Annotated in this window: 46 protein-coding genes, 2 tRNA genes, 1 other RNA gene and 1 pseudogene (1 of these 50 running past the window's edge); 39 read left to right on the top strand and 11 right to left on the bottom strand. The window is 52.9% G+C overall.

Annotation, left to right across the window (positions count from 1 at the left end):
* Window positions 1-495: 495 nt before the first annotated feature.
* The 3 genes and pseudogenes from G453_RS29230 to G453_RS28045 all read left to right on the top strand — a co-directional run.
* A pseudogene (locus G453_RS29230) lies at window positions 496-1,206 on the top strand (phage head spike fiber domain-containing protein); the annotation flags it as partial.
* Window positions 1,207-1,303: 97 nt separating this feature from the next.
* Window positions 1,304-1,633, top strand: a complete 330-nt coding sequence (locus G453_RS28050) for a hypothetical protein (protein WP_156920930.1) — start codon at window positions 1,304-1,306, stop codon at window positions 1,631-1,633.
* A 71-nt stretch (window positions 1,634-1,704) separates the two neighbouring features.
* On the top strand, window positions 1,705-4,353 hold the full coding sequence (locus G453_RS28045) for a LamG domain-containing protein (protein ID WP_169725339.1): 2,649 nt from the start codon (window positions 1,705-1,707) through the stop codon (window positions 4,351-4,353).
* A 35-nt stretch (window positions 4,354-4,388) separates the two neighbouring features.
* On the opposite strand, the gene G453_RS28040 is transcribed toward G453_RS28045, so the two are convergent.
* The 7 genes from G453_RS28040 to G453_RS28025 form a co-directional block, all read right to left on the bottom strand.
* The gene (locus tag G453_RS28040; protein WP_156920928.1) at window positions 4,389-4,916 is read right to left on the bottom strand and encodes a hypothetical protein; all 528 of its coding nucleotides are present in this window, start codon (window positions 4,914-4,916) and stop codon (window positions 4,389-4,391) included.
* A gap of 302 nt (window positions 4,917-5,218) precedes the next feature.
* A complete protein-coding gene (locus G453_RS28035) occupies window positions 5,219-5,458 on the bottom strand; it encodes a hypothetical protein (RefSeq protein ID WP_156920927.1) in 240 nt (79 codons plus the stop codon).
* A complete protein-coding gene (locus G453_RS28030; RefSeq protein ID WP_156920926.1) occupies window positions 5,446-5,922 on the bottom strand; it encodes a hypothetical protein in 477 nt (158 codons plus the stop codon). The genes G453_RS28035 and G453_RS28030 overlap by 13 nt, the downstream gene beginning before the upstream one ends.
* 105 nt (window positions 5,923-6,027) lie before the next feature.
* Window positions 6,028-6,684 (bottom strand): NUMOD4 domain-containing protein, encoded by a 657-nt coding sequence (locus G453_RS27290; RefSeq protein ID WP_169725338.1) that lies wholly within the window; start codon window positions 6,682-6,684, stop codon window positions 6,028-6,030.
* Between the two features lie 394 nt (window positions 6,685-7,078).
* The gene (locus tag G453_RS0113495; protein ID WP_027191491.1) at window positions 7,079-7,621 is read right to left on the bottom strand and encodes a hypothetical protein; all 543 of its coding nucleotides are present in this window, start codon (window positions 7,619-7,621) and stop codon (window positions 7,079-7,081) included.
* A gap of 134 nt (window positions 7,622-7,755) precedes the next feature.
* Window positions 7,756-8,307 carry a hypothetical protein gene (locus G453_RS0113490; protein WP_027191490.1) on the bottom strand — a complete coding sequence of 184 codons (552 nt, stop codon included), beginning with the start codon at window positions 8,305-8,307 and terminating at the stop codon, window positions 7,756-7,758.
* Between the two features lie 26 nt (window positions 8,308-8,333).
* Window positions 8,334-8,519 (bottom strand): hypothetical protein, encoded by a 186-nt coding sequence (locus G453_RS28025; protein ID WP_156920925.1) that lies wholly within the window; start codon window positions 8,517-8,519, stop codon window positions 8,334-8,336.
* A 468-nt stretch (window positions 8,520-8,987) separates the two neighbouring features.
* On the opposite strand from G453_RS28025, the gene G453_RS0113480 reads away from it, so the two are divergent.
* The 7 genes from G453_RS0113480 (at window position 8,988) to G453_RS28005 (ending at window position 13,506) form a co-directional block, all read left to right on the top strand.
* Window positions 8,988-9,275: a hypothetical protein gene (locus tag G453_RS0113480; protein ID WP_027191489.1), complete on the top strand. Its 288-nt coding sequence runs from the start codon at window positions 8,988-8,990 to the stop codon at window positions 9,273-9,275.
* Between the two features lie 72 nt (window positions 9,276-9,347).
* Window positions 9,348-9,668, top strand: coding sequence for a hypothetical protein (locus G453_RS0113475; RefSeq protein WP_027191488.1), 321 nt, complete (start codon window positions 9,348-9,350; stop codon window positions 9,666-9,668).
* Between the two features lie 817 nt (window positions 9,669-10,485).
* A complete protein-coding gene (locus G453_RS28020; protein WP_156920924.1) occupies window positions 10,486-11,307 on the top strand; it encodes a hypothetical protein in 822 nt (273 codons plus the stop codon).
* A gap of 9 nt (window positions 11,308-11,316) precedes the next feature.
* The gene (locus G453_RS28015) at window positions 11,317-11,769 is read left to right on the top strand and encodes a hypothetical protein (RefSeq protein ID WP_156920923.1); all 453 of its coding nucleotides are present in this window, start codon (window positions 11,317-11,319) and stop codon (window positions 11,767-11,769) included.
* Window positions 11,756-12,139 (top strand): hypothetical protein, encoded by a 384-nt coding sequence (locus G453_RS0113470; protein WP_027191487.1) that lies wholly within the window; start codon window positions 11,756-11,758, stop codon window positions 12,137-12,139. The genes G453_RS28015 and G453_RS0113470 overlap by 14 nt, the downstream gene beginning before the upstream one ends.
* A gap of 2 nt (window positions 12,140-12,141) precedes the next feature.
* A complete protein-coding gene (locus G453_RS28010; protein WP_156920922.1) occupies window positions 12,142-12,522 on the top strand; it encodes a hypothetical protein in 381 nt (126 codons plus the stop codon).
* 531 nt (window positions 12,523-13,053) lie between these two features.
* A complete protein-coding gene (locus G453_RS28005; RefSeq protein ID WP_156920921.1) occupies window positions 13,054-13,506 on the top strand; it encodes a hypothetical protein in 453 nt (150 codons plus the stop codon).
* A gap of 631 nt (window positions 13,507-14,137) precedes the next feature.
* Here G453_RS28005 and G453_RS0113455 read toward each other — a convergent pair.
* The 3 genes from G453_RS0113455 to G453_RS0113445 form a co-directional block, all read right to left on the bottom strand.
* Window positions 14,138-15,976: a portal protein gene (locus G453_RS0113455; protein ID WP_027191485.1), complete on the bottom strand. Its 1,839-nt coding sequence runs from the start codon at window positions 15,974-15,976 to the stop codon at window positions 14,138-14,140.
* Between the two features lie 9 nt (window positions 15,977-15,985).
* Window positions 15,986-17,296, bottom strand: a complete 1,311-nt coding sequence (locus G453_RS26420; RefSeq protein ID WP_051272412.1) for a terminase large subunit domain-containing protein — start codon at window positions 17,294-17,296, stop codon at window positions 15,986-15,988.
* A gap of 104 nt (window positions 17,297-17,400) precedes the next feature.
* Window positions 17,401-18,012, bottom strand: coding sequence for a phage adaptor protein (locus G453_RS0113445; protein ID WP_027191484.1), 612 nt, complete (start codon window positions 18,010-18,012; stop codon window positions 17,401-17,403).
* 172 nt (window positions 18,013-18,184) lie between these two features.
* Between G453_RS0113445 and G453_RS0113440 the strand changes: the two genes are divergently transcribed.
* From G453_RS0113440 to G453_RS28615, 20 genes are all read left to right on the top strand, one after another.
* Window positions 18,185-19,048 (top strand): NYN domain-containing protein, encoded by an 864-nt coding sequence (locus tag G453_RS0113440; protein WP_027191483.1) that lies wholly within the window; start codon window positions 18,185-18,187, stop codon window positions 19,046-19,048.
* 100 nt (window positions 19,049-19,148) lie between these two features.
* Window positions 19,149-20,267 (top strand): radical SAM protein, encoded by a 1,119-nt coding sequence (locus G453_RS0113435; RefSeq protein WP_027191482.1) that lies wholly within the window; start codon window positions 19,149-19,151, stop codon window positions 20,265-20,267.
* A complete protein-coding gene (locus G453_RS24030) occupies window positions 20,264-20,983 on the top strand; it encodes a nucleotidyltransferase family protein (protein WP_235731763.1) in 720 nt (239 codons plus the stop codon). The genes G453_RS0113435 and G453_RS24030 overlap by 4 nt, the downstream gene beginning before the upstream one ends.
* Before the next feature lie 10 nt (window positions 20,984-20,993).
* Window positions 20,994-21,701 (top strand): GNAT family N-acetyltransferase, encoded by a 708-nt coding sequence (locus G453_RS0113425; RefSeq protein WP_027191481.1) that lies wholly within the window; start codon window positions 20,994-20,996, stop codon window positions 21,699-21,701.
* Window positions 21,702-21,762: 61 nt separating this feature from the next.
* Window positions 21,763-23,346, top strand: a complete 1,584-nt coding sequence (locus G453_RS26415) for an SIS domain-containing protein (protein WP_051272411.1) — start codon at window positions 21,763-21,765, stop codon at window positions 23,344-23,346.
* 5 nt (window positions 23,347-23,351) lie between these two features.
* On the top strand, window positions 23,352-24,302 hold the full coding sequence (locus G453_RS0113415; RefSeq protein ID WP_027191480.1) for an Lcl C-terminal domain-containing protein: 951 nt from the start codon (window positions 23,352-23,354) through the stop codon (window positions 24,300-24,302).
* A 68-nt stretch (window positions 24,303-24,370) separates the two neighbouring features.
* Window positions 24,371-24,446 (top strand) — tRNA-Lys (locus G453_RS0113410).
* Window positions 24,447-24,452: 6 nt separating this feature from the next.
* A tRNA-Glu gene (locus G453_RS0113405) sits at window positions 24,453-24,528 on the top strand.
* Window positions 24,529-24,736: 208 nt separating this feature from the next.
* Window positions 24,737-25,096, top strand: coding sequence for a helix-turn-helix domain-containing protein (locus G453_RS0113400; RefSeq protein WP_027191479.1), 360 nt, complete (start codon window positions 24,737-24,739; stop codon window positions 25,094-25,096).
* Between the two features lie 18 nt (window positions 25,097-25,114).
* An RNA gene (locus tag G453_RS27285) (hammerhead ribozyme type II) lies at window positions 25,115-25,183 on the top strand.
* Window positions 25,184-25,391: 208 nt separating this feature from the next.
* Window positions 25,392-26,477, top strand: a complete 1,086-nt coding sequence (locus tag G453_RS0113395; protein ID WP_027191478.1) for a helix-turn-helix domain-containing protein — start codon at window positions 25,392-25,394, stop codon at window positions 26,475-26,477.
* Window positions 26,440-27,342 carry a TraK family protein gene (locus tag G453_RS27280; protein ID WP_328285402.1) on the top strand — a complete coding sequence of 301 codons (903 nt, stop codon included), beginning with the start codon at window positions 26,440-26,442 and terminating at the stop codon, window positions 27,340-27,342. Before G453_RS0113395 ends, G453_RS27280 begins: the two co-directional genes overlap by 38 nt.
* A 9-nt stretch (window positions 27,343-27,351) precedes the next feature.
* Window positions 27,352-27,687 (top strand): TraK family protein, encoded by a 336-nt coding sequence (locus G453_RS28000; RefSeq protein WP_156920920.1) that lies wholly within the window; start codon window positions 27,352-27,354, stop codon window positions 27,685-27,687.
* Window positions 27,688-27,698: 11 nt separating this feature from the next.
* Window positions 27,699-28,436, top strand: coding sequence for a nucleotide-binding protein (locus tag G453_RS0113385; RefSeq protein WP_027191477.1), 738 nt, complete (start codon window positions 27,699-27,701; stop codon window positions 28,434-28,436).
* On the top strand, window positions 28,433-28,861 hold the full coding sequence (locus G453_RS24015; RefSeq protein WP_051272410.1) for a hypothetical protein: 429 nt from the start codon (window positions 28,433-28,435) through the stop codon (window positions 28,859-28,861). The genes G453_RS0113385 and G453_RS24015 overlap by 4 nt, the downstream gene beginning before the upstream one ends.
* Window positions 28,862-28,896: 35 nt before the next feature.
* Window positions 28,897-29,862, top strand: a complete 966-nt coding sequence (gene trbB / locus G453_RS0113375; RefSeq protein ID WP_235731761.1) for a P-type conjugative transfer ATPase TrbB — start codon at window positions 28,897-28,899, stop codon at window positions 29,860-29,862.
* Entirely contained in the window at window positions 29,862-30,176 is a 315-nt protein-coding gene (locus G453_RS0113370; protein ID WP_043645727.1) for a TrbC/VirB2 family protein, read from the top strand. The genes trbB and G453_RS0113370 overlap by 1 nt, the downstream gene beginning before the upstream one ends.
* 44 nt (window positions 30,177-30,220) lie before the next feature.
* The gene (gene trbD, locus G453_RS0113365) at window positions 30,221-30,451 is read left to right on the top strand and encodes a conjugal transfer protein TrbD (RefSeq protein ID WP_051272409.1); all 231 of its coding nucleotides are present in this window, start codon (window positions 30,221-30,223) and stop codon (window positions 30,449-30,451) included.
* Complete coding sequence (locus G453_RS0113360; RefSeq protein WP_027191473.1) at window positions 30,451-32,865, top strand: VirB4 family type IV secretion/conjugal transfer ATPase; 2,415 nt, start codon at window positions 30,451-30,453, stop codon at window positions 32,863-32,865. The genes trbD and G453_RS0113360 overlap by 1 nt, the downstream gene beginning before the upstream one ends.
* Window positions 32,862-33,716, top strand: a complete 855-nt coding sequence (locus G453_RS28615; protein ID WP_051272408.1) for a hypothetical protein — start codon at window positions 32,862-32,864, stop codon at window positions 33,714-33,716. Before G453_RS0113360 ends, G453_RS28615 begins: the two co-directional genes overlap by 4 nt.
* A gap of 11 nt (window positions 33,717-33,727) precedes the next feature.
* Here G453_RS28615 and G453_RS28460 read toward each other — a convergent pair whose 3' ends face one another.
* Window positions 33,728-34,168, bottom strand: coding sequence for a hypothetical protein (locus G453_RS28460; protein ID WP_169725337.1), 441 nt, complete (start codon window positions 34,166-34,168; stop codon window positions 33,728-33,730).
* Between G453_RS28460 and trbL the strand changes: the two genes are divergently transcribed.
* The 9 genes from trbL to G453_RS0113310 all read left to right on the top strand — a co-directional run.
* On the top strand, window positions 34,152-35,387 hold the full coding sequence (trbL, locus tag G453_RS0113350; protein ID WP_043645726.1) for a P-type conjugative transfer protein TrbL: 1,236 nt from the start codon (window positions 34,152-34,154) through the stop codon (window positions 35,385-35,387). The genes G453_RS28460 and trbL overlap by 17 nt on opposite strands.
* A 100-nt stretch (window positions 35,388-35,487) precedes the next feature.
* Window positions 35,488-36,207, top strand: a complete 720-nt coding sequence (locus tag G453_RS0113345) for a type IV secretion system protein (protein ID WP_051272407.1) — start codon at window positions 35,488-35,490, stop codon at window positions 36,205-36,207.
* A gap of 8 nt (window positions 36,208-36,215) precedes the next feature.
* Window positions 36,216-37,178 carry a P-type conjugative transfer protein TrbG gene (gene trbG / locus G453_RS0113340; protein ID WP_156920918.1) on the top strand — a complete coding sequence of 321 codons (963 nt, stop codon included), beginning with the start codon at window positions 36,216-36,218 and terminating at the stop codon, window positions 37,176-37,178.
* Between the two features lie 8 nt (window positions 37,179-37,186).
* Window positions 37,187-38,494, top strand: a complete 1,308-nt coding sequence (locus G453_RS0113335) for a TcpQ domain-containing protein (RefSeq protein ID WP_027191469.1) — start codon at window positions 37,187-37,189, stop codon at window positions 38,492-38,494.
* A gap of 1 nt (window position 38,495) precedes the next feature.
* Entirely contained in the window at window positions 38,496-40,118 is a 1,623-nt protein-coding gene (locus G453_RS0113330) for a pilus assembly protein (protein ID WP_043645724.1), read from the top strand.
* Window positions 40,119-41,375: a type 4b pilus protein PilO2 gene (gene pilO2, locus G453_RS0113325; RefSeq protein WP_027191467.1), complete on the top strand. Its 1,257-nt coding sequence runs from the start codon at window positions 40,119-40,121 to the stop codon at window positions 41,373-41,375.
* A complete protein-coding gene (pilP, locus tag G453_RS0113320; RefSeq protein WP_027191466.1) occupies window positions 41,359-42,018 on the top strand; it encodes a type IV pilus biogenesis protein PilP in 660 nt (219 codons plus the stop codon). Before pilO2 ends, pilP begins: the two co-directional genes overlap by 17 nt.
* On the top strand, window positions 42,009-43,547 hold the full coding sequence (locus G453_RS0113315) for an ATPase, T2SS/T4P/T4SS family (RefSeq protein ID WP_027191465.1): 1,539 nt from the start codon (window positions 42,009-42,011) through the stop codon (window positions 43,545-43,547). Before pilP ends, G453_RS0113315 begins: the two co-directional genes overlap by 10 nt.
* Window positions 43,544-43,993: the 5' end (the start) of a type II secretion system F family protein gene (locus G453_RS0113310; RefSeq protein ID WP_027191464.1), read on the top strand. The gene runs 618 nt beyond the window's last position; only the first 450 of its 1,068 coding nucleotides appear in the window; its start codon is at window positions 43,544-43,546; its stop codon lies beyond the right edge, outside the window. The genes G453_RS0113315 and G453_RS0113310 overlap by 4 nt, the downstream gene beginning before the upstream one ends.

Genomic DNA, 43,993 nt, shown 5'->3' with positions numbered 1-43,993 from the left:
TGTCTTGGCTATCTGCCTGTCCGATTCGCCAAGGCGCATCCGGACAAGAGCATGGCGATATTCAAACATCTCGAACCTCCGATTGGACATCCCGCGTACCTCCCGCTCGTGAATCCGGCGGAAATACGTGGCATCTCGAAGGTCCGAAACCCGGTTCGGCCAGGCTAGACTGGCTCCATTACCTGATCATCAAATGGCCCCATTGCGTGAGCACTGGGTGGCTCCATTAGGTGAACATCCGGTGGCTCCATTGGGTGAACATCGAATGGACCCATAGGGGCGGTCGCCGACAAGCAGTACGCATTTTGCGACCATTGCCGCCACCGTAGCCCTCACGCCGCACGCGCTTTCTATCCATGCCAAGGCAGCAGAGAGAAGCTGGCTGTATCTACGCGACCAGGGGAACTCTTCTAAGGGGGCCTTCTTTGACCTTGCCAATGGAGTAGTTGGCAGCGTTGACGCCGGGATAAGCGCAAGCATTACCCCCTTGGTGACGGCAAATACCGGTGCACTATTATCTCCACCCCGACGTCCACCAGCGGCGGGATGGGCCTTAACATCGCCAGTGCAAACGGGGTTTTCTCCTACACCGGAGACGGCACATCCGGCCTCTACATCTGGGGCGCACAGCTTGAGGCTGGTGCATTTCCGACCTCGTACATCCCGACCACAACCGCAGCAGTCACCCGCAGCGCAGACGTTTCTACATCTGCTGCTGCAACAAGAGCTGCTGATGTATGCACTTTGAATTTGCCTTCATTGGTAGGTTCTCATGGAGAATCTTTGTGGAATGGGACCGAGGGGACGCTGTTGGTGCGTGGGGATGTAAACGCCCTGTCTGGTAATAGGCCGCTGCTGTCCCTAAACAACACGGTCAACGACAGGTCTACGCTATACATAGACTCTAGCGGCAATGTGTGCGCTGACTTCCTGACCTCAGGGGCATTTCAGGCACAGTTGAGGCCCGGCACAGTATCCGCTCAAACTGGTTTTGCAGTTGGTGTCGCTTGGGCTGTCAATGACTTTGCGGCAGTTCGCAATGGCGGGTCACCCGTCTCCGATAATTCTGGAACTCCCCCGGTCACGACTACGATGGGAATAGGAGTGGATTGGTCAAGCAGCGTATTTTGGAACGGCCACATCCGCCAAGTCCTCCTGTTCAACCGCCGCCTGTCCAACGCTGACATGCAAGCTCTAACAACTTAATAAAAACTATTTAAGTAAAAATAGCTAAAAAGGAATCTTGTCAAAAGGATTCCTTTTTTCTTATAAATAGTTTTATTCTATTATAGGAGATTTTTATATGGCAAATACCTTTAAGAACGCAAGAGGTGTATTAACTGCCTCATATGTAACGATTTATACATGTCCAGCACTTACAACTTCTGTTGTGCTCAATATTCATATAGCAAATACTTCAACTTCAACTTCAAGAGATGTTTCGGTTCAATGGCTTGATGCCTCAAATGCAAATGCTGCAACAAGACTTGCAGAACAAATGACAATTCCTGCAAAAGAAGCACTTGCACTTCTCAATGGAAAATTAGTTCTTGAAGCTGGAGATGTTATTCAAGCAAAAGCATCTGCAATTACCGATTGTGAAATTTCAATTTCTGCAATGGAAATGTCATAAATGATATTTGTAATTTTTTTCCTGGGTTTTTGTTTAGGAATTTTATTTGAAATTTTTGTAAGGAATAGATGATGTCAGGTTATATAAGCGGAAAAACAAAAAGAACTGTTTGGACTCCTAAGGATAGACTTGATAAAAAACAAGCTACTGCAGGTCTTCCTGCATGGTCACATGGGAATGATAATTTTACCAAGCTCATGTTGAACTGTGACTCTCTTGCTGATTCTTCAGTAGGCCATACAAGCCATCCTTATACGCCTATCGCAGGGTATTTTGACGGAAATGGTGATTATCTCACTGCATCAAATTCTGCGGATTTTAATGTACTTTCAACTGATGATTTTACTTTTGAAGCATGGGTTTATTTTACTCAGCTTGGCAGCGCTTTTTATACTTTATTTGCAACAACTACAAGCACTGCAGCTGAAACAGGCATGTTTATCAATGTCAACACCTACACACTGCAGTTTTTAATTGCCAATGCTGGTTCATGGGGCTTTTCATCAACAGGAATAACATTGACATCAGCCAATCTAAACCAATGGTGTCATATTGCATATTCAAGACAATCAGGTACTTTGCGAGGTTTCCTTAATGGAAAGCTAATGACTTCTAACGCAAATACAAGTGCAATTTCGTCAAGTTTAGGTTGCTCAATCGGCGCAACAACCAATAATGTCTATAATTTTTTTGGTAATATGTCAGATGTTAGGTGGTCAAAAGGTATCGCTCGTTATACAGCCGATTTCAGTGTGCCGATAGCCCCTTTGCGTGAGGACTCTTTTACAAAACTTTTGCTGCCAATGAATGAAGGATTGAAGCCTATTGCATATGATTCACTTGGTAAGAAATCAATTTCAACAGGAACAAGCACAACTGTAAAAAATCTCAACAAGCTTCCTGTCAGTGATGTTGCTGGATTTTTCCAAGCTTCTGGAGATTACCTTTCAGTTGACACGAATACATCAACAATGAACTTGCAGACTAACACTACATGGACAATTGAGTTTTGGGTTAATCCCTCTAATACAGGTGCAACGCAAGATATTGTAACAAAGCGATCTTCCTATGGTCTCACTTTATATATCTCTTCAACAGGAAATCTTGCCGCTTATTCTTCTATTGGTGGTGGATGGAATGGAATGTGGAATGGAACTTCCTTGGGAGTATTACAGTTTAATTCATGGAATTTTGTACAAATTTCACGCAATGGTACAACATATATAGCAAACATAAACGGAGTTCAAACGTACACAATAACTTCACCGACACTTTTTTATGATGTTGACACCAGCCCATTCGTAATTGCTGGTGGTGTCACCTGGGGTACATTTAAGGGCTTTGTTGCTGACTTCAGGTTTTCAACTTCAGTGAGAAGTAATATAGTCCCTACTTCCCTCTTCCAGAATGACGCTAGCACGCAACTACTTATTCATATGGATCAGGTGGGTGTAAGTTTTGTAGACTCATCGAGCAATAATAAGACCATCCTGCCTGTTGGCAATGCAAAGCATCTTGCGTGTCAGCCTGGAGATACTAAAGCTTTTGTGGGCGATGGAACTTCATCGAGCATTGTAAGTTCTCAGTATTCAACAGACTTTGATTTTAATACGAATCAATTTACCGTTGAAGGGTGGGTATATTATACTACATCTCCAATCAATGGATTTATCTTTGGCTCTTCTAATTGGAGTACTGGATGGGGTTTTGGCCTGAATCCTTCTAACTATTTGGCATTCATGCTTAATGGTTCTTGGGGTTTATCATCAACAATCACTGCGCCAGTTGGAAGATGGTTTCACCTAGCTTTTACAAGAGATATATCAAATAATATAAAGTTGTTTCTGGATGGGAACATAATTGCCTCTGGTGCAAATGCCTCATCATTGACAGCAGGCGGAACAAACTTCAACATTTTTCAAGCTAACACTATGTATGCTCCTTCAGGAACAACAGTTGCCTGGACTCATGTTGTAAATGGCACCGCACTTTATACTGACAACTTTACACCTCCTACTCTGCCAAGAGTGCATAAGGACTCAAAGGTTTTAATTGTAGCTGGTGAGGATGCGAGGTCATTTAATGACTTTTCACAATCAGCTAAGGTGGTGACAAGGTATGGAGATACTATCCAGACCAACAAAATCATTGGTAACTCTGGTGCATCAGCCATTTTTGATACATCAAGCCCTGTGAGTGGCAGAGTCTTCAATCTCAACAGTAGTTCTGGATATTTTGTTGTGCCTGTTAGCACAGATATTCAAATGGGTAATATTGACTTCACAGTAGATTTTTGGGCGAAAAGAACATCATTTCCTAGTGTCTGTTGGGTCATGGGTCAATGTGATGCTGCTGGTAACAATACAACATGCTCATTTGCATTTGACTTTCTAAATCAATACGCAAGAGCAGGGTTCTACATTGGCGGAACAAACTATGCAGCAACAGATTCAACAACCACAACTGATTCCAATTGGCATCATTATGCGATTGTTAGGTGTGGAGACTTGGGCATATTGTTCAAGGATGGAATTAAAGTAGCCTCCTCTACTGTGACAGGTGCTCTCAATACAAGCTCTGCTCAGTTTAGGATTGGTATGCTTGGAGAATATGGAAACTCCGGTTTCGTGGGTCAAATGACACAAATAAGGATTTCAAAGGGAATTGCTAGATGGACAAACAATTTTGTGCCACCTAAACAGAACTACCTAGCCAATTAAAACAACAAAGGGTCCGTTTGGACCCTTTGTAATTTCTACTTCAACCACTTGTTTCGCTTAGGGTCTTCAAGAAATGGAATTCCATGCAATGCATTTACTGACATATTGACTCTTTCGTTTTCATTGTGGAACACTTCACTAATTAACGCCTTCAAAGTCAAAGCTGATTTGTGAACATGCCTGCGATGTAATGCAAAATTCACATTAAAAATATCTTCTTCTGCATATTGAGAAACATCAATAAATCTTTCGAGTGTTTGCAAATCATCAATGGCTTGTGCCATTTCTCTTTGATACTTAACTGACTTTGTTAAATAAGTTTTTATCGCTTTGCGAATTATTTCCACTGCCTCAGATTTCAGAGCAATTAACAACTCATTACACTCAGCAACCTTTTTTGCCTTAGCAATAACCGTTTTAGAATGTTCAGCTGCAAGTGCTTTTTCATCTTCCTTTACAGCTTCTCTAAGCTGTAATTCCTTCTCTTCCATGGTCACTAGAACATCTTGCAAATCCTGCTTAAGAAGTTCAACCTTTTGCTTTGTATCTTCTCTTTTAGCCATTTAATTTTCTCCTATAATATAGCTTGTTTAATTTTTGGATGTGTTTCTTCAATGTGGCAATTACAAAGAATTTCTCTTGCACAAACATTGCCACAACATGGACATTGTACCAAATTTGGTTGCATTGGATTTATTGGTGGTGAGTCCATTTGACTCGATAACAATTCTGCTCTATGATTAAATTCATTAATTTGTATCTTCATCTTTTGATCCTTAAAATGGAAGATAAACACAGGGTAGGCAGCTTACTTATTTTGTTTTATATTTTTTTTATAAACCCTGTGTTTATCTTCCAAATCTATTTATTTGCTGAATACTATTTCAAGTATATCGCCCTCAAGCTTTTGAACCATTTTAAAACATTGCCAACCACCTGTTGAATCTCTCAACATCGACCTCAAACCAACAATTCGAGAAATTAAATTGTATGCAATAGTTTGATTTTCTTTAGTCAATTCTAAATTTGCTAACTGTTTATAAGCAGCATAAATTTCTTTGTAAGTTTCTTTAGCGGCTTTGCTATCTAACGTCAGGATTTCCACTTTACAACCTCGCATGTTGCTGTTTTTTTAATTTTGTCCACATAAACAACATTAATTAAATACCAGTTACTTTCTCTCAAGAGAACTTCAATGTTGAAACGAAGAAACTCTTTCTCAATTATTTTTGAAATGTCTATTGAGATAATTTCAATCATGTCTAAAAACAATTCTTCATAGAGGCGCATTGCCTCGTCGCTAAATTTTTTGTAGTGCTTTGTATTCTTAAAATCTTTATAGGTTACATAGCTATCTACTTTTCCGATATATTTCTGCACATTTTCAACGGCCATACCTGTTTGCATTAACTTTCTGAATTTGTTTGCACACTTTATGTCACAATATATTTTGCTTGCCTTTATTGTCTTTCCACAAAATAAGCACACATTGTTCTCTCTACAAGCCATACATATTCCTAAATCATCTGATTTGACGTTGTGAACTTTGCCACATATTTCACACTTCATGCTAATTAAGTCTCACTTTAAAATACACTGAAATAGAGTAAATTCATAAACAGTATCCACAAGAATATGATTGTGTTCATTACCAATGACGAACACAAAACCTTGTCATACAGCCAATCCTTCATCACTTTCCTCCTTTAAAACATAGTTTTTATATGTCTTGTTGATTATTCTAAGAACTGTCATATAAGAAATTTTAATTTCTCTACAGATTGCAGTTTTATTCATTCCAGAGTTCCACATTTTCCAAATTTCTTTAATTGCTTCGTCTGTGATTTTTTTCCTTCTACCCTTCATTGACATGCCCTTGTTTGACCTACCATGTCTAATCTTGTCTTGTGCATTCTCAAATTGATTACCCCAATACAAATTTTCAGGAATATTATTCAGGTAGTTTCCATCTTTATGTAAAGCTAGATTTCTTCCTTTTGGTGCTTCTCCTAGAAATGCCATAGCAACTAATCTATGTACAAGTTTTGGTGATGTATGTTCTTCACCATGGCGGCGCAAATTAACTCGACATCTTCCGTCTGGAGAGCTTGTTTGTTGTTTTAATATTCTTTCTGTTTTAATGTTCTTGATTCTGCCGCGATTTGATGCCATGTACTTTGGAAAGCCAGGAATTTTTTTCCATTCTTCTGGAACCTGAACGATTGCTACATTGTTTGTGATTGACATCAGATAATACGGGCCACCTACTCTACTCTTCAAATACTCATTAACTTCCTCATTTGGTAAAAACTTTGGCAATTCAAATGTCATCAACATAAATCCTCCATGATACTAACAAGATATTTTGTAGTTACATGGATATTTATGTAGTTGATGACACAACTACTCAAAAGCTAGATTTGTAATTGGTGCGAATACTCCTGGGAAATTATGCTCAGAGAGCACAGTTTGATGGTTTTCAGCTGAAAAACAGTGTCAACTTTTGTGTTTTTGGAAAGTTATTACGTCAGTTACACTCGAAAGGCTGTCATTTGTCCCAGGATTGACCAGGACGCATTTTGATGTGTCTGATGTATGTTTTATCATCCTTCTGCTTAGGATCATTCTGAGGTCAACCTGAGACATTCTCGAAATGAGAATTATGTGACAATAAAAAAGGCAGGGTAAAACTACCCTGCCTTTAATAAACAATTGAATTTTTTAATTACTTATTCTTGGTTGCATTAGCTGCTTGCTTGGCTTTCAGTTCTGCTTGAACTTTTGGCAACATCTTTTCGAACTCTTCTTTTAATGCAGCTTCTGAGCCTGCCATGCCAATGAGAGCACCTAAATAGTCTTCATTGCTTTTGAATTTCTTGGCATGAGCAATAGGAGCTATTCCATTTATCTTTAGAAAGGCACCCACAACAGCGTGACGCTCTAATGTAGTTGCATTTATGTCCAGTGTGTCGAATACAAATTTTTTGAGTTTTTCAGCTGGAGTAAGAGGCTTTGCGCCTCTGGCAAATTTTGGCTTATTATAAATTGCATACTGTTCCAAAAGAGCTACCATTTCATTTTCAAGCGAGGTTTTCGGCTTGGTTTTCTCTCTCATAATCTCAGCAAATTCTTCTGCTGTAATTTCATCAGCCTTCAATTTATTTGCCAACACATCATAAGGCAAATCGGAAAATTTGGGAGCATCAGTTGAATGACGGGCAAAAAGCTCTTTGATGGCATTGACGAAATAAACCTTGTCGTATTCCATTTAAAAATCCTCCGGGTCAGTTTCCCTTTCGGGTTGTCCCCATTGTACCAAATGGAAAATTAAATGTTAAGAGCAAATATGAAAAAATAAAAAAGAGGGCCATATGGCCCTCTTTTCGTTTTCAGTCGATGTGTTTATGCTTTGGCCTTTGCCGCCTTCAATTCTTCGTGCTTCGACATGTTCAACTTGATGATCGCGTCGTATTCCTTCTTGATAAGCTTCTTCAGGTTAGCCTCATCGCCAGCCAGCTGGATAAGAGCAGCTTCGAAATTCTCGGCATTCGCCTTGTGGAAGGCAGCGTAACCTTGTCCCTGTCCCTGAAGGAACTTCTTCATTGAGAGGGTGCAGAGTGAACGCTTCCAGATGAAGCCAAGCTTCTCGAAAACTTTCTTGTTGTTGAGGTCAAGAGAAGTCAGGTCACGAGGATTACGCTTCCTCGGCGGTGCAACCATCGTCACCAATTCCATGAGCATTTTGCGATGAGCTTCTGACGGCGATTCGGTGCGAGAAGCTTTGTAGGCCAGGATCGCGTTGTACTCATCCTTAGTGAGCTTCCCGTCAAATCCCAGGTTAACCAATTCCTCATTCGTCTTCTCCCAATGCTCAGGTGCTTCAACGTCGGCGGCCTGGTTCTGGATGAAGTGGGAAACAATCGCTTCGATCTTGGTGGTGATGTTCTCGTTCATTTGAATAGCTCCCTGAGGTTGAATGGTTAAGGAAGGATTTCGATTTCAAAAAGGTTCTGTTCCTTGGCGATCTGCTTTGCTGCCTTGACCGCCTTGGAGAAAGTCGTCTGCGAGAAGAACTTAATTTCGGTGCCGATACGAATTGCCCACATCCCGAAACCTCTTGGGCGATGGCCGTGTGACCATTCATATTGATTCGTCTGGACCCTCATGTTTGCAACCTCTTGAAATTGTTTCAAATTCAATTAACTTGATGCCTTTTTATCAAGACCTCAAAATTTGTACATTAAAACTTGACCGATCCCGAAAATAATTTCGCCTGTCATTCTAAGTAGTTATGACTAATTAAAAATGAATTTTCGAATTGAGGGGAATTTGGCGGCAAAAGAGACCAAAAATGAATTTCTGCCAGTACATCTTAAACAACTAAGATAATTCTGGATTTGTCTGAAATACGCTTATTCTGAATTTAAACTAGTTGATAATTGAAAATTTCATTTTAAAATTTTTATTAATTATTATGACTACTTGAACACAAAATTTCAGAAACACTCCATTCTCAATTAACAATTAAAAAAAATCTGTTTGAATGGTTTCATCACGAACAAGGAGGGACGGCTACACAGACAACGACGGCAGCAACGATCAACACAACCAATAACTACAAAAGGAGAAGTCGAATGAGTGAAGAAATCGATTTGGAACAAGCTGGAGAATTTGAAGACCTGATTGATAAATGTACTGAAAGCCTCATTGGTGTTGCTAGCCACGAATTATTTGACCGCTTGGAAGTAGACTATGTCGACGAAATAGCACAAAACCTTTATAACGAAATTAAAAAGCACAACCATGATTCATCTAGCATGTATTATGACGTATTTGTACCCATTTGCATCGCAAAGATTTTCGACAAGCTACTTGAGCTGAATTATTGGGAGGAAAAATTTCAGAATACTACAATCCAATAGTCAAAATGATGGTTAATAAAGTTCTCAACACAACCAATAACCAAAATTAAAAACATTCGATAGGGAGATTTTATGAGCATTAATGAACTAATCGAGGGCTATATGTTGAATTTGAAATATGATGACACAGATGACAAAACTCCAATTAAACTTTACCTCGAAGACCATAGGGAAGAAATTGAAGAACTTTACGAGGCATCCCTGTCATTTTATGACCCTGAATATTACTATATGCTGAAGCAACGAGAAGAAAACCCTTTAAGTGCATATGCTGAAGAAATTGCGGAATTCACTGGATATGGAATTGAATGGGCAAAGAACTTAATCGGGCGGGCAGTGATGGTTGAAGAGATGTACATTAATTCTGTCGAACTATTGCCACAAAGAGCTTAATGAAGTGACAACGAGAAAAGGGGCCGACTTCGGCCCCTTTTCGTATTGAATAAGCTTGTTAAAAAAAGAACAAGCGCATCACGAATCAACGCTGCGCGGGCAAGATTAAACAGTGCAATCGTAATTAATGTATGAACTCGCGGCTACGCGCAACGATTACAATGAGCTACGAGCAGAACAATTAACTTGACCAGAGTGCAACCAAATTAACCAGAGTGAAGACCAGAGTGCAACTGCTCATTAATCAATACTCAGATTAATGATTCAAGTTTCGAGGCATCTTGTCGAAGCTTGCTTCGAACAAGTGACTTGGAACTTGTACTGAGGCCCGGCCTCAGTACTGAATTAAATAATTATAATGATTCAACAGTTTAAATTCATGCACAGAATTAATTTCAACGAGGACCTGGGGGACTCGTGTGTCGCCGGGCGACACAATAGTAAAATGGAGATAATTTGGTTTGTTGCGCGTTGCGCAGATTTGAGATTCGCAGGCAAGCTGCTCTCTCAAATCTAGAATTAATTTTTTTGTTTGTTTGGAGGAGGGCTGTTAAACATAGTGTAACTATGTATATAGTAACCTGTACTAAAAACATGTCTGAAAATGATGCAGCCCACCTAGTCGTATAAAATCATTGAACAAATTATTTTTCAACTATTTTCGAGTTGCCCTGTTTACTCCAATTCACACTTGGATAGTATTAATTCTTAACGTATTCTTTAAAACACTTGCAGCCATTATAATTTCATCACTACAATATTAATTTAGTACAAATTGATAAATAGAAGTAGAAGCAAACATTAAAGAGGAATTTTCATGGAATTTTACGACTTGCTGAGATTTAGTTGCATTGTTGAATCAGAGAAAGACAGACTCTTTGATTTTGCTTGCGATTGTGTAGACTTCATTCAATATTACGAAAGCAACAAGACAAAATATAATTTTAGCATTAGCAAATTAATTGCAGAAACTGAAAACTGGAAGAAGCCTTTCAAGATCACAAGAAATATTTTCTACAAGGTAATGAGATTCAATTGCAACCTTGAAGACTTGATTAAAGTTTCATTTTGGCTTTCAAAGCAAGTACCATTTAATAAAGAATACTTTTCACATTCTGAGAAAACACAACAATTTGCAAAAAACATTTTAAACAACACCAATAGACCACTAAATGCAATTAGACGATTTGACATAGACCGAGACAAAATTTCAAATTACGTTGAACACAAAGAAAAACCTGTAAAAATGTACATTGAAACCGAAGAAGAAAGTTTAATGAAAGCTATGGTTTCTAAAGAAGCAAAACTTAAAGATAATAGACTAGAATGCATATTTTACCAAAACAAGAGATTTCTGGTTAAGATTGTGAAAGATAATAAGTCATATTACGTAGGCAAATACAAAATCCTTGAAGATGCAATTGCAGCTGCTAGAAACTTTCGCAATGAAATTGGCAAGAATTCCAAAACAGTGCATTGCGCTCAATGTAGAGCAGAATTTACAACTTACAATGTTGATTGGAAATATTGTCCAAAATGCTATGAAATTTATGCTGCAAAATGTCGCATGGAAAAAGAAACTGCAAGAAAAAATGAACTTATCGAAAATTTATTTAATGCCTATTTGGTTGTGAAGTAAGGAGCGAAAATGAAATCAAATCTAGACCATTTTACAAGAGAAGAATTAATTGATGCAATATCAAATTTGGTAGATATTAAAAATTCACTAGAAAAACAAACAAAAGATGAACAATACCCTAAACTTGAAAAAGAAATTCAGTACAACCAAGCAAAAATCCGAGAACTTACTGATGAACTTTCTCGCTTAAACACTATTGTCAGTGAATTACTCAGTAAGAACATTGCAAAGGGAATTACAAAAGCACATTTTCAAATTATAGGCAAAAAAGAATTTGGCGGAAAGAGAATAATTGAATTTGATAACACTTACACAGCAAACCAGATAGAAGATATTGTTGACTTACTTGGATTAATTGCAGCACCGTATGGAATTAATAGATTTTTTATTAAAACTGAAAAACTAAATGAAGCAAATGAAAAAATCCAAAAATACCTAGGAAAACAAGATGCAAATTTATAGCGACCTGAATGAGCACACAAAAGAAGAACTAGTAGAAATTTGCGAACAGCTTCAAGAAGAACTTAAAATTGCCAACATTAAGATTCACAATCAAAACGTTAAGAAGGAATCACCAGAGAATCCATATAGGCACAAAACCCAAAAGCTACAATTTTATAAGTTTGTTCACAAGGATAAGGAATGGGGTCCATATGGTGCAAAGAAGGTCATTATTGAATTTTTGCTAGACCTGAATCCAGATGAATGGGAGCTAGTATTACCGCTTCTTAAAAAATGCGATTTTGGCGAAAGACGATATTTCATTTTAAAGTCTGATTTACACAAACTGAATACCCTAGTAGAAAAATTTAAATTAAAGAAGGAGTTTTAAAAATGGAAACTATCAAAGGATCAATAATTCATTTAATCAAAGTCGAATCACCGTCAAGCAGACTACAATATACAAACTGTAAGAAATTAATTCTAGCGCTGGATTGCGATGATATTCCACTTTACAATGTCGAATTTGTACCAAATTTAAGCACAATGGATGTATATGATAAAATTTGCAACCTAGATTCAAGTCAATGGTGCAATTACGTTGTAACTGCCAAAGGTGACACAATGGGTGAACTTGGTGAAGGAATCATGTTCAGAGCTTTTGAAATCACTCTGGAAAATATTACTGAGCCATATTATCTTGATGATGATTATGTTGATTTTTACTATGACAATTTAATCTATCAAGCAAATTTTTTGAATCTTTACTCTTAATTTGAGTAATTTAACTGGACAAGAAGCAAAATTAAAGAAGGAGTTTTAAAAATGGATTATGATTTTCTCACAACAAAGGAGTGCGCAAAGCTATTAAGATGCACTGTGCCAATGGTTCACATCATTCTCAAAAATCACCCTGAAATCACCGTAACAAGACTAGGCAGAAAAATACTTGTTCATGTAGAACCCCTAGACAACTTTTTACAAACTTGCACAGGTTCATATGAGCCAATTCCTCACAATACAAATTAAACGACATGGAGGACTATTCAACCAAGAGCAAAGATGAACTCATTACAATAATTCACCGTTTGCTGAAGATCAATGACAACTACGAAAATAACTCGGTAGACTTGGATAGATTTAATGAACTTGTAGCCGATTATAACGAATTGAGAGAAGAAAACAAAACAATGGAAGCAACCCTTAGCCTGATTAGATTTGAATGCGATAAGATTATATTTTGACGAGCTACCAAACAAAATTGTGAAATTAAGCTGTGTATCCCATAATCAAGGAGAACCTGAAATGTGGTTAAGATCGGATGAATTCATTAAACAATACAAAATCTCAATGAGAACTCTACGAAACTGGCTCAAGCAAGGCAAAGTAGAAATGAAACGTCTACCGCTATTAGGCAATGTCAAAGAATATCGTCTCCATAGTCAAGACCAGAGTGCAACACAAGTCGACCAGAGTGCAACTGTGAAAGACCAGAGTGAAGTATCTCTCGCCGCTCCAGAAAGTCCCGAATGCCCAGAAATTCCAGGTGTACCCGGCCCCGAAGCCAAGAAAAATTTCCAAGCTGCCCCGAGCGAAATTGATGAAAATTCTATTATAATGAAACTAAAGAATAATACTAAACTACAAGAACTAAGAGAAAGAAGAAATCAGATAACAAGCAAACAAGGATACGATTACAATCAATATAATGAAGCTAAAAAAGCTGCTCAACAATTAATCAATAACCTGACTAGCTAATACTCTAATTAACAAATTACCATAGACAAGGATACCAATTAAACTATTACCTATTACCTCAAAAAAGACCGCGAGAATCTGAACCAGAAATTACCAAACACACAAAACAGAAAATCCCAAGACTACAATTAATTTTAAACTGTACAGGGGATAGAAATGAACACAAAATTTTTATGGACACCAAAAGGAATTGTTTAGTATTCTAATATTGTATGAATTAAAACACTCGTTTAAATTGTGACATGAAGTAAAAACTTCACATATAAAGAGATGTAATAGATTTTATTTTATGGACAAATAGCAATACCCTAAGGTCAATTTTTGTTTCCCTCAAGGAACTCTCCATCACCACCGTTACCTTTTCTAGCATCTTGTATTACACTTGTATTACACTTGTTTCCCTGAAGGAACCTACTGTTTCCCTGAGGGAACTATCTCTGATTATCTCAACAGCACCAACACATTTCATAGTAACACCTTTGCCTAATTAGTATTACTCATACTGTTTTCCATCTATCAGCACAAAAAGGTTTCAGTTTTCACCTAGGCCAGCATCAACACCTCAAGGATTCCCTCTTGTCCCTTGTTCACAGGATGACCCCAGAATGATTCTGTCCCCTTTGACATAATTTTATACATTTCTCACAGGCTGGAGACTCTTGTGGAATCCTGATGAAATTTCCATACCTTGAGGGCCAAATTGTACAGGCATTGTCAAGATTCCAGGTTGTACAGAATTTTTATGATCCAAGTTGTTGTCATGGTTACATAAATTTCTGGTGTGTATAAAATGGATCATCTCGTCCATGAGCTTGGCGCTCTCCATGCGCTCCTGCGGGCCGACGCCCACGTCGATGGACACGGAGTACTCGCCCATGACGTCCTCATGCTCCACGGCCACGTCCGCGCCCACGATGCGCACGTCATCCTCGGGCGGATAGAGCCTGATGATGTCCAGGATGCGGGCCAGGATCTTCCTGAAGCTGCGCGCGATGCGCCGGGCGTAGAGCTTCTGGCGCTGCATTCCGGCGGTGAGGCGCATCTGCATGCCTGCGGCGGTCTGATTCAGGGCGTTGTTGTCCAGGCCCTGCATGTTCTCGTTGACGCCGGACTCCTTGGCCACTTCCTGGAGCGTCAGCTGGAAAGCGTTCAGGAGCAGCGGGTCGCCCGGAGCGGGCACCAGTTCCTGCACGGTGCCCAGCGACGGCACCAGGGACACGTCCCCCGGCCCCATGGTGGAGAGGATCTTGCGGGCGCGGGCGTCGGTGGTCAGGAATCCCCGGTAGGTGCTCATGGCCGCCGAGTCCTGGATGTTGCGCAAGAGGTTGGAGAGCACGCGCTGGCGGTGGTCCAGCACGGCGGCGATGGGACGGCCAACGGGCTTGTGGGGCTCCTTGTAGACGAAGCCCAGCTCGAAGGGCGGGCCGCCGTAGGGGTTCTCGATGGGGCCGCGCAGGATGACGTCCTCGCAGACCGTGATGATGCAGGGCTTCAGGAGCTTGGTTTCGTCCAGGGCCAGGCGGGTGTAGCACTCCCACACCCACACTTCGCCCTGGCCCCGGCGCGCCGGGGAGTCCGTCCCGTCGCCGCGGCCCGAGCCCAGCATCTCCGGGGTGGACAGGCCGTCCACCGAGTGCAGTGTGTCGAACTCGGAGGCGGTGTCGTCGCCCGCGCGGCGCTCGTCCAGGCGGGCGGACACGGCGGCGTGGCTGCCCTTGCGGTAGACCCCGGCCATCTCCTGGCGGCGGATGGAGTCCAGGTCGCGCTTGACCACGTGGGCCACGAAGGGATTTTTGCCAAGCTCCGGGTAGCCGGGCAGCATGTACAGCTCGCGCGGCGGCACCACCTCCAGGTGGAAACCCTGGTAAGTGGGCTTTTTGCGCACTGCCTTTGCTCCCCGGAGTCCGGTGACCGGGGCGCCCGTGAGCGGGTCCTGCCGGGTGAAGGTCTTGCCGCCGCGCACGTCCACGATGGTCTTGTCGGAGGCGGCCAGGGCTTCGATCTCCTCGGTGGACATGTCGGGCAGAAGCTCGGTGGTCAGGTCAAAGTCGTCGCGCTGGGTCACCTTCATCACGCCGTAGTGATTCACCAGGCAGTCATGGATGAAGTCCTCCACCAGCTGCTCGCCGCCCAGCTGGTTGAACAGCTTGTGACGCACGTAGCGCTTCAGGCGGTCCGCCCGGTGCTGGGCCTCCTTGTTCTCGGCGGGGTCCTTGCCGGAGAGCACCGGGTTGAAGGCGAAGAAGTCGCCGGTGAACACTTCCACCAGCCCCGGCTTCATCCACTCCACCACCGAGAAGATGGTGGGGTGCACGGTCTGGGACCAGCCGGGACGCTCGTTGCCGTAGGGCTCGGCCCGGTAGTGGCGGTAGTGCTTCTCGCGTTCGGCGGACAGCTCGGCCTGGTAGGACCGGGCCTTGTCCATGTCCTGCTTGAGGAGCGTCAACAGGTCTTTGTCTGCAATGGGCATGAGGGTCTCCTAGAGGAACCGGGAGGGCTCCTGGCCCTCCTCGATGTTGAGGGTGTCGTCCGCCGTCCGGAAGCGGTCGGCGTGGGCCATGGTCAAAACGAAGGCGTCTGCGATGTTGGGGGACGGGACGCCCCGGCGTTTCAGCTCGTCCTTGCCCTCCACCTTGATTCGTCCGGTGGGCAGGTAGGCGAAGCGGGGGGCGGACAATTCGGCCGCCAGCTTGTTGGCCAGCGGGACAGCGCCGTCGATGGCGGCCACGCGGGAGGCGAAGAACTCGCGGGCCTTCCACCACAGCTCGTCACGGCGCCGGTTGAACCGCTCCGAGGAGGACGCTGATTCCGCAACGTTCACCGCCGTCACCGGCAGCCCCCAGCCGGACAGGGTGTGGGCCACGCCCGCGCCCCAGCCCACGGCGTCCACGTAGACGGCCTCGGGCCGCAGATCGTGGAAGCACTCGCGGGCGCGCCCGGCGATGGCCAGGGTGTCGTCCAGGCGGAACTCCTCGGCGTGGATCACCTTGCCGCCCTGGCGCACCACGATGGCCGAGGGGTCGCCGCCCAGCGACATGCCCACGTCCAGCCCCATCACGGAGGGGGCGTCGCGGTAGCCCACCTGCCGGTCCAGGGAATCGAGCACCAGCGAGAGCGGGATGAGCGTGTCCTCGCCGGTCACGTCGAAGTCGCACTCGTACTCCTGGCGGAACTGGGACTCGGTCATCTGGGCGCGGGCGGAGTCCACCTCGTCCAGGGGGAGCAGGCGGGTCTGGCTGACGGGGAAGCGGGCCGCGTACCAGTCGGGGTTTCGAAGCGCTGTCTGGTACAGGTCGAAGAAGTGGTTGTGGCCGCGCGGGGTGCCGATGAAGATGGCGAAGCCCCTGCGGTCGGACAGGGCCGGACGGATGACCGTGGCGTAGGCCTCGGGCCGGAAATCCGCGTATTCGTCCAGCACCACGCCATCCAGGTACAGACCGCGCAGGCTGTCGGGGTTGTCCGCGCCGTGCAGGCTGATGCGTGAGCCGTTCTCGAAATCCAGGCGCAGCTCCGCTTCGCTGGCCTTGGCGCCGGGCACGGCCAGGCCGTAGAGCTTGAGGTAGTCCCAGGCCACGCGCTTGGCCTGGGTGAGGGTGGGGGCCACGTAGGCCAGCCGGAGGTTGGGCGGGCCGCCCCGGTGCGCGGCGTCGATCAGGGCGTTGACGCACAGCACGGTCTTGCCGAAGCGCCTGTGGCACACCAGCACCGAGAAGCGTCTCAGCCCGTCGTGGATCTGCCTTTGGAAACGATGCGGCTCGTAGCCGGTATGGATGGTAATTCCGGTCTTCATGAACCGGGCAGTGTAGCCGGGAATCTGGCGGCGTCACCCCATATAGGGGTATGTGGGGAGAAAGTTGCCCGGAGCCGCATTATTTGCGGCTCCGGGCGCGCGGATTAGGTCAGCCAGCCCCGTCTCGTGACAGTGACCGGAGAGATGGCCGAGTAGGTGTTCAGCAGATTGTTCTCCAGCTCCTGCAGGAGCTGCGTATCCAGGGACACGTCCATCTCGTCTATGTTCTTGAGGCGAAGCGCCGCGTATTCGGCCACAAGATCATCAAGCTTGCCGTTAAAGGGCGTGGGCGAATCCAGGTCCAAAAGTGTCGCGTCAAGGAGCGGCCAGTACAGGAGCGTCATGCCGTAGGCCGCGCCAGGCGTTCCTGCCAGGTACAGGTTGTCGCCCCGGATGAGCCATACTGACGCTTCCCCCGGCGCGGTCAGCTGCTCCCAGGAGTCGTCGCTCTGCTTGGCCAGTTTGGTGTTTGTGCCGTCGCGGTAGAGGCCGTAGTCGGCCATGAAGTCGGACGGCAGGGGGTAGTCCTCCCGCCCGGCCTCGGTCTCGAAGCGGTGCACGGCGCGGCCCAGTTCCACGTCGTTTCGATAGAGCACGTGCGAGAGCCGTCGGTAGCCCTTGGCCACGATCTTCAGCATCTGCTCGTCGCTCCAGCGGGTTTTGAGTTCGTCTGTCAGTTCGAGCCTGATTTCATCGAGCAAGTCCGCGATAGTCATGTGTCTTCTCCTCTGCCAGGGCGCGGATGGTATAACCCGGCAAAGGAAACGATTCAGCCCACATAGCGCTATGTGGGAAGAAAGATGCAAAAAGAATGGCCGCGCCCCTTTGACGGACGCTCCCCCAAGGCTTACAGTCCCGCTCTACAATATCGCTTCTGGAGTACTGTATATGAATGTCTCAATCCTTATCGATGGCAGTTTTTTCTGGATGAAGCACCTCGAAGCCCGCCTCGGCCAGCCGCCCTCGGCGGAGTCCGTGAAGCAGGCCTGCGAACTCATCATGGCTGACTCCGAGTTTGAAAACGACAAGCTGTTCCGCGCCTATTATTACGATTCACCGCCCTACGGCGGCCGCGCGGTACACCCCATTTCCCAGCGCGAAATCGAATTCAGCACAACTGAACAGCACCGCATCAAGAACGACTACCTCACCCAGCTCCAGCGCATGCCCCGCATGGCCCTGCGCCTTGGATCGCTCGCCATGCAGGGCTGGAAGCTCAACAAAAAGAACATGCGCGGCATCATGGAATCCTTGAGCCGCAACCTCCCTCTTCAGCCCCAGGACGTGTCCATCAACCTGGTGCAGAAGGAAGTGGACATGCTCATGGGCCTGGACATCGCCTGGATGGCCGCCCGTGGCATGGTGGACAAGGTGGTGCTGCTCACCGGCGACGCGGACATGATCCCGGCCATGAACTTCGCCCGCGAACACGGCATGCTCGTTTTCGTGGCCAAGTTCGGCTACTACCTGTCGGACAAGCTGCGCGAGCACGCCGACGGCGTGGTGGAGTTCACCCTGCCCGCCCCGGAAAGAACCTACACCCCCTCTGCACGGGTTGTGTCCATGCCCCCCAACGGAGGATATGCCCACGGGACCAACGGGCATGCGCCCGCGCCTCCTGCCGCCTCTCCGGTTCCGGAAGCCGCGGCGGCCCCTGCCGCCTGTGCCGCCATCATAGCCGACCCGGCCATCCCGGACATCCTCCTGGAGGACACCCCGGAAGACCCCGACGACCACATCGGCAACAAGTAGAAACATCGCGCCCAGGCCGGGAAGCCCGCAGAGGCTTCCCGGTCTTGCCTTGCCGGAAAAAAGATGCTTCTATCCCCCTCCCGCCAGGAGGGACCTTCCCATGCCAAGCCAAAAAGCCATCGACAATAAGGCGCTAAACGACCGCGAACTGGCCGAAGAGCGCACCATACTTGCCTCCAAGCCCCAGCGGCTGGTCTTCGAGACCACCAACCGCTGCAACCTTCGCTGCGCCATGTGCGGCCAGTCCCACCGCGACTTCGTGGGCCGCGACCTCCAGCCCGAGGTCTTCGCCAGGACCGAGCCCTACTGGGAGACCGCGCACGACGCCTCCCTGTTCGGCTGGGGCGAACCGCTCATGAACAAGCACCTGGGCAGCTACTTCGATCTTCTGGCCCCCCGCGGCCCCAGCATCTTCGTGCTGACCAACGCCATGCTCCTCAAGCAGGAGATGATCGACCGCTTCCTCACCGGCGGGCTCACCTACCTGAACTTCTCCGTGGACGGCGCCACAGCCGCCACCTACAACCGCATCCGCAAGGGCGCGGACTTCGACACGGTGATCGCCAACATCAGGAAGGTCGTGGCCAAGAAGCGCGAGCTTGGCGTCAGCCATCCCTATCTGCGCATGGTTTTCGTGGGCATGCGCTCCAACGTGGAGGAGTTCCCGGACTTCGTGGACCTGGCCGCCAGCCTCGGCATGGACGAGGCCAAAATGGTGCACATGATCGCCTACGGGCAGGAGATGGTCGGCGAGATCCTCTTCGACCACAAGGAGCGCACCAACGAGATCCTGGACGAGGCCGAACGCCGCGCCAAGGCCCACGGCCTGAAGCTCACCATCCCCGACCGCTTCGACCTCTCCGGCAAGCCGGTGCTCGAGCCCATGCAGAGCCTGCACAAGAAGTGCCCCCGCCCCTGGGAAGAGGTCTTCGTACAGTCCGACGGCAAGGTGCGCCTGTGCATGCTCTCCAAGGACATCATGGGGGACCTGAACGTGGAAGGCATCGAAGACATCTGGAACAACGAAAAGTTCCAGCAGGTCCGAGGCACCATCAACACCCCCCAGGCCATGTCCACCTGCGCCAAGTGCCCGCAGTACAAGGAAATGAACGTCAACGACCGCGCCGCGTTCATCCAGGTGGAGACCACCCTGCCCGGCACCAAGCCCACCCCGGCTCCGCCGCAGCCTGACGCAGCCCTGGCCGAGGCCGCCGAGTGAGAAGCGCGGCGCCGGTGAAGACCGCCGTCATCTTGAGCGCGGGCCTGGGCACGCGCCTTCGCCCCCTCACCGACACCTGCCCCAAGCCCATGGTGCCTGTGGCTGGCGTGCCGCTGCTTACACGCACCGTGCGCCATCTGGCCGCGCACGGCGTCACGGACATCTGCATCAACCTGCACCACCTGCCCGAGGTGGTGCTGGAGCATTTCGGCGACGGTGAAGCTTTCGGAGCTAGGCTGCACTTCACCGTGGAGAACGAACTGCTCGGCACCGCCGGGGCGCTCAACGCCTTCCGGCAGCATCTTACCGGGCCGTTCCTGGTCTGGTACGGCGACGTGCTCTCGGAATTCGACGTCACGGCCTTTACCCGCTATCATGCCGGGAAAGGCGGACTGGCCACCGTGGGCCTGTACCGGGTGGACAACCCCACCCAGTGCGGGCTGGTGGACCTGGACGACGCCTCGCGCATCACCCGTTTCGTGGAGAAGCCCCCCGTGGCCTTCACGGACCTGGCCAACGCCGGGGTGTACGCCTGCGAGCCGGGCGTGCTGGACTTCATCCCCCCTGCCGGGTTCTCGGACTTCGGCAAGGATGTGTTCCCGGCCATGCTGGGTGCCGGCGCGGCCCTGTACGGCTATCCCATCGAGGACTGCCTGATCGACATCGGCTCGCCCGAGAAGCTTGAGCGCGCCGACACGCATTTCCGCGCCCAGTAAGGAGCATTTCATGGACGCACCCGCCCTGACCTGCCTGGTTCGCCAGTCCTTCGACAGCGAGGCCTTCGGCCTGGACTACTACCGCATGGCCACGCCGGACCACGAGGCCCTGGCCCGCGACCTGGAGTCACTTGGCGCGCCGGGAACCCCTTTCATGGCCGACGCCAAGCTGCCCGCCCAGGACATCGAAGGCTCCAAGCAGTTGCAGCGCCTGGGTTTCCGCAAGATCTGCGTGCAGCCCACCTTCGTGCTGCCTCTCAACGGAACGCGCGGCGCGGCGGTGGGCGAGCCCCAGGCCGTGGCGGACATGCCCCGGGAGGAACTGTCGGCCCACGCGGCGAACTTCCCCTACAGCCGCTTCGGCCTGGACCCCGATGTTTCGGAAAACGAACGCCAGGCCCATCAGGAGCGCTGGCTGGCCAACTCCATGACCTCGCCGGACATCCTGGTGTTCCGCGAGCACGGCGCGTTCGTGAGCTTCAAGGTCCGCGAGGGCGTTGTGGTCATCGACCTGGTCTCGGCGCTGCCCTCCTCGCGCGGCAGGGGTTCGCTCCTGCTGGAGCGCCTCAAGGCCTGGGCCGCCGGGCAGGGACACTCACGCATCGAGGTGACAACAGAGAGCGAGAACATCCCCGCCTGCCTCTTCTACCAGAAAAACGGCTACCGCCTGGACCGCGCCAGCGTGGCCTTCCACCTGCGAGTGCAGGCTCCCGCGTGATGCGGCCCGGGAACCGCGCGCTTCATTCAAGGCCCAGGGCCCCCCAACAGGACAACAGACCATGATCATCGCCAAATCCCCGGTCCGCCTCAGCTTCGGCGGCGGCGGCACCGACCTGCCCGCCTACTACGAGCCCCACGGCGGCGCCGTGCTCTCCGTGACCATCGACAAGTATTTCTACTCCGTGCTCCAGGAAATTCCCGGCCAGAGCATCGAGCTGTCCTCCTCCGACTACCAGCTCCACCAGCGCATCGCCGACCTGGACCAGGCCAACCTGAAGGACGCCCTGCGCATCCCCAAGGCCATGCTGCGCCACTTCGGCGTAAAATCCGGCGTCATGCTCTCGCTGAAGTCGGACATCCCGCCCGGCTCGGGCCTGGGCCTGTCCGGAGCCGTGGCCACCAGTCTGGCCCAGTGCGTGGGCGCGTACGTCGGGAAGCACATGGACAAGGCCCAGGTGGCCGAACTGGCCACCCACATCGAGCTGACCGTGCTGGGCCGCCCCATCGGCATGCAGGACCAGTTCGCCTCGGCCCACGGCGGCCTCAACTTCCTGACCTTCACTAAGGACGGCGTCACCGTTGAGCCCGTGGCGGTCAGCCTGTCGCGCCGCGCGGAACTGCGCCGCCACCTCATGCTGTTCCACACCGGGGCCTCGCGCGATTCGGCCCGCATCCTGGAAGGCCAGCGCCAGGCCACCCAGAAGAACGACAGCGGCGTGCTGGACGCCCTGCATCAGGTGAAGAAGACCGCCTACCGCATGCGCGAAATTCTGGAAGGCGGGGACATCCTGGAGATCGGCAGGCTGCTGCACGACTCCTGGCAGCACAAGAAACGCTTCTCGTCCTCGGTCTCCAACCCGGACATCGACCGCTACTACGACACGGCCATGCGCCACGGCGCGCTCGGCGGCAAGATCACCGGCGCGGGCGGCGGGGGGTTCCTGCTGGTCTTTGCGGAGCCGGAGCGCCAGGAAGACATCAGCCGCGAACTGACCGCGCTGGGCCTCCAGGAGCTGTCCTTCGACTTCGAGGACGGCGGCTCGCAGATCACCCTGGACCACGCCGGACGCTTCAAGTCCACCATCACCCCCGAGGGCTACCTGCTGGGCATGCGGGCCGTGGTCAGCCGCCTGGACAACAACCAGATCGGGCGCATAGCCGACCTGCTGCACGCGGCCTACGTGGCGGACAAGCAGGTGTTCATCATGGGCAACGGCGGCTCAGCGGCCACGGCCTCGCACTTCTGCTCGGACCTGGCCAAGACCGTGGCCGTCAACGGCAAGCGGGGCTTCAGGGCCATTCCGCTCACCGACAACATCCCGCTCATGACCGCCTGGGGCAACGACGTGGGCTTCGAGGACATCTTCTCGGGCCAGCTGAGAAACCTCCTGAACCCCGGCGACGTGGTCATCGGCATCTCCGGCGGCGGCATGAGCCCCAACGTGCTCAAGGCCATGCAGATGGCCCAGGAGCGCGGCGCGCGCACCGTGGGCCTGACCGGCTTTTCCGGCGGCAAGCTCAAGTGCGCTGTTGAGGAGTGCTTCATCGTGCCCTCCGAGAACTACCAGTTCATCGAGGACGTGCACATGATGCTGGTGCATTTGCTGACCAGCGTGGTGCGCGAGAGGCTGGGCGAAGAGTAGCCGTCATGACCCCGGCGGGCGCGTTCATTCCCTGGTCCGGCCAGGGGGCGTGCTTCGATTCGTCGGGGCGTGTGACGCCCTGCGTGGGCACCGGCCAGGACGCAGAAGTGCGCCCTGGCGCCGTCTGGCCGGAACCCCGTTTCACCCCGGCGGCCCCCGGAGTTGTGCGCGACGCCCTGTCCGGGCTCCATTGGCCCGTGGACGCTTCCGCCGCCCGGTGGCCCATGGCCTGGGACGAGGCTGCGGCCTGGGTGGGTGACGCGAACAGAGGTGCATTGCTCGGACACGACGACTGGCGTCTGCCCTCGCGCCGGGAGCTTCTGTACCTCACGTGTCCCGCACGCGCGCGCCCTGCCCTGCCGGACGCGCATCCCTTCCGGAACATCTTCCAGCATTGGCACTGGACCGCCACCCCGTTTGCCGCATCCGGGGCATCGGGCGATTCGGCCTGGCGCGTCCACCTGGAAGGGGGGCGCATGTTTCCCGGCCCCAAAAGTGCCGCACACATGGTCCTGCCGGTGCGCGGCGCGAGCGCGATCCTCCCGGAGACGCCGGAACTGGCCGCCGCCGGAGGAACCCCTTGGCCGGACCCCAGATTTGAGGTGTCGGACGGGCAAGCCCTGGATCGGCTGACCGGGTTGGCCTGGCTGACCCGCGCGCTGCCGGTTGAGGGCACGGCCAGCTGGCAGGAGGCCCTGGATGCGGCCCGCAGGCTCGGTGGCCCCTGGCGTCTGCCCTCCATCCTTGAGCTGGAGAGCCTTGTGGACGCATCACGGGCCTGGCCAGCCCTTCCGGACGGGCAGCCCTTCGCCAGCGACCTGGACGGCGTCTGGTCCGCCACGACGAGCGGCTTCGACACGTCCTGGGCCTGGGTGCTGTATTTCGGAAAAGGCGCTGTGGGAGTGGGCCATAAACCGGGCCGCCACTTCAAATTTCTGTTGACGCGAACCACCTGAACAAGTAGAGACATTTCTCTTGACAGCGCGGAGCCGTGCGGTTAGACGATTCCTCCGCTCACGCGGATGGGCCGTTAACTCAGTTGGTAGAGTACCTGCCTTTTAAGCAGAGAGTCGCAGGTTCGAATCCTGCACGGCCCACCATATCGCGTCCCCATCGTCTAGTGGCCTAGGACGGCGGCCTCTCACGCCGCTAACAGGGGTTCAAATCCCCTTGGGGACGCCACTCAAAGCGTCGCAGTAAGTGCCAGCGAAAGCAGGTACTTACTGCGTTTCTTTGTTTCCCCTTCCCTGCACCGTCTTTTTTGCCATCCATCCGAAGCCCTTGTCAGCCCCGAGCTGACAAGGGCTTTTTTGCGTTCTTCGCCGTCCTCCATCCACCCCCCAACGCCCGACCGCTCCGCAGCTGGCGGGGCGGTCGCAGGAGAAACGTCATGTCTATGCGTGATCTGACGGCCCCTGGCTCCATTGCCCGCCCTCACGGTTCGCCAGGAGCCAAGCTCCTGTACTTGGCCCTCTGCTACCTCACCGCAGAGAACAACGAAAAAACCTGTTGTGCAACCCTCTCGGAACTGTCCGCCACCACAGAGCAAAGCGTTCGCAGCCTCAAAAAAAACCTGAAACTCCTGAGGCAAGGCGGACACATCAAGGTCATGCCAGGCTTGTTCGGCGTCACGTTCTACGAGGTCCTAAAACACCCTGGCTCCAGCCGTTGCAAAGCAACGCCCGATCTCGCGCATACCTCCACCCCCGTTCGGCACGAAGAGATGCCCAAGACCGCCAGGTGCGCCTGATGAAATTGAAATCCGAGGAAGCGAAACCGCTCCGTTCAGGAGCGGTCGACCGGGCGTGGTTGTCCGGTCCTGATGAGCCAGCCGCTCGGTCAACATGGTCACGGGAGATGCCGTCGACGAAGCATAGCTAGGGCCTAAAAAGGCGAAACCCTTGGTTGCCGCCAAGGGTTTCAACACAGCTGAGTGGCATGGCCACCCGCACTTAAGGGTGATCAAGCCATACCCGGAAGGGGTAGCGTCGTCAAGACGTCCACGGCTTTTTTGTCCTTTTTGCCCAAGCACTTAAGGTGCTGAAATGATGAGAACTATCTCTGGAAATTTCGCAAAACGTGGAAAGATTGTGCCGGATTTCATCATGAACGAACCAGGGCTCACCCTAGGCTCACGGGTCCTCTACGGAACCCTGTGCAACAGCGCAGGGGAAAAGGATCACTGCTGGCCTTCCCAGGCGTACCTAGCCAAATCCATCAATCAAAGCATCCGTAGTGTCCAAAACCACCTGAAGGAATTGTCGAAGGCCGGTTTCATCCAGGTCGGCAAAAGGCCGCTACGAGGCAATCTCTATCACCTCCTCATGCACCCCGCAGTTAGATGCAAGGAAGACCGAGGACACGCCCACGCCACCGCGCCCGCTGCCACCCAGCCCACACGCGCAACTTCTGCGGCTACATCCGCCAGTGAGAACATCAGGGACCTGGGGGTACGCGAAAAAAGTGCGCAAGGAATTAATATTAAAGAAAGACAAGAAAGACCCCCCTACCCCCCGCAGCTTCTGAACCACCAGGAAGCTGACGCGGCCTTCCAGCAAGTCTGGGATGTCTGGCCTGTCCGTGAGGCCCGCAAATCCGCCCTCCGCCTGTGGCACCACCTCTGGCGCTCCGATGATCGCCCGCAGCTGGCAAAGATCCTCGAAAGCATCAAGGAAAACCTAGCGCGAAATCCACGCTGGAAGCGAGGCTTCATTCCTTTCCTGGCCACCTGGTTGAAAGACAGGCGCTGGGAAGACGAACTCCCGCAGGAAAGTGCCACTTGCGGTGACCCTGACACCTCCTGCGAAAGCCCGTCAAAGGCAGAACGCCAAATGGAAGAGATTGGCGGGAAGCTGCCCCCAGTGCGCATCGGGACTCTCAACTCCGGCGGACAATCCACACAGCACACTCCGAGCCATGTCCATGACGTCTTCCAGGAGGCGATGGCCGCCTGGCCTGGCCAGATGACCAAAGCTGAGGCCATCAGAGCCAAGGGCCTTTGGAACTATCTGTTTTCAAAGGGGAAACTTCCTACTCTTGAGGAAGTCCTCGGGTCAGCGCGAACCGCGTCAATCAACTTCCTTTGGTGGCTCAATGGCCTCCAAACGGGAGTTCGTTCGTCAACAGCGTGACCAGCCAATGAAATCAGACTCACCAGCAAAGTATTTAACTCGGCGCGGACGTGCCTACATCGAGGTGTCCGCGTTGAAAGACAGCATAGAAGAGTGGCTACGAGATGGATTCAACGTGATGTCCATCTACAAGCTCCTTGCAGCGAAAAAGCAGATTTCAGGAACTTACGGATACAGAACATTTCTGCGGGCGGTGGAAAGAGTGATTTCAGACACGAACGAAAGAGTAATTCTCCTCGAAAGTGACGCCAGGGCAGTGCTTCCAGGTCTTTCGGAGGAAAGGGAAGCGTCTGCACCCGACAGCCTTATCCCATTCGCTTTCGAGGACTCCTTGGTCCGGGCCACGGCGGACGGACAGGGAAATCCTTGGTTCGTGGCCAATGACGTTTGCAAGGTTCTGGGATTAGCCAATCCCAGGGATGCCGTCAGCGCACTGGATGAAGACGAAAAGGGGGTCGCTACTACCGACACCCTTGGCGGACAGCAGAAGGTTCTGACTATCTCCGAGTCCGGCTTGTACTCCTTGGTTTTCCGCAGCCGCAAACCTCAGGCCCGGTCTTTCCGCAAATGGGTCACTGCCGAAGTCCTGCCAACGATTCGCCGCACAGGCCGTTACGAGGCTCCGCCGGAGAAGATCCTTTCGCCCGCAACGCCCCCTCTAGGCCTCCCCGAAGAGGCTTGCAATCTCCCTCCGGCCATCCGCGTCCAGGTCCTTACATGCGCCGTAGAGGCAGCCAAGCTGGAGGACTCAGGAACCGGTGCCATTGAAGGTTACTTCCGGCGCTACTGCCAACTAGTTGCATTCTCACCGGATGCCCAAAGCGCCGAAGAATCTTCAAACGGCGACCTACAAATGAACTCCTAAAGGTGCTCTATGAAATCCAAAAACCAATTTGATGAAACTCCATCGAAGTATGTGAGCAAGCGTGGCCTTGCTTTTACGGAAGTGGCAGCTCTCAAGGAAGAAATCACAAGATGGATCAAAGATGGATTCAGCGCATTGGCGATATGGAAGCTTCTTACCGAGAAAAAGAGAATATCAAATTTGTATGGATATAGAACATTCCTCCGCGCTGTGTACAGAATGATTCCTGATGCAGACAATATTGTATCAAGGCCAACTCCTGGCAGGGGGAAAAAGCATACTGACACAAGCCGTGGTGGCGATAATAAACAGTTTCAGACCGTCTCAAACACTAAGCTGATCTAGAGGTGATAAGCATGCGCTGGCTACATTGGATTCTCCAGGGAAAGGGCGGAGTTGGAAAGTCTTTCGCCGCATACATTCTGTTCCAGTATTTCTCGCTCAAGAACGCAAAAGTTTACGGGATAGACACAGATCCAATCAATCCAACGTTTGGAGGGTATAAGGAGTTCAATGTCGAAATTCTTCCATTGATGGTCAGGGACGAAATCGAGCCTCGTGCGTTTGATCTTGTTGTCGAGCGTTCTGTAGCGATGGGCGATGGCAGTCATGTTGTAGTTGACTCTGGCTCGTCTACATTTAAACCAGCATCAAAGTACCTACATGAAGGCGGTGTGATTGACGAAGTAATCCGCGCCAACAATGTATCACTTGTGATTCACACGGTGATCAACGGTGGACCTGCGCTTCAAGATACGATTGATGGGCTTGTCACCCTCGCAACAAACTTCACAGACATTCCAATTGTCGTGTGGCTCAATCCGAAAGATGGCTATATTCAATCCAATGGTCATGGTTTCTATGACTTCTTGGCGTACAAAAACCATTCTTCGCAATTCCACTCCGTTATCGAGTTGCCTCACCTCAGCTACGCTACATACGGAAAAGACCTTGTAGATCATCTAGCGCGTAAGCAGTCATTTGATGCGGCCATCCATTCCAGTCTTTCGATCATGACCCGTCATCGGCTTGGGAAATACTGGGAAGCCGTCGTAGCAGAATTGGACAAGGCCAACCTGCTGGAGATCGCATGAGCGGCGAAGCCCCCAGGGAAGCCCCTGCCCCTTCTGAGGGCGTCGGCCTCAGTCTTGAGGAAGTCCGCACCATGCTGATCAAAGAGCATGGAACCTCCGTGGGCAAAGATGATCCTCTGCTCATGATGGTCACGCTCAACAACGCCTTCTTGGGTGAGTACGAGAATCTCCTCAAGAATCACAATGAAGCGTTGACCACCTTCTTGACCGAGGCTGGCGCTCAACATCTGGACGCCGCCAGGCAGGCCGCTGAAACCGTCACCAAGGGGCTCTCCGCCTCTTCCATTGGGGTCATCCAGGAGCACCTCCATGGGCATCGGAAGGCCATGGCCTCCTTCCAGAACAACATGACTTGGCTGGCGGTCATCGTCGCGATCTCGGCCACCGTCAACGTGGCCGTGTTCGTCTACCGAGGGCTTTTGTGATGTTGGACCGCCTGAACCGGAACCTGGAGCAGGCCATGGGACCTGTCGTCATGGATGCCCTTCGCGATCCAGATGTTCAGGAAATCATGCTGAACCCGGACGGTTCTTTGTGGATTGAGCGGTTTGGGGAACCCATGAGCCAGATGGGCAGCCTGACTGCCGACCAAGGACGTCGGGTCGTTTCCTTGGTCGCTTCGGCACTGGGAACCACCATCACCAGGGAGAACCCCATCGTGGAAGGAGAGCTGCCTCTCGATGGCAGCAGGTTCGAGGGTACGGATTCTCCCATTGCTCGCGGCCCTTCCTTCACGATCCGCAAGAAGCCCGCCACAGTCTTTCCGCTCGAATCCTACGTGGAGAAAGGCATTCTGGACAGTGAATGCCTGGACTTTCTGCATGAGGCAATCCGCCGCAGGTGCAACATCCTGGTTGTCGGCGGTACAGGCTCCGGGAAGACCACATTTGTCAACGCCCTCATCGAAGCACTTTCACGGCTTTGCCCTGACGAGAGGGTCGTGGCCATGGAGGACGTCAGCGAACTCCAGGTGGCCAGCTTGAACCGCGTGGTGTTCCGTACCTCGGACAACGTGAACATGCAGCGCCTGACCACCGTGACCATGCGTTACCGACCGGACAGGATCATCGTCGGCGAAGTTCGCGATGGGGCGGCTCTCGACCTCCTCAAGGCATGGAATACCGGCCACCCCGGCGGATTGGCCACCCTTCACGCGGACAGCGCCGTCGACGCCCTGGGCAGGCTCGAAGACCTGGTAGCCGAACGCTTAACCTCTCCGATGCACCGCCTGATCAGTCGGGCCATCAACATCATCGTATTCATAGAAAAGACGCCTCGTGGACGTCAGATATCGCAAGTGGCCCTTGTGCATGGCTACGACCACGAAAGGCACTCTTACTCATTGGAGTACATCTTCAACAAGAAAGAAAAATCCAACGGTCAGAAATGGTATCAAAAGTACATTTCACAAGGGGAGGCCGCATAATGCGTCGTGCTGCATATTTCTCTATCGGATTCGTAACGCTGTTTCTGACGTTCTGCCCCGAAGCTATGGCTTCTGGGGGGATAACGGAATTTTCATCGCCGCTTGAAAAGGTGGTGGGCACAATCACCGGCCCTGCCGGGCGATGGATCGCCATTGCTGGCATGGCCATTGTCGGCTTGGTCTACATCTTCAACAAGGAGGACATCGCAGGCGGCGTCAAACTGCTTTTGAACGTCGTCTTCGCCATTTGCTTCATTGCCTTCGCCACGGGCATCGTTGACAGCATCTTCTCGTTCTCTGGAGCAGTGCTGTGAGGACTCTGCCCATTCGTAGATCGCTCCATCGGCATAACCACATCATGGGGGCCGAACGGGAGCTGGCGTTGTCCATCGGATTGATCTCCTTTGTGGTGGGCTTCGGCGGCATGACGTGGGTGGCGGGCATCACGGCTGTCCTGTTCTACTTCAGCGCAATGCTCGTCGCCAGACGGATGGCCAAAGCCGATCCTCTGATGGTCCGCGTCTGGCTGCGCCACCATAAGCAGCAACTGTTCTACCCGGCCAAGTCCGGCATCTGGAGAAAATCCTGATGCTCGAGTTGCGCAACTTCCGCTCCCGCGCGCGTGGCCTGTCTGATCTGTTGCCTTATGCGGCGCTGATCGCACCAGGCGTCGTTCTGTGCAAGGACGGCACATTCCTGGCGGGATTCTCGGCAGAAGGGCAGGACACGGCTTCCAGCACGGCTGACGAGTTGGCCTTCGTCTCAGCACAGTTCAACAATGCCGTGAAGCTGCTCGGCTCTGGCTGGATGCTCCATGTGGATGCCGTCCGCAGCCGATACCAAGCGTACGCACCCCGAGAAGACAGCCATTTCCCCGATCCCGTCACCCAGCTGATAGACGAGGAGCGTCGGGCCTATTTCAACGGCGACGTTTGCCGCACCAGGATCGTCGTCATCCTGTCCTTCAAGCCCAATCTTGGAGTCGAAAAGCTCTCTTCCGCGACCAAGACAGGCGGTGGAAGCGCTTCCAGCCTTGAACGGGCCTACAATTCTTTTCTGAACGCCCTTCTTGAGTTCGAGGATGCCCTTGCCTCGGTTCTCCGACTGCGCCGACTCGAAGAGTATACGGTCGAAGAAGAAGGCGGACAGGCCATCCTGAGTGAACTCCTCTCGCACCTCCAGCTCTGCACTACGGGTGTCGATCAGCCAGTTCGTGTGCCGCAGACTCCCATGTACCTGGATGCGGTGCTTGGCTCGGAAGATTTGATCGGGGGTTTGACTCCAAAGATTGGAAGCCAGTCCATCGCTGTGGTCGGGATTGACGGACTGCCCCAGGAAAGCTGGCCAGCCATGCTGTCTGTCCTGGATGGCCTTCAGCTGCAATACCGCTTCTCAACCAGGTTCATCTGCCTGGATCAGTTCGATGCCCAGAAGGAAATCGATTCCTTTCGGAAAGGCTGGAAACAAGGGGTCTTCAAGTTCTTCGACAAGCTTTTCAACAATCCCAATGCCAGGGCGAACCGTGATGCGGCAGCCATGGTCGAGGATGCCGAGGAGGCTCTCTCGGAAGTGCAAGGAGGGTATGTCGGCGCAGGCTATATGACTTCGTGCATCGTCCTGCTCAACGAAAACCGTGAGTTCCTCCATGAGTGGGCCAGGGAACTGCGCCGTGAACTCCTGGCCATGGGGTTCGGCTGCCGCATTGAGACCATCAATGCCGTTGATGCATGGCTTGGCACTCACCCTGGCAACTGGTTCGCCAACATTCGCCGCCCGCTGGTCAACACGCTCAACCTTGCCGACCTTCTTCCTCTTTCCAGCGCCTGGGTTGGGGAAAAGCACTGCCCTTGTCCGTTCTATCCACCAAAATCTCCAGCACTGATGGTCTGCACCACGCAGGGCTCAACTCCGTTCTGGTTCAATCTGCACGTTGGCGATGTCGGACACGCCTTGATCTTTGGTCCCATCGGCGCGGGCAAGTCCACGCTCCTGGCACTGATCGCCGCCCAGTTCCGCCGCTATGAGAACGCGCAGGTTTTCGCCTTCGACAAGGGCATGTCGTTGTTCCCCTTATGTGCCGCTGTCGGAGGAACGCATCATGAGCTGGGTAGAGGAACTAACCTGGCCTTCGCTCCGTTGAGAAACATCGACGACCCTTCCGAACAGGCATGGGCTGAGGAGTGGATTGCAACGCTTGTCGAGCTCCAGGGCCTGGCTGTCGGGCCTGGCTACAGAAAGGCGATCCATGGGGCGATGAATTTGCTGCGGAGTAACCCCCGAGAAATGCGCAGCCTGACGGACTTCGTGAACATGCTCCAGGAGCCGCGTGTCGCTGAAGCATTGCTGCACTACACCCGGCAAGGCGCAATGGGCCAACTCCTCGATGCTGAGACCGACAACCTGGGAATGGAACGCTTCATGGTGTTCGAGATTGAGGAGCTGATGAACCTTGGGGACAAAAACCTGATCCCCGTCCTGCTCTACATTTTTCACGAAATCGAACGCGCACTCAAAGGCCAGCCGACGTTGATCCTTCTTGATGAGGCTTGGCTGATGCTCGGGCATGCCGTCTTTCGCGCGAAAGTCCGTGAATGGCTGAAAGTAATGCGAAAAGCAAACTGCTCAGTCGTACTGGCGACGCAAAGTCTTTCGGACGCCAAGAATTCGGGAATCCTGGATGTGCTGGTCGAGTCCTGCCATACGAAGGCATTTCTGCCCAATATCACGGCCAGACAAGAAGTGCAGGCGGAGCTGTACCGCAATATGGGCCTCAACAGCCGTCAGATCGAGATCATCGCCTCGGCCACTCCGAAGCGGGATTACTACGTTGTTACGCCAAAGGGGAGAAGGCTCATGCAGCTTGCGTTGCAACTGAAGTCACTTTCTTTCCTTGGCGTCAGTGACAAAGAAAGCGTTTCCAGGATCAAGGAACTGCAATCTGTTCATGGGGAACACTGGACTGACGAGTGGCTCAAAGAACGAACCGGAGGACATGCGGCATGAAAATTCTTTATTTCTTCATTGCGTTGTCTCTGGCGCTTATCATTGCGAAAGACTCCAATGCAATGGTTGTGACCTGCACCAATTGCAGTCAAATGTTCACACAAGCACTGGAACGAGTCACAAGCCTTGAAAAACTTCAGCAAGTTTACAAGCAAGTGTCCGAGGCCATGACTCAGACAGAGAAGCAGATAACGATGGTTCAACAGAATATGGACCGTTACAAGAACATGCTTCAAAACACCGTAAAACTACCTATGTCTGTGCTTGGAAGCATGAAAGGAACATTCAGTCAGCTTTCATCACTTTCGCAGGGTTTGAACCTGCAACGTGGTGATGCGTCAGCCCTAAGCCAAATTTTCAAGGCGACCTACGCCAACAGGGGAGCAATTAAAGATCTGTTCAAGACTTCTAAGCCTGATGGCGCACCCATGACCGAGGAAGAGCGGGCAGCGTCCGAGGCCGCATTCCTCAAGATGCGTGAGCAGATCGAAAAAGAAGCTGAACAGGCCCAAGAAGCCGCGTTTCAGGAGTCCGGCGGCCAGATTGAAGAAATAGAACAAAAGGCCGCTGAACTGGACAGCCAGTTGGACGACCTGCTGTTGACCCCTGATGGTCAAATGAAAGCCCTGGAAGCAGGAAACCAGATTGCGACCATGCAACTCAGGGAGTCGCAGCGTCTTCGCCAGCTCCTGGCCGTGTCTATTCAGTCTTCCGTCCAAAGAGACATGAAGGACGAGAAGGACAAACAGATGCATGAGGAAGCGTGGAAAGCAGCAACGGGGAAGATGTTCAATACGAACGCGCTGGATGCCGTCGTCAACAGCAACCAGCGCGATCCGTCTGGGTGGTGAGGTGCAAAATGCTAATCAATACCATTGTCTTTTTTAAATTGCCTCTGCCGACTTATAACTTCATTGGCTGTTTTTCTGTCTCCTGCTTTCATTGCCTCAAAACCTTCTTTGTCAAGCTTACGCATTTGCTCTTCAAGTCCGCCAGGCTTTGCAGCAATAATCACAGATTTGCAAAGAGTCACATCAAACGCTCCACTTCTGTCCGTGATGTAGTCAATAGATGGCGTTTCAACTCCCGAGCACATGTATTTTTTACATTTAGTTGCCTCGGCGAATGCCTCAGGAAAACGTTTTTTGAAATATTCAGCATTATCCCATGGAGCTTCACACATTTCTCGAATGACCTTGAACTCGTCTTTGCGTGGATGCTCATCGAGCGCAAAAGCCAGCTTGGTAGTAAATGAAGTGAGAACGCAAACCCAGATGAAATACATAATGTACTTTTTATTCATGGCGTTGATACCCCTTTTTGCTGTTGTGATGCTCCCAGGAGAGTCATTTGCACAGAGCACAGATGCACTCACGGGAATTGTTACCAAAGTACAAACACTCGCAACAACCTGGAACAATACCCTTCAAAACGCTGCGCTAAAGCTATTTAGTCTGTGTGTAACACTAACAGTTGTTATGTTTGGCGTCAAGGCAGCTTTGAACAGGACAAGTATTGCTGATCTTCTAAGTCAATTTATTGTTTCAATGCTGTTTTGCGGCCTCGTGGCAGCCGTCATTGTGAACTACGTTCCCTGGACCAAAAGCGTTATCGACGGACTCAGTGAACTAGCAGGCACAGCCGGAGCAAGCCAGTATGACACTGCGGAACCTTTGAAGGCCGGACTGGATGTCGTGAAGTCACTATGGAACACCATTAACGGAGAAAACGGATTGATATCAAAGGCATCGTACGACAATGGATTCAACCTTGGCCCAATACTTCTCATAGGAATATGTTCAATTATCATCTTGATTGTTTTTTCACTGTTAACAGCACAAGTCATATTGATAAAATGTGAATCTTACATTGCTGTCAGCGCCGCAATAGTCCTTCTCGGGCTCGGCGGCGCTGAGTTTATGAAAGAATACGCGATCAATGTCATGAGGTATGTCCTTTCTGTTGCCGTCAAACTGTACGCCATGCAGCTTGTGATGAGCCTTGGACTCCAGATGTTTAAAGACTTGCAAGCGCAAGTACAGTCTTCTGCTTCACCGGGACTTGCTGAAGGATTCATCTACATCGCTACGGCAATCATTATTTACGCGATAGCCCAGAATGTTCCCTCCATGGTGGCAGGCATCGTGAACGGCTCCCACACTACGCCCGGATCAAGTCTTTCGTCAGCAGTCGCAGGCGCAGCAGGAGCCACGCTCGGGGGAATGGTTGGAGCCGCGTCGGGAGCTATTGGTGCTGCTAGCGGGATCGACGCCACCAGAAAGGCCGCTCAGATCGCCTCCATGGACGGAGCCACGGGCCTGGGGAAGGCCCGCCACATCGCGGGATCGCTCTGGCAAGCCCATAAGCAGGCCAAGACCGAGAGCGGGAATCTGTCTCATGGTGAACGCTTTGGGGCCGCAATGAGTTCACGCCTTCAGGAAATGAAGATGCGCAATCTGGGCCTGCCCGGTGATGGCTCCAGTCCCGGCGGCAAGGATGGGGGCGGAAATGGCCAAGCGTAGCCGCAGCTCTGTGGAAAGATGAAAACCAGAAGAAATGAAAACCAGAAAGCACGAAAGCAAAAGGAATAGAGGGAGCGCCGTGAGTAAGGAGAATGGCTGAATGCTGTTGAAATCAAAGTCGAAACCAGATGCCGGTGAGCTGTCAGCCTCAGCGGAGAAGTTCTCCTATGTGCGTGGCCGTGAGGAATGGCTAGAGCGCTATGGCAGTTACATCCAGCGCGCCAGGCAGTGGCGCATGGCGGCTTTCATTGCCCTTGGGATCACCGGCATCTCGGTCATGGGCAACGTGGTCCAGGCCACTCAATCCAAAGTTGTGCCCTATGTCGTTGAGGTGGATCAGCTCGGTCGGGTCGCTGCCGTCGAGCGGGCCTCCGTGGCTTCGCCGACGCCAACAAGAGTCGTCCAGGCGGAGCTGGCCACCTTCGTCACGCAGTGGCGCTCCGTGACTGCCGACCTGGACCTCCAGAAGAGGTTCATCGAGCGACTGTCGTATTTCGCCATCGGCGCTGCCAAGGGACAGATGCGCCAGTGGTACGAAACCAACAACCCTTATGAGCGGGCCAAAGACAAACTCGTCCAGGTCAACATCAAGAGCCTGCCCGCGCAGGTCAGCGCAGACTCCTGGCGGGTTGAGTGGACCGAAGTCACGCGAAACCACTCTGGCGTCCAGGTCGCCAGTGAGGGCTACCAAGCGACCCTGACGATCCAAATCCAGCCTCCCACCACGGACGCGCAAATTCTTCGGAACCCTGGGGGCGTTTACGTGACGGGCTTGTCCAGTTCCAGCGTGATGGAACCCGCATCAACTCCCAAAAAGTAGGAAGCAGCATGTTGAAACGATTGTTCGTGGCGGTGTTCGTGACCCTCCTCCTGGGGCAACCTCTTTGGGCTGCGGAGCAGCCGCGCGCTGACGAGAAAGGAAAGCCCGCAAAAACCATGATGGTTCCCGAGGAGTACCAGATGGATGCCTCGGTCAGCCAGCGGACGACAGGCAAGGGAAAATCCACCGAGCAACTCCGCCAGGCGGACTATCTCAACCCCGACGTGCCACTGAACGCAAGGGAACGCCAAGCCGTGAAAATGGCCCAAGACTGGGAAACTTCTGGAGCTACGCCCATCCAGGCCAACGGCAAGCTCATGTTCCCATATGGAGCCTCTTCCCCGACGGTCATCTGCGCTCCAAGCCTCATTTCCGTGGTTGAGCTCCAACCGGGCGAATCGTTGAATGAAGTTGTGGTCGGCGACTCGGCGCGCTGGGTTTGCGAGGTGGTCAAGTCGGGAAACACCGCCCATGTCCTGATCAAACCCATGGATGCCGGTCTTGTCACCAACGCGATCATCACCACGGACCGCCGGGCCTACATCCTGAAGCTGGTCAGCCAACGCACCGGCCACACGCCCCGTGTCGGCTTTCTCTACCCCGAAGACAACGCCATCCGGCTTAAAGAGAAGGACGCCAAGGAGACCAAGGATAAGCAGTGGAAGACAGTGGATGCGGATGGTGAGCCAAAGGATCTGAGCCAACTGAACTTCAGTTATGAAATCAAGGGGGATGCTCCCTGGAAGCCAATCCAGGTCTTCGACGACGGTCGTCAGATGTTCATCAAGCTCCCACCTTCGGTCCAATCCGGTGATGCCCCTGTTCTTCTCGTGCGCAACGGTGGCCAGGATACGATGGCGAACTTCCGGCTGAAGAACATGGCCATGATCGTGGATGGCGTGTTCCAGGAGGCGTTTCTCATCTCGGGCGTCGGCAGCAAGCAGCAACGCATTACCATCCGCAAGAAGTGAGGCTGGCGATGCGATACATACTTCTCCTGCTCCTGGCCATGCAGCTCCAGGGCTGCGTCATGCAGACCCGCCATGTGGATAACGGCGGCATGCCCACATACGACGGGGTGAGCGACACGTACCCAGGAGACGCCCAATCCCTGGCCACCATGGCAGCTGAGGAACTGGCCCGCCGTTATCCTCCGGGGCGCACGACCCTGACCCTGGCCAAAACGAAAAACACCTTCGGCCAGGAACTGGACACTACTCTGCGGGCTCAAGGCTTCCTGATCTCTCCTCCTGACTCTCCGGCTGGGATCAGGGTCGGCTATACCCTGGACGTCATCCGCGATGAAACCTCGCCCACTTGTTACCTCCAGGTCAGGACTTCCGACGGTGATTCCTTCGGCACGGTTCGTCCCCTGACCATGGGAAGCCTGTCGCCCAGAATCGATGCTCCCTCCGTGAAGTCTTCAACATCTTTCCCTTTGGAGTCCCTCCCCCTGCTGGATGAGCCGACGGTTCCCACGCCTTCCCAGGTTCAGGTCCATCCAGACAGGTTGATGAAAGGTTCTGGGCCTGGTGCAAAGCCAGGCTCAGAACCTCCCACTGTCCCGGCGCATGATGCCGGGGTGCCGGTTCGCAGCAAGAGCACGGCGGCGCGGATCGCAAAGCGCAACAAGGTGCCGGTGGCGGAGTTCTGCCGCCTGAACAATGTGAAGCCGGATACCGTCCTTGAGGCCGGGCGGATGGTGTCCCTGCGTGGGCCTGCCTCTCCCGCCACGGCACAGGCTGTCCCTCCGGCGTCCTCCGGGGACCGCCCGTCCAAGCCGCTGGCATCCACAAGGCCAGCCCCCGCACCGACCCCAGTTGCTCTTCCGACTCCGGTTCTGGCTCCCACGCCTGTGGCCAAGCCAACCGAAGCAAGCCCTGCCGCCGCGAAACCCGTGGACCCCACGCCGGTTTCAGCGGGGAATCCTGTCCCTGCCTCAGCCCCTGCCGTTCCAGTTGCTCCGGCATCACCTGTCCAGGAGGCCCTTGCGGAACTGGCTCCCTCTCAAGGGAATTCCGATGCAGCCCCCTCGGCAGTTCCAGCTCCGAGCTGGATCATTGAACCTGGCAGCCTCCATTCGCAGCTCGATTCCTGGGCGATCAAGGCTCAATACCAGCTGGTCTGGAAGGCGAAGCATGATTTTGAACTTGAGGCCAGAGCCAAGTTCGACGGGGATTTCGTCGGAGCCATAAAGCAGCTTTTTTCTGGCCTGCATCGCGGAGGAAACCCACTGCGAGTGACTGTGTACCAAGGAAACAATGTTGTTGAAGTTGCGGAGGATTAGAATGTCGAGATGTATTTTGTTGTTGCTCATTCTGGTTCTCGCAGCCGGTGGATGCGCCAAGAAGAGCACTCAGGTGGATTCCGTAGAGCAACAGGGCGAGAAGTTCCGCGAACAAAGCCGGGCTCGCACCGTGGATGTGACGCCGGAACCGTACCTGGGGGCGAAGGCCATGCCGCTCCGTGCCAGCGCCAACCCTATCCTGAACAAGCATGTGACGCTTCGGCGCACGGGATCACTGCCCGCGATTGCGGCCTCAATCAGCGAACTTGTATCGCTGCCGGTCCAGGTTGCTTCCGACCCGGACGAACCGGGGAAAAAGAGCGTTCCTACAGCATCAAGTTCGGACCAGGGACATTCAGCGCCTTCCGCTCCTGCCGCCCCCGGTTCGTCCCCTGGCGTCAACATGGAACTGGAAGCCCTCCTGGCTGTTCCAGGGGGTTCCGCAGGTGGTTCGGGAGGCACGAAAAGCGATGGCAGGCAGCTGACGATCTCATACGAAGGAACCTTGCGGGGTCTGCTCGATCAGGTGGCCATGATCTCCGGTTACGGCTGGGATTACGACTCCAACAGCGGAAACATTCTTTTCGCGCGGATGATGGTCAAGACGTTCACCCTGCTGGGCGCTCCCGGAAAGGTCACGTACGAAAACAAGTTGACGAACAAATCCAAGGAATCCGCCGCGTCCAGCATCGGCGGATCACGGGTGAACCAGACGGTCTCTACGGCGGACACCTCTTCGCAGACAGCTCAATCCACCGGAACCAGCCTGTCCTTCGACATCTGGGCGGACACGGAAAAGGAAGTGAAGGCGCTGATCTCTCCCAAGGGCGCTGTGGTCAGCAACCAGGCTGCGGGTACGATCACCGTTCGAGATACGCCTGACTCTCTGCGGCGCGTGGCTTCCTACATTGAAGAGTTGAACAGCCGCATCTCCCGCCAGGTGGCCCTTACGGTCCAGGTCTGGGCTTTGAACATCTCCGACAACACGGATGTCGGCTTCAACCTCCAGGCTCTTTTCGAGGACAAGGACATCTCCGTGGTGGCAGGCAACCTGGCCAACATCGGGAGCGTCAACACGGCTGCGGCCACCATCGTCTCCGGCAAGCTCAAGGGCTCGGGGGCCATGCTTAAGGCACTACGCCAATGGGGAAAGGCGTCTCAGGTCACGTCGGCAGGCGGGCTCGTGATGAGCAATCAGCCGGTGCCGGTCATGGCGATCGAGCGTCGCGCCTATCTGGCCAGCGCGGGAACCTCCACGACCAATTTCAACCAGACAACGGAACTGACTCCCGGCGAGGTCACTACCGGTTTCAGCATGACCGTGATCCCGCACATCCTGGATCAACGCCGGGTGATCCTTCAGTACAATATCAATCTCTCAGCTCTCGAAGAGATGAGCGAGATCAAGACCTCGGACATCACGATTCAATTGCCGCAGACTTCAACGCGCGCCTTCTCCCAACGTTCCACGATGAAGATGGGGCAGACGTTGGTGCTGTGCGGATTCGAGAAGGAGTCGCGTGATTCAAACACGTCCATCGGCATACCGACCACCGCGAGGAAGGCCCAGTACGGCAGAACGCTGCTGGTGATCACCATCCAGGTGGAATCAGCCGAGGTTTAAATGCGCCGCGTCTCACTCCATAATAGGAACTGGGCTGTCGGCCTCCAGTGGAATCTGAACAACCTGAAGTTGGGCATACCGGAACTGAGGCGGACTGCCCGGAAAGAAGACCCTTCCCTGGACATGGTTGCTTTCCGGCAGCGTCAATACGCCCTCGGCGCGAGCCATGGCGACTTCCAGGCCTGGCGGGGCGTGCGCGCCTTGGCCTCCTCGATACAGGTTGCATCCCCCTCGTTCGTGGGGCTGTTCTGCCTGGAGGATGCCGAGGGCCAATTCTGGTGGGTGTTCGCCATGTCCCAGTCGATCGTGGTGGGCATGGGCGACCAGGTCTTCGCGACACGCGAAGACGCCGAAGCTTCGATTCAATCCCTGCGCGGCCTGCTGGATACGGATTTCGAGGAATCCGTGACCTGTGAAACTGTCGAGGAAAGTCTCAAATGGCTTTCCCCCCTCGTACCATCAATTCTGTTCGCGCTGCCGAGCAGGAGCGGGGGTTCCCTGATCCCCCTGCACCCTGTTCCGGCTCAACAGCGCAACCGGATTGTCGCGACCGTCACTGTCCTTCTGCTGCTGGCCGGAGTCTATGGCCTGAAGCTTTTCCTGGAGCACCAGGCCGGAAAGAAGGCCGTGGAAGCCACCCGTGCGGCCATGCTCGACAAGGAACAGCGCCGTCGGGAAATCCTGGCCAACCCCGAGCAGCACTTTCAGCGGCCTTGGGTTGCCGCACCTGACTTGAGGGAAACCATCCAGACAGGACTCAAGACCATGCTGTCCTTGCCCATGGTGGCCAGCGGCTGGGTCCTGGAAGGAGCGACCTTTGACGGCCAGGCCGTCAACGCGTCCTGGGGGCATCGCCCTGGGGCGGATTATACCCATCTGCCCCTTGGAGCGCGCCTTGAGAACCCGCAAAAGGCCATCTCCCGCGTTCCGGTCCCCAAAGTTTCCCGCCTCCAAGGAACGCCCTCCCTGCTCCCGCGCGAGTACTGCACGAAGCTTCTCTACGCTTGCACCCAGGCGATGGGAGCCCGCCTCAAGCTGACGTTCCATGCACAGGAGAAGATGGTCATCGAGGACGTGGAAGTGGTGTGTCCCTGGTTTCGCGGCCAATGGGAACTCAACGACGTGCCAGCAGCAATTGTTCTGGATGGGTCTTTGCCCGAGGCGTTCACCAAAATGCCAGGGCTCATGTTGGACAGCATGGTCCAGGAGAAAGGCTCCTGGACGTTCAAAGGGGCTATCTATGCGATTCCTCGATAACAAACGTATCTTCTGGGTCGTGGGCGGTGTTTTTGCGGCTGTATCCCTGATTTACATGGGATCGCTGGCTGTGAGTCAGTGGATGTCCCCTCCGCCGCCTCCCATACCGCAGTCCTCAAAGGCTCCCAAAACGCCCACCGTCAAGCCCGGCAAGGACATTCCAACTCCGTCGTCTCAAGAGACGCAAGTCAGGCATCCCGAGACTTCGACGGCCAATGCCCAAGGCGAGACGGTTCCCAAGGCTGAACCTCACATTCCTGTGGCCGGAAACCTGGGCGTGATCACCACCCTCCGGGCGCAGCTCGAAGAAATGCGCATCCAGGCCGCAATCGCGCAGGAGCGCGAAAAAATTCAACCCAAGGCGGCTCCTGTACAGCCGCAGGCCATCGCTTTGCCAGAGTTGCCCAAGTCCACTCTGGTTCCGAAGGCCAAAGATGCTTCCCCGGTGGTGGTCTCCATTCAGGGCGTGGATGGACGATCCACCGCGACTGTCCGGCTGGGCTCGGGGCAGCTGGTATCCCTGCGGCCCGGAGATCGTTTCTCCGGTGGAGTGGTCAGCGCTATCGATCGACGGGGGGTTTCCATCCGCCGTGGCCACACATCCACGATCCTGGCTTTCGAGCAGGAGGTGTCATGGAACTGAACACCTTTGTTGAGGGCGTACCGGAGTCCATGCGAGGCCGGGTCGCCTTGTTGGATGGCATGCTGCACATGAGCGCCGAGCTGCGGGGCAACCTGGAAATGGTGTCCTTCGTCGGCAACATGCGGCGGCGCGGCATCGTGACCTACGAATTTCATCCCCCGCAGGAATTTGATGGGAAATACGCCAACTTGGCTTCTCGTACCGGTCAGGGAGACAACGAAGTCCAGCAGTTCGCCATCGATCTGCTGATGAAGGCCTACCTGTCAGGGGCGACTGACATCCATATCATCGACTTCGGCCCCTACTCCATGATCCGGTTCCGAATTCTCGGCATGCTGACGGATTACACCCAGCTTGATGGCGATTTCGGTCGTTTGGTCATCTCCTGTCTCTACGGGTATTTCAGTCTGTCCGCAGACACCTGTTTCAGCCCCTCGGAGCGCCAGGACGGTCGGATAGCCAAACGGGACTATCTGCCTCCCCAGGTGCATTCAGTGCGTGTGCACAGCGAACCGGTGGAGTGCACCCTGGCTCAGGACGGCGTGGGTACGTCCATGTCCCTGCGACTGCTTTACGACTCCACCTCGGCCACGGGAACTCTGACCGAGCGCATGACCAGGCTCGGGTTCACTGCCGAACAGTGCAACACCGCCCAGTACTTAACCCGGCGCACCGGGTTGACCATCATCTCAGGCCCCACCGGACATGGGAAATCCACCCTGCTCAAGCATGTCATGGAGGCCCAGGTCGAACGGAACCCGGAGAAGGCGTACTTCTCGATCGAGGACCCGCCCGAGTATCCGCTCAAAGGCGTGCGCCAGGTGCTGATTTCGAGCAACGACAAGGTGAGGCGCGCAGACGCTTACCGCGATGCCATCGCGGGTGCCATGCGCTCCGATCCTGACGTGCTGATGATCGGAGAAATCCGCTATACTGAAGCGGCCATAGCCGCCATCGACGCGGCGCTCACCGGCCATGCGGTGTGGGCGACAATCCACGCCAACAACGCCTTCGGCATCATCGCGCGCATGGTCAGTACCCTGGCCACGCATTTCCGAAACCCGTTGGAGCAGCTTTGCGACCACAACGTACTTGCCGGACTGGAATACCAGCGCCTCATTCCGGTGTTGTGTCCCACGTGCAAGGTTCGTCTGCTTGATCTGAAACCGGAGGAGAGGAGCAATTACGTTCCCGAGGATGTTCAAGACCGCCTTAGCCGCGTTCTTGACGACCGCGAGGGCGTCTACGTCCGTGGCGAAGGTTGCGACGAATGCAGCAAACGAGGGCTGGTCGGACAGACTGTGGCGGCGGAGATCATTGCCACGGATCAGGAAATGCTGGGCTACCTGCGCGAGGGCAACATTCCCCGAGCCCATGAATACTGGGTCAAGGAAAAGGGAGGTGAAAGCTACGTCCAGCATGCCGTCAATCTGATCAAGGCTGGGCTGGTGGACCCTTACATCGCAGAAGAACGCCTGGGAGTGCCTCTCAACTTCACTCAGGTCTTCATGCAGGGAGGGCGGTCATGATGGGGATATTGTCCAACTTCATGCACCGCCTGAGCTTCAATGCGTCCGTGCGTATGCGGACCTGGAAGAAGCTGGCGGCTCAAACCCGCCACGGGCTCAACCTGGATCAAAGTCTGCGCCAGATGCAGCATCGGGCGTCTCTGCGGCGTTCGCACACCGCCAAGGTCTATTCTCAGATACTCGAGTACCTTGGCCTCGGGCATAACCTGGGGGCCTGCCTGACGGGATACGCCACACCGGAAGAGGTCATGCTCATAAGCTCCGGCCAACGTTCCGGCAAGTTGTCCGAAGGTCTTGAACTGGCGGCCAGTCTGCTGACCGCCAGACAGTCCATCCTGCGGGCTGTGACTTCCGCCTTGGCGTATCCGGCCTTCTTGTCGGCCATGATCGTGGTGCTGCTTCTGGTTGTGTCCATCGTGGTGATGCCAAAATTCGCCATGCTTTCG

This window comes from Fundidesulfovibrio putealis DSM 16056 (genome assembly GCF_000429325.1).
In the GTDB taxonomy this organism is placed as follows: domain Bacteria; phylum Desulfobacterota; class Desulfovibrionia; order Desulfovibrionales; family Desulfovibrionaceae; genus Fundidesulfovibrio; species Fundidesulfovibrio putealis.
This window is presented reverse-complemented; position numbering and strand designations above follow the sequence as displayed.

What these genes read in the sequence shown, in the direction of transcription:
- G453_RS28050 (WP_156920930.1), top strand. Translation starts at nt 1,304, where the DNA reads ATGGCAAATACCTTTAAGAACGCAAGAGGTGTATTAACTGCCTCATAT.
- G453_RS28045 (WP_169725339.1), top strand. Translation starts at nt 1,705, where the DNA reads ATGTCAGGTTATATAAGCGGAAAAACAAAAAGAACTGTTTGGACTCCT.
- G453_RS28040 (WP_156920928.1), bottom strand. Translation starts at nt 4,916, where the DNA reads ATGGCTAAAAGAGAAGATACAAAGCAAAAGGTTGAACTTCTTAAGCAG.
- G453_RS28030 (WP_156920926.1), bottom strand. Translation starts at nt 5,922, where the DNA reads ATGAAGTGTGAAATATGTGGCAAAGTTCACAACGTCAAATCAGATGAT.
- G453_RS27290 (WP_169725338.1), bottom strand. Translation starts at nt 6,684, where the DNA reads ATGACATTTGAATTGCCAAAGTTTTTACCAAATGAGGAAGTTAATGAG.
- G453_RS0113495 (WP_027191491.1), bottom strand. Translation starts at nt 7,621, where the DNA reads ATGGAATACGACAAGGTTTATTTCGTCAATGCCATCAAAGAGCTTTTT.
- G453_RS0113490 (WP_027191490.1), bottom strand. Translation starts at nt 8,307, where the DNA reads ATGAACGAGAACATCACCACCAAGATCGAAGCGATTGTTTCCCACTTC.
- G453_RS28025 (WP_156920925.1), bottom strand. Translation starts at nt 8,519, where the DNA reads ATGAGGGTCCAGACGAATCAATATGAATGGTCACACGGCCATCGCCCA.
- G453_RS0113480 (WP_027191489.1), top strand. Translation starts at nt 8,988, where the DNA reads ATGAGTGAAGAAATCGATTTGGAACAAGCTGGAGAATTTGAAGACCTG.
- G453_RS0113475 (WP_027191488.1), top strand. Translation starts at nt 9,348, where the DNA reads ATGAGCATTAATGAACTAATCGAGGGCTATATGTTGAATTTGAAATAT.
- G453_RS28020 (WP_156920924.1), top strand. Translation starts at nt 10,486, where the DNA reads ATGGAATTTTACGACTTGCTGAGATTTAGTTGCATTGTTGAATCAGAG.
- G453_RS28015 (WP_156920923.1), top strand. Translation starts at nt 11,317, where the DNA reads ATGAAATCAAATCTAGACCATTTTACAAGAGAAGAATTAATTGATGCA.
- G453_RS0113470 (WP_027191487.1), top strand. Translation starts at nt 11,756, where the DNA reads ATGCAAATTTATAGCGACCTGAATGAGCACACAAAAGAAGAACTAGTA.
- G453_RS28010 (WP_156920922.1), top strand. Translation starts at nt 12,142, where the DNA reads ATGGAAACTATCAAAGGATCAATAATTCATTTAATCAAAGTCGAATCA.
- G453_RS28005 (WP_156920921.1), top strand. Translation starts at nt 13,054, where the DNA reads ATGTGGTTAAGATCGGATGAATTCATTAAACAATACAAAATCTCAATG.
- G453_RS0113455 (WP_027191485.1), bottom strand. Translation starts at nt 15,976, where the DNA reads ATGCCCATTGCAGACAAAGACCTGTTGACGCTCCTCAAGCAGGACATG.
- G453_RS26420 (WP_051272412.1), bottom strand. Translation starts at nt 17,296, where the DNA reads ATGAAGACCGGAATTACCATCCATACCGGCTACGAGCCGCATCGTTTC.
- G453_RS0113445 (WP_027191484.1), bottom strand. Translation starts at nt 18,012, where the DNA reads ATGACTATCGCGGACTTGCTCGATGAAATCAGGCTCGAACTGACAGAC.
- G453_RS0113440 (WP_027191483.1), top strand. Translation starts at nt 18,185, where the DNA reads ATGAATGTCTCAATCCTTATCGATGGCAGTTTTTTCTGGATGAAGCAC.
- G453_RS0113435 (WP_027191482.1), top strand. Translation starts at nt 19,149, where the DNA reads ATGCCAAGCCAAAAAGCCATCGACAATAAGGCGCTAAACGACCGCGAA.
- G453_RS0113425 (WP_027191481.1), top strand. Translation starts at nt 20,994, where the DNA reads ATGGACGCACCCGCCCTGACCTGCCTGGTTCGCCAGTCCTTCGACAGC.
- G453_RS26415 (WP_051272411.1), top strand. Translation starts at nt 21,763, where the DNA reads ATGATCATCGCCAAATCCCCGGTCCGCCTCAGCTTCGGCGGCGGCGGC.
- G453_RS0113415 (WP_027191480.1), top strand. Translation starts at nt 23,352, where the DNA reads ATGACCCCGGCGGGCGCGTTCATTCCCTGGTCCGGCCAGGGGGCGTGC.
- G453_RS0113400 (WP_027191479.1), top strand. Translation starts at nt 24,737, where the DNA reads ATGTCTATGCGTGATCTGACGGCCCCTGGCTCCATTGCCCGCCCTCAC.
- G453_RS0113395 (WP_027191478.1), top strand. Translation starts at nt 25,392, where the DNA reads ATGATGAGAACTATCTCTGGAAATTTCGCAAAACGTGGAAAGATTGTG.
- G453_RS27280 (WP_328285402.1), top strand. Translation starts at nt 26,440, where the DNA reads ATGGCCTCCAAACGGGAGTTCGTTCGTCAACAGCGTGACCAGCCAATG.
- G453_RS28000 (WP_156920920.1), top strand. Translation starts at nt 27,352, where the DNA reads ATGAAATCCAAAAACCAATTTGATGAAACTCCATCGAAGTATGTGAGC.
- G453_RS0113385 (WP_027191477.1), top strand. Translation starts at nt 27,699, where the DNA reads ATGCGCTGGCTACATTGGATTCTCCAGGGAAAGGGCGGAGTTGGAAAG.
- G453_RS24015 (WP_051272410.1), top strand. Translation starts at nt 28,433, where the DNA reads ATGAGCGGCGAAGCCCCCAGGGAAGCCCCTGCCCCTTCTGAGGGCGTC.
- trbB (WP_235731761.1), top strand. Translation starts at nt 28,897, where the DNA reads ATGGGACCTGTCGTCATGGATGCCCTTCGCGATCCAGATGTTCAGGAA.
- G453_RS0113370 (WP_043645727.1), top strand. Translation starts at nt 29,862, where the DNA reads ATGCGTCGTGCTGCATATTTCTCTATCGGATTCGTAACGCTGTTTCTG.
- trbD (WP_051272409.1), top strand. Translation starts at nt 30,221, where the DNA reads ATGGGGGCCGAACGGGAGCTGGCGTTGTCCATCGGATTGATCTCCTTT.
- G453_RS0113360 (WP_027191473.1), top strand. Translation starts at nt 30,451, where the DNA reads ATGCTCGAGTTGCGCAACTTCCGCTCCCGCGCGCGTGGCCTGTCTGAT.
- G453_RS28615 (WP_051272408.1), top strand. Translation starts at nt 32,862, where the DNA reads ATGAAAATTCTTTATTTCTTCATTGCGTTGTCTCTGGCGCTTATCATT.
- trbL (WP_043645726.1), top strand. Translation starts at nt 34,152, where the DNA reads ATGTACTTTTTATTCATGGCGTTGATACCCCTTTTTGCTGTTGTGATG.
- G453_RS28460 (WP_169725337.1), bottom strand. Translation starts at nt 34,168, where the DNA reads ATGAATAAAAAGTACATTATGTATTTCATCTGGGTTTGCGTTCTCACT.
- G453_RS0113345 (WP_051272407.1), top strand. Translation starts at nt 35,488, where the DNA reads ATGCTGTTGAAATCAAAGTCGAAACCAGATGCCGGTGAGCTGTCAGCC.
- trbG (WP_156920918.1), top strand. Translation starts at nt 36,216, where the DNA reads ATGTTGAAACGATTGTTCGTGGCGGTGTTCGTGACCCTCCTCCTGGGG.
- G453_RS0113335 (WP_027191469.1), top strand. Translation starts at nt 37,187, where the DNA reads ATGCGATACATACTTCTCCTGCTCCTGGCCATGCAGCTCCAGGGCTGC.
- G453_RS0113330 (WP_043645724.1), top strand. Translation starts at nt 38,496, where the DNA reads ATGTCGAGATGTATTTTGTTGTTGCTCATTCTGGTTCTCGCAGCCGGT.
- pilO2 (WP_027191467.1), top strand. Translation starts at nt 40,119, where the DNA reads ATGCGCCGCGTCTCACTCCATAATAGGAACTGGGCTGTCGGCCTCCAG.
- pilP (WP_027191466.1), top strand. Translation starts at nt 41,359, where the DNA reads ATGCGATTCCTCGATAACAAACGTATCTTCTGGGTCGTGGGCGGTGTT.
- G453_RS0113315 (WP_027191465.1), top strand. Translation starts at nt 42,009, where the DNA reads ATGGAACTGAACACCTTTGTTGAGGGCGTACCGGAGTCCATGCGAGGC.